This is a genomic window from Burkholderia sp. BE12 (assembly GCF_002959955.1).
Taxonomy (GTDB): Bacteria; Pseudomonadota; Gammaproteobacteria; order Burkholderiales; family Burkholderiaceae; genus Burkholderia.
In genome coordinates this window covers 1-56,534 of record NZ_PREY01000037.1, presented here as the reverse complement: position 1 = coordinate 56,534, position 56,534 = coordinate 1, and the positions used below count along the sequence as shown (strand labels likewise).

The following is a 56,534-nucleotide window of genomic DNA, read 5'->3' as shown; positions in this document are numbered from 1 at the left end:
CGGCGCGCTCGTGCAGTTGATGAAAAGCGGCGAGATCAACGCGCTGTACGACAAATGGTTCATGAAGCCGGTGCCGCCGAAGGGGCTGGCGTTCGACTTCCCGATGAGCGACGTGATCAAGGCGCGCTATGCGGTGCCGAACGACGCGCCGCTCGAGTAAGCGCCGCGCGTCGACACGGGCCTACGCGCGCGTCCACGCGACGCACGCCGCGTAGCCGGGCGCCGCGTCGAGCCACGCCGCGTCGAACGCCGCGACGCCGGCGGCAGGCGCGGCCGGCTCGACGATCGTCGTCGCGGGCGTCGCCGCGTCGCGCGGCGGCACGACCGCGAACGCGCGCAACCCGCCGATGATGCCGGTGCCGAGCGCCTTGAGCAGCGCCTCCTTCGCGGACCACACCCGCATGAATTCACCCTCGCGGGCGCCGGGCGGCAGACCGTCGAGATACGCGAGCTCGGCGGGTGCGCACACTTCGCGCGTCAGCGCGCGCCAGTCGGTCGCGCGGTTGCAGCCCTCGATATCGACGCCGACGCGGCCCGCCGGCGCCCAGGCGAGCAGCGCATGATCGCCCGCATGCGACACGTTGAAGTCGAGCGACGCGCGATGCGCGCGGTCCAGCGACGGCCGCCCCGATGCGTCGACGACGATCGCGACCGCGTGCGGGGCGATGCCGAGCGCCGCGCCGAGCACGTCGCGCAGCGCGGCGCGCGTCGCCGCGCTGCGGACCGCATCCTCGTGCCGCAGGAAACGCGCGGCGCGTGCGCGCTCGTCATCGCTCAGCGCCGCATACGCGGGCGACGCGAGCGGCACGCGCCAGTCGAAATCGACGCGCGCGATCCGCACGCCGGCACGCGCCGCGGTGGGCGCCACGTCGAGTGCATGCACGCGCCACGCGTGCGGCGTTGCAACGGGAGAAGCGGAATCGGACGGAATGGACATCGACGCGCGGCAGCTGGGCCGTCAAACGAAACGTCCGATGTTAATCGATCGCGCCGGCCTGCGGCCGCTGCCGCTGGATCGGGATGCAAACCGGGATGGCGTGTTGCGTTCGTATACGCCGGGTCATCCGTTCGCGACCATGCCCGGCACGCTGCCCCCCGTCACCCGTCCGCGCGACGCCGGGTGCCGCGCATGCACGGCGCCGGGCGCATCGGCCGGCAGCACGCCGTGTTGCAGCCAGTACAGCGCGACGGGCCACAGCGTGTCGGTGAAGCGGCTGTGGAAAAACGCGAAATGGCCGATCGCATCGACGCCGATGTCGGCCGGCGCGATCCGCAGATGCGTGACGTTGCTGCCCGTGTAATAGCCGACCAGCCGCTCGATCGCATCGACCGTGCCGAACGCGTCGTCGTCGAGGCCGATCGCGAGCATCGGCGCCGACAACCCCGCGAAGCGTGCCGGCAACGCGGCGCGGCTCGCCGCGCCGTCGTCGAGCACGCGGCCGATGTAGCCATCCTCGAAACGCGGCTGCGAACGCGCCCACGACAGCGCGATCCCGCGCGGCGTGTCCTCCATCCAGCCGAGCCGCTTCGCGGGCACGTAGCCGAACACGGCGGCGAGCGCGGGCATCGCGACATGCCATTTCCACCACATGCGGCGCCGCTCGGCCGGCAGGTAATCGCGCCAGTACGCATACTGCGCGCCGACGGTCACCGCATGCCGCACGTGCACGTTCGATGCCGCGAGTCCGAGCACGCAGCCGCCGATGCTGTGCGCGACCACATCGAGCGGCTGGCCTGGAAACGCGTCGCGCGCGTATTGCAGCGCGGCCTCGCAATCGAGCCGCCCCCAGTCGAGCCAGGTCGCGCGCAGCTTCGCGAGCTGCGCCGGGCGCGACCCGCCGATGCCGCGATAGTCGTAGACGAGCACGTCGCGCCCCTGTGCGAACAGCCAGGCCGCGAAACGAAAGTAGTAGTCGCAGCGCACCGACGTCGCGCAGTTGACGACCGTCACGGGCCGCGCGGCGCCGCCGCCGCGATGGCGCCAGACATGGCCGCGCAATGCGTAGCCGTCGGCCGCGCGCAGCGTCACGGGCTCGGGCGGCAATGCGCCCGCCGCGCGACTGCCCTGCGCCGCTCCGCTTTCCTCGTTCGAAATCGTCATCGTGTCTCCTGTCGACCCCAGTTAGCGCTTTAGCGCTTACTGGGGTTCCATGCATAGCTGTCGAACCCAGTTGGCGCTTTAGCGCTTACTGGGGTCCCATGCATCGCTGTCGAACCCGGTTAGCGCTTTAGCGCTTATCGGAATCCCATGCATCGCTGTCGAACCCGGTTAGCGCTTTAGCGCTTATCGGAATCCCATGCATCGCCGTCGCCCCCAGTGGGCGCTCGAGCGCTTACCGAGGTCCCCTGCTTCACGCTCGGTCCGGTGGACGCTTCAGCGCTTACTCGGCCCGCTCCTTCGCGATCAACCCGCCTCCATTGAACTTGACGCGTGCCGCGTTCTCAACCAATCTTGCTGCTCCGTTCGCATGAGTCACACGCATGTCAACGCCACTCGTCCGTCTCCCGTCGCTCGATCTCGTCCGCGGCTTCGTCGCCGTCGGCCGCCGCATGAGCATCACGCTCGCCGCGCAGGACTTATGCGTCACGCAGTCGGCGGTCAGCCGCCAGATCCACGCACTTGAAGCGCATCTCGGCGTGACGTTGCTGCAGCGCGGCTACCGGAAGATCGCGTTCACGCCGGAAGGCGAGCGGCTGTTCCGCGTCGCCGATGCGGCGCTGCACAGCCTGCAGGACACCGTCGCGTCGCTCGCCGCCGGGCGCGAACGCCAGCCCGTGACGATCACCGCCAGCATCGGCGTGACCGCGCTGTGGCTGCTGCCGCGGCTCGGGCGGTTGCAGGCGCGGCTGCCCGGGATCGACCTGCGCGTCGCCGCGAACGACAAGGTACTCGATTTGCGCGCCGAAGGCATCGACCTCGGCATCCGCTACTGCCCGCGCGAGCGTGCGCCGGCCGGTGCGCTGCGACTGTTCGACGAGATCGTCGTGCCGGTCGCGCATCCCGCGCTCGCCATGCGGCCGGTCGCGAGCGCGGCGGCCATCGCCGATCACGTATTGCTCGAATTCGACGGGCCGCCGCAACCGCAACTGCAGTGGCACGCGCACCTGCACGCGGCCGGGCTCGGCGACGCCCGCCCGAAAGGCGTGTTGCGCTTCAACCAGTACGACCAGGTGATCCAGGCAGCGATCGCAGGCCAGGGCATCGCGCTCGGCCGGCTCGCGCTCGTCGCGCCGATGCTCGCCGACGGCCGGCTCGCGGTGCTCGGGCCGCAGACGCAGACGCAGACGCTGTCGGAAACGTACGGCTACTGGCTGTTCCAGCACGATCCGGCCCCGCGCCGCGAAGTCGCCGACGTGCGCGACTGGATGCTCGCCGAAGCGGCCGAATGCGATGCGGCGATGCACGCGCACGATACGACGTCGGCCTGAGCCGGCGGTGCGGATGCACGTGACCGCAGGCAACCGCCGCCCCCTTCGCATTCCCATTACGCATGCCAACCTGACCGAATGATCGCTTGAGCGACGACGGCCGCGCTCGTCTAATCGGATCGAGCGCGGCCGTTTCGCCGCGCGCCTTCATCCGGAGAGACGCATGACCCCGATCGAGCAGGAAGTCCGGCGCCGCTGGCTGCCCGTGCTGGCAGGCGGCCTGATCATGGGCGCCGCGCTCGGCATCCGCCATGTGCAGGGCCTGTTCCTCGCGCCTGTCTCGCTCGACCACGGCTGGTCGCGCGAAGCGTTCGGGCTGGCACTGGCGCTCCAGAACCTGATCTGGGGCATCGCCCAGCCGTTCACCGGGATGGTGGCCGACCGCTTCGGCTCGGTGCGCGTGATCGTCGCCGGCATGCTGCTGTACGCGGCCGGGCTCGTCACGATGGCGCATGCGGCCACGATCGGCCTGTTCACGGTCGGCGCCGGGCTCGTGATCGGCGTCGCGCTGTCGGGCTCGGCGTTCGCGTCGATCTACGGCGCGCTGAGCCGCCTGTTCCCGTCCGAGCGGCGCGGCTGGGCGCTCGGTGTCGCCGGCGCGATCGGCGGGCTCGGCCAGTTCTGCATGGTGCCCGTCGCGCAGGAACTGATCGGCGGCATCGGCTGGCGGCACGCGTTCATCGCGCTGGCGCTCGTCGCCGCACTGCTCGCGCCGCTCGCCGTGCTGCTGCGCGACCGGCCGGCGCAGGCGTCCGGCGCCGCCGCCGGCCCCGATCAGTCGATCGGCGAAGCCGTGCGCGAGGCGTTCGCGCATCGCGGCTTCTGGCTGCTGAACGCGGGCTTCTTCGCGTGCGGCTTCCAGCTCGCGTTCATCGCGACGCATCTGCCCGCATACCTGCTCGACCACGGGCTGCCGGCGCGCCACGCAAGCGTCGCGCTCGCGCTGATCGCGCTGACCAACGTGGCCGGCACCTACGCGTGCGGGCATCTCGGCGGGCTGCTGCGGCGCAAGTACGTGCTGTCGGTGCTGTACCTCGTGCGCGCCTTCGCGATGGCCGCGTTCGTCGCCGTGCCGCTGTCGCCCGCGAGCGTCTATCTGTTCGCGGCCGGGATGGGGTTCACGTGGCTCGGCACGGTGCCGCTGACGAACGGCGTGATCTCGCAGGTGTTCGGCGTGCGCTACATCGCGACGCTGTTCGGCTTCGTGTTCTTCGGGCACCAGCTCGGCAGCTTCTTCGGCGTGTGGCTCGGTGCGATCGTGTACGACGCGACGCATTCGTACCTGCCGCTGTGGATCGGTTCGATCGCGCTCGGCGTGCTCGCCGCGCTGCTGCACCTGCCGATCGACGACGCACGTGTCGCGCGCCCGGCATCGGGCAACGCGGCATGGGCATGATCCGCGCGGTGCTGGCCGCCGGCATGCTCGCGTTCGTCGCGTGGTGCGGCGCGGCCTACTTCGATTCGGGCGTCGCGTACGCGCTGCTCGAGCACGTCGCGTTCTGCAATTGATGCGGCCAACCGGAGCGGTCGGTCAGCGGCGCTTCGGCAACGCGGCCAGTGCATCGAGCGCCCGAGCGCGCGCGGCCGCGTGCTCGACGAGCGGCGCCGGGTAGTCGACGCCCAGCCGTACACCGGCCGCCTCGAGCGCCAGCGGCGACGCTTCCCAGGGCGCATGGATCGACGCATCGTCGAGGCCGGCGAGCTCGGGCACCCAGCGCCGCACGTACGCGCCGTCCGGGTCGAACTTCTGCCCCTGCGCGACCGGATTGAAGATGCGGAAATACGGCGCGGCATCGGCGCCGCAGCCGGCCACCCATTGCCAGCTCGCCGCGTTGTTCGCGGGATCGGCGTCGACCAGCGTGTCGCGGAACCATGCTTCGCCCGCGCGCCAGTCGATCAGCAAATGCTTGATCAGGAACGATGCGACGACCATCCGCACGCGGTTGTGCATCCAGCCGGTCGTCCACAACTCGCGCATACCCGCATCGACGAGCGGGTAGCCGGTCCGCCCGCGCTGCCACGCACGTAACGCGGCAGGATCGTCGCGCCACGGCATCGCATCGAATTGCGCGCGGAAGTTGTCGGTCGCGAGCGCAGGGAAGTGATACAGCAGCATGTAGCTGAATTCGCGCCAGCCGAGCTCGCTCAGGAATTTGTCGGCGTGCGCCGCGTATGCCGCGCCGCCCGCACTCGCGGCGCCTTGCACCGCATGCCACACCTGTCGCGGCGACACGTTGCCGAAGCGCAGGAACGGCGACAACCGGCTCGTCGTCGCGCCGTCGGGCTGGTCGCGCGCTTGCGCATAACCGGCGAGCGATGTCGTCAGGAACGTGTCGAGTTGGACGTGCGCGCCGGCTTCGTCGGGTGCCGGCCACGCATCGCGCAGGCCGCCGGCCCAGTCCGGTGCATGCGGACGCAACGCGAGCGCGTCGAGCGCCAGCGCGCGGTCGCGCACGGCCTTCGGCCATGGATGAAACGCGATCCGCTCGGGTGCCGGCAGCGGCGCGGCGATCGTGCGATCGCGCCGCGCCGCGCGCCAGTATGCGGTGAACACCTGATACGGGCCGCCGCTGCCCGTCAGCACTTCCCACGGCTCGTTCAGCAGGCTGCCGTTGCTGCTCTCCACCGTCACGCCGCGCGCCTTGAGCGACGCCTTCAGCGCCGCGTCGGCGTCACGCTGCGGCTGCGCATAGCGACGGTTCCGGTACACGGCCGCCGCGCCCGTGTCGCCGACGACGCGCTCGATCTCGCGCTGCGCGTCGCCGCGCAACAGGAGCAGGCGCCCGCCATGCCGCGCGAGCGCGGTGTCGAGCCCTGCCAGCGACCCGTGCAGCCACCAGCGCGCCGCACCGCCGAGCGCGGGCCCGGCGTCGGCTCCCGTGTCGTCGACGAAGACGCAGACGAGCGGCCGGCCGGATGCGACCGCGCGCGTCAGCGCGGGCTGATCGGTCACGCGCAGATCGTCGCGGAACCAGACGATTGCGGGGGCAACGGACGGCTGGGCGGGCACGGGCACCTCGATGGCGAAAGCAAAAGAGACGCGTATTGTCGCGGCTGCGCTGCACTGTGTCGACGCTTGCCGTCGCGGCCAGCATGCCACGGCGACACCGCGTGCGGCCCCGCATGATTCGCTTCAATCCAACGGAAGTCGCACTGCCGGACGATGGCACGCACGGGATATTTCTCTGGGTGGGTACGTCGACCGGTTCGTGCCCACGGCGCACCGCCGACGCAACGCCGAACGCGTCGAGTCACGCCGCGGCGGCCCGACGGGCCTACCGTGCGCCGGTGCGACCGGCTGATCCAGTCACACGATGCGTCGCGTCAATCGAGCCGGAACGCGGCCTCGAAGCGCTCGGCAAACGCGTCGAACTCGGCTTCCGGCAGATGGTTGATGCCGCCCGCGCGCTTGCGCCCGCCGCCGGTCGCGAAGCCGCGGCAGAACTCGTCCGCGCCGATCGGCCGGCCGTCGGGCACGCGTACGCTGACGACGAGCCCGCCGCCCGCGCGCGGCGACAGCACCGCGAGCGCCGCATGCGGCGCATTGCGCACCCGCTCGTTCGCGAGCATGCCGGTCGCGCGCCGCGCCCACGGATGATCGGGCATCCGGACCAGCGTCGCGCCCGGCACCTCGCGCACCGGCGCGAGCGCGCATGCGCGCGCCATGTCGTCGCGGTAGCCGTCGCGCAACGCGGCGAACACGGCCGTCTCGCGCACGAAATCGAGCGGATCGATGCACGGCAGCATGGCGTCCGCGAGCGCCGCCGGATCGAAATGCAGATCGCCGACGCACTCGCCGTATGCGTTGTAGTTCAGATAGCGCCCGAGTTCCGCGAGCATGCACTGCTCGGCTTCGTCCACGCCGTGCTCGCGCGCCAGCACATCGCCGAGCGCCGGCAGTTCGTCGCCGAATGCCGCGACGATCGCCCAGCGCACGTACCGGCCGCCGAGATAGCGGTCGACGATCGCGCTCGTGCAGATGTCGGCTGCCGTGTCGATATGCGCGTCGAAGCGCGGGTGATCCGGCAACTCGCCTGCAAAGTGATGGTCGAAATAACGGACCGTCGCGCCGTCGCGCAGCAGCCGCGCGCACGCGTCGCGGTTCTGGTCGTGCGACACGTCGAGTACGGTGACGATGTCGCCTGCGCCCACGTCGATACGCTCGAGCAGCCTGATGTCGCGCTTCACGCCGGTCACGAGCGTACCGTGCACGCGTTCCGCGAGCCGCAGTTGCTGAAGGGCGCACAGGCCGTCCGCGTCGCCGTTGAACGCGAACACATGCCGCGCGTACTGGTTGTCCTGCATGATCCGTTGCTCCATCTTCAAGACATGAAATCGCGGAGGTTCGCGGTTCGCGGTTCGCGGTTCGCGGGTCGCGGGTCGCGGTTCGCGGCGAGCGGCGAGCGGCGAGCGGCGAGAGTCGCGCCCGTCGCCGCGTTCGCGTCGTCGCATGCGGGAATCCGCGCCGCCTGCGCGCCATCGTCGTCGGTCGGCAGCTTCGCGAGCGCGATGTTCGACGCGATCGGCGCGATGATCGGTTCCTCCGTCATCCCGTAGTTGGCGGCTGTCTGCCGGACATACGCCTGCGTCGGCACATCCCTGTCGATGCCGTTCCCACGAATGCCGCGCACGCCGGGTTCGCACGCCGGGTATTTTGCCGCAACCGCAAGCACGTCCTTTAATAGAGCGTAGTTGCCCTGCCCTGCAAACGGCTTGCGGGTCACGTGCGTGTCGTTCATCACGATCGCGCCGTGCTTCTGCGGCTTCATATGCGACACGACTTCCGGCGACGCGCACCTCACCGAAGGCCGGCCCATGTCATACGTCATCAGACGTGACAAACAGCACATTCATCTCCCAACCCTTCACCGCTATTCGGGAAATTTCCGGGTAAACCCGCGACGCCATCTACGACGCTCCGGCGTACCATGTCATACGACGACATACTACATAGATCGCCACCCAGACGCCGACGCGGGCCGCCGCCCCGTCCGCCGCCGCCCGACCGGAGACACCCTTGAACCCGCCCTCGTCCGCCCTGCCCGGCCGCGACCCGCTCGCGTCCGCCGTCTCGAAAGTGAAGTGGCACGTGCTGCCGCTCGTGCTGATCATGTTCATCGCGAACTACATCGACCGTGTGAACGTCGGCTTCGTCGATCGCCATCTCGAAGCGTCGATCGGCATCGGCGCGGCCGCGTACGGGCTGGGCGCCGGGCTGTTCTTCGTCGGCTATGCACTGTTCGAAGTGCCGTCGAACCTGCTGATGCAGCGCTACGGCGCGCGCGTATGGCTCGCGCGGATCATGGCGACGTGGGGCATCGTCGCGGCCGCGATGGCGTTCGTGTGGAACGACACGTCGTTCTACGCGCTGCGCTTCCTGCTCGGCGCGGCCGAGGCCGGCTTCTTCCCCGGCGTCGTGCTGTACCTGTCGCAATGGCTGCCGCCGCAGGAGCGCGGCAAGGCGATGGCGATCTTCCTCGGCGGCTCCGCGTTCGCGTCGGTGCTGTCCGGGCCCGTCACCGGCGCATTGCTGTCGATCCGGGGCTTCGGCCTCGAAGGCTGGCAATGGATGTTCCTGATCGAAGGGATGTTCTCGGTCGCACTGTGCGGCGCCAGCTGGCTGCTGCTGAAATCGCATATCCGCGACGCGACGTGGCTCACGCCCGAAGAACGCACGGCCCTCCAGAACGCGCTCGACGACGAGCGCGCGACGCGCGACGTCCGTTCGAACGTGCCGGTGCGCGCCACCACGCTGCTGCGCGATCCGCAGATCATGCTGTTCTGCTTCCTGTACTTCTCGATCCAGCTGACGATCTACGCGGCCACGTTCTGGCTGCCGACCATCATCCGCAAGATGGGCGGCCTCACCGATTTCCAGGTCGGCCTGTACAACACGATTCCGTGGATGATCGCGATCGGCGCGATGTACGGCTTCGCGGTGCTGTCGTCGAAGTGGAAGCATCCGCAGCGCTGGCTCGCGGTCGCGCTCGTGCTCGCCGCGTGCGGGCTGTTCGCGTCGACGTCGCCCAATCCGGTGTGGTCGTTCGCGTCGATCTGCTTCGCCGCGCTCGGCTTCAAGGCGGCGGCGTCGCTGTTCTGGCCGATTCCGCAGGGCTATCTCGACACGCGCGTGGCCGCGGCCGTGATCGCGCTGATCAACTCGGTCGGCAACCTCGGCGGCTTCGTCGCGCCGACGGCCTTCGGCTATCTGAAGCAACATACGGGTTCGATCACGGGCGGACTGTATGCGCTCGCGATCGCTTCGCTCGTCGCCGCGGTCGCCGCGCTGTTCGCGCGCACGCAGCGGCGCAGCGATCCGCCGCGCGGCCGGCCGGCCGACGAATCCCTCACGCACGCCTCGATGCTCCGCCATGCCGAACACTGACCGCCTGACCGTCGTCGTCTCGAATGCCGCCGACGGCGACCTCGCCACGTTCTCCCTCGCCGGCGACGGCACGCTCGCCCCGCTCGCCCGCTATCCCGCAGCCGACGCCGCGATGCCGATCGCCGTGCAGGCCGACCGCACGCGGCTCTACGTCGCGACACGCGGCGAGCAGCCGACGATCGTCGCATTCCGCGTCGTCGCCACGGGCGCGCTCGCACGCATCGGCACGACCGCGATCGACGCGAGCCATGCGTACCTGTCGCTCGACCGCAGCGGCCGCTGGCTGCTCGGCGCATCGTACGGCGCAAGTTCGCTGAGCCTCTACGACGCGGCGCGCGTGCGCGACGGCGACGGCACGCCGCTGCAAGTCGTGGGCGGCATCGCGAACGCGCATGCGGTGATCGTGTCGCCGGACAACCGTTTCGCGTACGTCAGTTCGCTCGGCTCCGACCGCGTGTTCGGCTTCGCGCTCGTCGAGGACGCCGCCGGCCTGCGCGCGGTCGAACACGGCGAAACGCGCGTGCCGGCCGGTTTCGGTCCGCGTCACCTGCGGTTCGCGGATGACGGCCGCACGCTGGTCGTCGTCGGCGAATTCCAGGCCACGCTCGCGACCTTCGCCCGCGACACCGCCACCGGCCGGCTCGGCGATGCGCACGTGAGCGCACGCCACCCGGCCGTCGCCGAACTCGCGCAAGGCCATGCGCGCCCGCCCGCCCCCACCGAGCCGTCCGTGTGGGCCGCCGATCTGCACCTGACGCCCGACATGCGTTTCGCGTACGTCAGCGAGCGCACGTCGAGCCAGTTGCTCGGCTATCGCCGCAACGAAGACGGGTCGTTCGCCCCCACGCACGCGACGGCTACCGAAACGCAGCCGCGCGGGTTCGCGATCGATCCCTCGGGACGCTGGCTCGTCGCCTGCGGCGAACAGTCGGAACACGTGGCGGTGTATGCGATCGCGCCGGACGACGGCACGCTGTCGCTGCACGCGCGCGTGCCGGGCGGACGCGGCGCGAACTGGATCGCGATCGTCTGAAGACCTGAAGGTTCGAAGGAGGTTTGAAGCAGCATCGGTGCCTGCGCGGAAACCGGCACGCCGATGCGGGTGCGGCGTTCAGCGCCGCTCGCTCGGCGCAACGCCGGTCCAGCGCTTGAACGCGCGCGTGAAATTGACGCGGTCGGTATAGCCGACGCGCGCCGCGATCTCGTCGACCGGCAGCCGTGTGCCTTCGAGCAGCCGCAGCGCGTCGCGCAGCCGGATCTCGTCGAGCAGCGCCGAATAGGTCGCGCCGTATTCGGCGAGCTTGCGCTTGAGCGTGCGCGCCGACACGTGCAACTCGCGCGCGACGTCGTCGACGGACGGATAGCCGCGTTCGCCGCAGATCAGCAGGTTGCGCACGCGCTCGACGATGCTCTCCGCATAGCCAAGCCGCGCGAGTTCGGCCTCGCACTGCTGGACGATCATCTGCGCGGTCTGCGCATTCGCGGTGCCGATCGGCTCGTCGAGCAGCGCGGCGTCGCAGCGGATGCGGTTCGCGCTCGCATCGAAATGGCAGCTCGGCAGCCTCGCGCGATAACGCTCGAACCACGGCGGCTCGGGCCATTCGAAATGGAGTTCGGCACGCGACTGCAGCGTGCGCCCCGGCGTCGGATACAGCAGCGAATTGAACAGGATCGCGGTCTCGACCAGGAAGTTTTCCACGGCGAACTGGCGCAGCCGGCCGAGCGGAAACGCTTCGAGCACGTCGATGTCGACGATGCCGTCGAGCTGCGCGAGCCGCACCGAGAAGAACGGCACGCGCGTCGGCAGGTAACGGATGCCGAGCGCGATCGCCTCGCCGAGCGTCGCGCAACTCATCAGCCCGAAGCCGATCAGCCCCGCTTTCGTCAGGCTGCTGCGCAAGCCGATCTCGATCGCGATCGACGGATCGTCGGTCGCGTCGAGCAGGTTGAACACGATCGCCGCCTGCTGCAGCGGCGTGATGCGCGCATCGGGCTGCGCGAGCCGGTCGCGCTCGACGCCGGAGCCGGCGAGAATGCGGCCGCCGTCGATGCCGCGCTCCTCGGCCAGCATCAGCATGAACAACGCATACGCGGACGACACCGTCGCCTTGTTCAACTGGCGCGCGGCATCCGGAACGGACAGGACCATTGCGGCTCACTCCGGGCGGTTTCGGCGGATTGTAGCGTCGCTGGCCCGAAATGACACCGCGGCGGCACTCTAGCCATGCACCGGCGCATCGCACACCGGACTGCCGCCCAATGTGGCCCGAAATGACACCACCATTGGCACCGACGGCCCTCGCATGCGCTCCGGCACACGCCTATGCTTGTCACATCGGCATTGCGCCCTACTCTTTCCCGCACGGACTCCGGTCGATGAGCCAACCCGCACGAACCGTCTTTCGAAACGACGCCGACAAGGTCGCGTATGTCCGCCGCGCAGTCAACGCCGCGAGCGACGCGATCCGCGCGCGCTTTCCGCTGCTCGACAACCAGAACCTCGTCGGCGCGACCGTGATGGCCGTGTCGGTGAGCGCGATGCTCGCGATCGCATGGCTGTATGCGCACGGCGCGATCGCGTGGTACGTCGCGCTGCCGCTCGCCGCGTTCGTCACGTCGCTGATCCACGAACTCGAGCACGATCTGATCCACCTGATGTACTTCAAGAAGACGCCGTGGGCGTATCACCTGATGATGGCGCTGTGCTGGCTCACGCGGCCCGGCACGATCAATCCGTGGACGCGCCGGCGCATGCACCTGCATCACCACAAGGTCTCGGGCGGCGAATCGGATCTCGAGGAATTCGGCATCACCAACGGCGAACGCTGGGGGGTGAAGCGCCTGTTGATGATCGCGGACGGCATGCTCGCCGTCGTGCTCCGGCCGGCCGCGATGCGCCGCAAGGTGAAGCAGTACGTGGCCGCGCAGCCGGTGCAGGATCCGTCCGAGCGCCTGCAGTTGCGCGTCGAGCAGGTGTCGTCCTACATGCCGGTCGGTCACCTGTACTACACGCTGTGGCACGCGTTCGTCGTCTATCACGTCGGCCTGTTCGCGCTGCATGCGTTCGGCTACGCGGTGACGGCGCCCGCCGTCGTCGAACGCGTGATGCGGGCCGTCGATTTCCTGGCCGTGGTGTGGCTCGGGCCGAACTTCGTGCGCAGCTTCTGCATCAACTTCGTCAGCTCGAACATGCACTATTTCGGCGACATCGATTCGCGCAACGTGATCCAGCAAACGCAGGTGCTGAACCCGTGGTGGATGCTGCCGTTTCAGCTGTTCTGCTTCAATTTCGGCAGCACGCACGCGATCCATCACTTCGTGGTGCGCGATCCGTTCTACATCCGCCAACTGACCGCGCGCACCGCGCATGCGGCGCTGCGCGAAGTCGGCGTGCGCTTCAACGATGTCGGCACGTTCGCGCGCGCGAATCGCTGGGGCGGCTATCGTCCGTCCCGCGGCACGCACCCCGCGCAGGCCGACGCGTAACGTCGGCGGCGCGGCACATCGGCGCTTCGGCGCTTCGTCAATCGCCGATCGGCGGCATCGGCCCCTGCCCGCGGATCCACGACCAGTTCGCGATCTCGGCCATTTCCTTGTCGCCGCGGCTGTCGCCATACGCGAACAACTGCTTCGGCGGCCGGTTGCCCCACCATCCGCGTAGCCGCACGACCTTCTGCGGCCCCCAGCAGTTCTCGCCGTCGAGCCGCCCGACGAAGACGCCGCGCTCGAACGCGAGCCGCGTCGCCAGCACGGCGTCGAAGCCGGCCGTCTTCGCCCACTTCTCCAGATACAGCGACGGCGACGCGCTGACCAGCACGACTTCATGCCCGCGCGCGCGATGCTCGCGAATACGGTCGAGCATTTCCGGACGCACGAGGCTCGGCAGATAGGTGTCGACGAACCCGCGCGCCTGCGCATCAAGTGCGTCTTCGCGAATCGGCCCGAACGCGAACGACGCGAACTTCGCCTTCGCGTCGCCGCGCGACAGCAACCCGGCCTTCATCGCGACGATCCATGGCAGCGCGCGCAGCCCGGCCCACGCGAAACGCGGCGTGCCGACCGCGTGGCGGACGAAATGACGAAAGCTGTCGGTAGTCGTGATGGTGCCGTCGAAATCGAAGGCGGCGACGATGCGGTCGGTCATGGAGAATCGGCGGGAAAGCGATGAGATGCCCGGGAAGATAGCAGACTCGCGGCCACGCGCGCGAAACCGTATCGCCCGACACGAGACCGCGCGCCGAAGCGCGTGCGGTCTTATCGGTTCGCTCAGCGCGGAGGCCGCACGGCCAGTGCCGCCGGCAGCACGACGTTCATCAGGTGATCGGCGCGCGACAGCAGGTCGGTCACGCGCTCGTCGAGCCCGCGCAGTTGCGCCGGCTGCATCCGGATCTGCTGGACGGCCTGCCCGACGATGTTGCGGCGATCGAACAGCGTGCGCTCGACGCCCGCATCGTCCGGCGCCCGCACGACGTCCGACACCGCGCTCAGCGCCGCGAGCACGACCACGAGGTTCTCTTCCGCATGACGGACCTTCGCGGCGAGTTCCTCGGTACGGCGCGGGAAAAAGCCGAGCGACTGCTTGAGCGCGCCGAGCGCCGCGCGGTAGTCGACATGGCCGGACGCCGCACCGAACCAGCGTTCGAACATGCCGGCCTTGCGCGTCGCCTGCGCGAGCATTCCGGCCATCATGTCGGCCGCGCCGAGCTCGTTGAATTCGCGCGTCGTCGCCGCGACGGCCTCGACGAGGTTGCCGGCCGTCTCCAGCGCGCCGTCGCCGATCGTCGCGACCGTCGCGAGCTTCAGCGGCACCAGTTGCCGGATATGCCGCTCGATACGCGGCGCGTAGTCAGGATAGAGATTCGGAAAACTGGCCTGTGCGGCGCGGAAGCACGCTTCAAGCTGCGGGTGATTCGATTCGCCGAACAGCGCGCGGCCGAGCGCATCGGCGGGCGCCGTACGCACCTCTGGATCGGACGCGGGCGCCGGCCCGAAGTCGAGCGCCTGAGGGGCGGGCCGCGCCGGCGCACGCGCGACCGGCGCACCGGGCGCGGCCGGCGCGTCGAACGCAAGACGCCCGGGCGTGTGCTCGGGCGTCGTATCGAACTCGAGCCGCTTCGGCTCGTCGGACGGATTCGTCATCGCTGCTTCCTGCCCGGCGCGGCGGGCTTCCGTGCGGCGGGCTGCCGCCAGTCAGACCGCGCCGCCGTACGCCCGGACGAAATCGCCGAGGCCGCGGTTGTAGCCGGCGCCGACCGCCTTGAACATGAAGTGGCCGTCGCGACGATAGAAGCTGCCGACCTGCACCGACGTCTCCATCGAGAAGTCTTCCTCGAGAGCGTACTTCGCGATCACCGTGCCCGACACCTCGTCGGCGATCTGGATGTAGCTGTTACGAACCTGCCCGAAATTCTGGCGGCGCGCTTCGGCTTGGTCGATCGTCACCACCACCGAGATTTCCTCGACGTCGGCCGCGAGCTTCGTCATGTCGATGAAGATCACTTCGTCGTCGCCGTCGCCGCTGCCCGTGCGGTTGTCGCCGCTGTGCACGACGCCCAGGCACTTCGACGAAGGCATTCCGCGCTTCGGGAAATCGTCGCCCGGCTGGATGAAGGTTTCCTTGCGCTCCATCGTGCGCACTTCGCTGTTGTAGAACACGAAATGCTGATCCGAGATCAGTTTCGGATTGCTCTGCGCGTCGTACTTGCACAGGAACACCGACACGTCGAGATCGAAATCCGTCCCCGTGTCGGTCGCGTTCGCGTCCCAACCGAGACCGATGCGGAATTTCTGCGTGCCGGGCGCTTCCTTCGACAGGTTGACGCGACCGCCTTTCGACAAATTGATCATCTGAACCTCTTCTGCTGGAACCGCCGTTGTGCCGGCGGCGATGCCGGGCCGCGCGCGGCGGCCCCTTCGTTGATGGTTGTCGCGCCGTGTGACGCGCTTACTTGCTCGCCACCGCGGCGCGGTTTTCCTTGCGCTGCACGACGATCGACGACCACACGGCCGCGGCGATCATCGCCGCGCCGATCAGGCCCGTGACGACCTCGGGCACCTCGAACTTCACGCCCAGGAACATGATCGTCGCGAGCGCGCCGATCGCCCAGAACGCGCCGTGCTCGAGAAAGCGGTACTGCGCGAGCGTGCCCTTCTTCAGCAGCACGAGCGTCATCTCCCGGATGTAGGCCGCGCCGACGCCAAGGCCGAGCGCGATCAGGAAGATGTTGTTCGACAGCGCGAACGCGCCGATCACGCCGTCGAAGCTGAACGACGAATCGAGCACTTCCAGATACATGAAACCCGCGACGCCTTCGCGCACCACGCGCGTGCCCGTGTCCTCGCCACCCACCAGGTCGCCCACCCCGTGCGCAATCACGAAGCCGATCACGCCGAACGCGCCCGCGAGCAGGAAGCTGACCTGCTCGGTCGCCGGCACGTAGAACGACGCCACGATCACGATCGCGAGCGTCAGCGCCACTTCCAGCGCGGTGATGCGGCCGAGATGACGCATCGGACCTTCGAGGAAGCCGATCCAGTGCTCGTCCTTCTCGGTGTCGAGCATGAACTTGAAGAACACCATCAGCAGAAACGCGCCGCCGAACGCCGACACCTCGTGATGCGCGGACGTCAGCACCGCCGCGTACTTGTCCGGCGATTCGATCGCGAGCGTCAGCGCGTCCCACAGGCCGATGTGGCCGATCACCGCGACGATCAGCAGCGGAAACACCAGCCGCATGCCGAACACCGCGACCGGCAGGCCGAACACCATGAAGCGGTTGCGCCACTTCTCCGACCAGTTCTTGAGCACCGATGCGTTGACGACCGCGTTGTCGAGCGACAGCGAAATTTCGAGCACGCACAGGACCGCGACGATCAGCATGTCCTTCACGCCGCCGAGGAGATAGGCCGCGATCAGCGCGAGCGCCGTGAGCGACAACGGGATCTTGAAGTCTTTCAACATGATGGGGTAATCGAGTTCAGAAAAATGGGCAGGCGGCACGCGCTTACTTCGCGCGTACCCAGTCGCAGAATTCCTGCGTGATCAGCTGTTCGTAGATCTGTTCGTCGCTGAGGTCGAGCGATTCGAGATGCAGGAAGCCGACGTTCGGCATTTCGTCCGCGACTTCCGCGAGGAAGTCGAATTCGCTCGGATCGCCGACGCCGACGAGCGACCAGTACAGCGGGAAATGCTGCGATTCGGTGAGCAACTGGCGCACGCGCTTGCGGTCGTTCTTCGGGTTCTGGCCGTCGGTGACGAACAGCACCCATGCGGGCAGATGGCCGTTCACGGGCGCCGAAGCGGCCGGCGCGGACGTGTCGTCCGCACCGCCGAACAGCCGGCTCAGGAAGCCGCGCTTTTCCTCGCGCTTCGGCTCCGGCGCGCGGAAGAAGAAGTCGACGATGTCGTTCATCACCGGCGCGTACTGCGTGCCGCCCCACTTGTCGATCCGCGCGTTGAGCACATGGTCGGAAATGTACGAGCCGTAGTTGTCCGGCGTCGCGGTCGGCAGGCGGTCGTAGCCTTCGGTGAAGGTCCACGTGTCGACTTCGCCGTTGTCGTCGAACTTCAGTGCGATGCCGAGAATCCGGTCGTGCGTCTCCTGGATCACGCCCGACTGGTACAGCGGCTTCGCGGAGCCCGAGATGTCGAGCGCCGCGCCGACGCGCACGACGGGCGGCTTCAGGATCTGACGTTTTTCGAGGACGATCGCGACCTTCGCCGCGCGTTTCTCAAGCGTAATCATGCGGTGTTCTCTCAGTTCTCTTAGTTGTGCTTCGGAGCGAATCGGGTGATCAGGTCCTGTTCGAGCTGGCGCAGACGCGGCGCGTCCAGCTCGCGCTGGCGGCGGCCGTCGGCGATGATCTGCGTGACGTCGTCGAACGCGCCGAACAGTTGCTGCTGCGCGTATTCGAACGTGTCGGTCGAGATCACCGGACGCTGGCCGAGCTTCGCGACTTCCTGCGCGTTCTGGCGATTCAGGTCGGCCTGCGCGCGGATCGCTTCGTCGGCCGCGTCGTACGTCGCGTTCGCGAGCGCCGCCGCGCGCTTCGTGCTGAGCTGCTCGAGATAGAGCGCGAACGCGTTGGTCCACGCGGGGATCAGCACGGTCTTGATCGTCATGAACTTCGACGTCAGCGTGCGTTTCTGGTCCTGCTCCATCCGGATCTGCGGCGCGAGCTGCTTCGACATCAGCATCGCGCGGTCGAGGTCGTCGAGCTTGCTCTCGAGCGCGTCGACCTTGCGCTTCACGTCGAGCAGGCGCTGCGCGGCGAATGCGTCGTCTGCCGGCTGCTGGCCGGCCGCGAGATGCGCGCGCAGCGTCGCGAGCGCCGTTTCGCCGTGCGCCTTCGACTGCGCGAGCTCCTGGTGCAGCGCGTAGTTGTCGTTGTACATCCGCTCGAGCTCGTCGATGCCGGCCTTCTGGCGCTGCGCATGGTTTTCGAGCTCGACGACGAGCGTGTCCATCCGCTTGCTCACCGACTCGTATTGCGACAGCAGCTTCTCCTTGGTCGAGCGAAACAGCCGCGTGACCTGCGTGAGCAGGCCGCCCTTGTCGGCGCCGCGCGGGTCCAGCCCCTTCGCGGTCGCGATCAGTTCGTTGAGCTTGTCGCCGAACTGGTCGGCGTCCGATGCACGGACGCTCGCGAGAATCTGCTGGGAGAAGGCGGCAATCCGCGTGCCCTGCGTCGCGCCGAGCTGGTCGATCTCATCGACGGTGATCAGGCGCGCGTATTCCGTCGGCTGCGCTGCCGGCACGACGGCGTTGGCGCCGTGGGCGACGGCGGCTGGCACGGCGACGGGCGACAAGGACGGAGTGGAAGGACGAGCGCTGACCGCATCGGATTTGTTGTCGTCGAATAGCGGCTTCATGTGGCTACCACGTTTCCTTTTCTGCTTTTTGCTACGTGTTGTCGTGCGCGCGAGGTGCGCTCGCGCGGTTGCCGTCGTGCTCTCTCACGGGCGGCAGACGGACAATAAAGGGGGACGGGGCGGCGCGTCAAGGGAAGGAATTCTTTCAGTTTCCATACTATTTGTAATATGTACGGCGGGAATTTTGAGACTGTCTTCAGCACGTCCGGACCAGTGCCGTGAATACAGCGCGAATCGGGATTTCCCAGCGTACATCAGCAAAGAGAAACGGAAAGTATTCTGAAAGAATTACCCCCTCGCTATTCCGCTGATTGTTACAGATTGCTTAACGCGAGCCCTTACGTCGCGTCCTACTCCGAATAGCCTTGCGACGCCGGACGCGCGTCGTGATGGCGGCCCCACCACGGTAAGTACGCGTTGTTCTCCCCGCGAGCGCGGAACCAGTCCTTGCTGGGATCGATCGGTGTCAGCTTCGACGGCGCGACCACCACCACGGCCGTCGGATGCTCGGCGTCGGTCGTCCCCGCCACGAGCACGTTTCCGCCGAGATGATTTGCGCGGCCGATCGCGAGCGCCACGTCGGTCAACGCCGCCCCGGCGCCCATGTCACCGAGCAACGCCGACGTGTTGAAGCTCTCGCCTCGGAGGTCGCTTTCCGGCACGGCTTCCGCGAGGCCCTGCGAAAGGGACGCAGCCCTTGCCGACGCAACCGCGCTGCCCTTGCCCGCATCGTGGATAACGTAGTTCAGCGACGAGACCGCGACGCCCGCATTGCCTGCGGCTGCGTCGATCGTCGACTTCCACGTCGGCACCGCGCGGCTCCCGCCCTGCTTCGCGTCGAAATCCTTGACGCTGCCTTGCGCCGCCTTGCCGATCCATGCCAATGGTTCGCGCTCGGTCTTCAGGTCGGGGCCGGCTAGGAACAGCACCACCATGTTCTCGTTGATCTGTTCGTCCTTCGGCGGGAAGCTCGGTGCGTCCCAGTTCATTACCCACACGCTTTTGTCGGGGTGCGACGCAAGATAGTCCAGTGCCGAGTTCAGCGACGTGAAGCCGGCATTCTCCTGTCCCGATGTCACGTGCACGTCCGGCGGTGTATCGTGGCTCCATAAATTTTTAGCGGACGGATTTCCAATCTCATAAGCGTTGGTCATTTCGTCACGCAAAAATGAGCCGGCGAGCACTGGATCCAGCCGCCCCTTCGGAATGGCGAGTTCGACGTGAATACCTGCCAATTCACGCCATTCATTTTTGTTGTCAGACTTTATCGTATAAAAATAATCTGAATTCGTCACGTATCGCGTACGAAAAAGCACCAGCAATTTTCGAACATATTTCTTGTAAAAGCCAACGAACGTCTCACTACCCCACTGCCCGTCAGCTACGATAGAAATCGCCTGCAACGTCGAATATTTCTTCGGATTTGTCCGAACCATATCGTCGTTTCTATTTGGCTTGACCGAGCCGAGCGTCCAAAGCAACTGCCACTCCGTCGGATAGTCACGACGCTGCAGCGGATTGAGCCATTCAAGCCCGACAACTTGCGCAACAAACGGCGCGGCAGACGCACCTTCGACAGATTGCGCCGATGTGGTGCTCGTCTCGGCCCGCAACGGCGGGCCCGACAAGAGTGTCGCCATGACGATCGAGACGCACCCGATGCGTCTCGCAAGTGTGAAGCAGTGCATGAATATTCCTGATCGAACCGGCCCCCCCGAGCGCCGGTCCGGCAATTCATTCCCGTCCGGACGACGCCAGACTCGAAATCAGCGTCGCGCCACACGAGGTCTTGTGACCATCGAACGCGGCGGGTTTTCCGTCGACGATGACCTGCGGATCCCCTTCGGCGATAAAGCAGGCCTGATGGCCCGCGATCGGACAGACGCACGTATCACCGAGCCGCGCCACCGGCCGCCCCATCACTTCGCTGACCGCGCTGCCGGTCACGACCTGACCGCCGTGGCTCGTTGCGTCGCCGACTCGAATGATGCCGCGCATGCGCGCTCCTCATTTTGAATAGCCTTGAGTCGTAGGGCTCGCATCGTGACGACGTCCCCACCAAGGCAGATAGGCGTTGTTTCCACCGCGTGCGCGAAACCAGTTCCTACTTGCATCGATCGGCGTCAGTTTCGAAGGCGCGACCACCATCACCGCTGTCGGGTGCTCGGTTTCGGTCGTTCCGGCTACGAGCACATTTCCACCGAGGTGATTCGCGCGGCCGATCGCCAGCACCACATCGGTCAGTGCCGCGCCGGCGCCCATGTCACCGAGTAGTGCCGATGTATTGAAGGTCTGCGTACGGAAATCGTATTCCGGCAGTACTTCCGTCAGCGTCTGCGACAGTGAGGCAATTCGTGTCGATGCAGCATCGCTGCCCTTGCCCGCGTCGTGCACGATGTAATTCACCGACGACACCGGCACACCCGCATTACTCGCCGCTGTATCGATCGTCGACTTCCATGCCTGCACAGCGCGGCTCGCGCCTTGCTTTGCCTCGAAGTCCTGGATGTTGCTTCGTGCGGCTTTACCGATCCACGCCAGCGGTTCGCGCTCGGTTTTCAGATCCGGGCCGGCAAGGAATAGCACCACCATGTTCTCATTGATCTGTTCGTCGTTCGGCGGAAAGCTCGGCGCGTCCCAGTTCATCACCCATGCGCTCTTGTCCGGATGCGTAGCCAGATAGTCCAGCGCGGCGTTCAGCGATGTGAAGCCGGCATTGCCGTGGCCCGTCGTCACGTGCACATCGGGTGGAATGTCGCGGCTCCATAGATTTTTTGCAGACGGATTGCCGATTTCGAATATATTGACAATGCGGTTACGCAGATATGACGCAGCCGATACAGGTTCAATTCGCCCAGAAGGAATAGCCAACTCTACGTGCACGCCTGCCAACTCACGCCACCTCCTTTTTTCATCCGAGCCCACGGTATAAAAATAATCTTCATTCGTAAAATATGGAACCCGGAAAAGCAACAATAATTTATCGATATACTTTTCATAAAATCCGGCAAAAGATTCACCCCCCCCGTTACCATCGGCGACAATGGAAATTGCCTGCAACGTCGAATATTTCTTCGGGTTCGTTCGAACCATATCATCGTTGACATTTGGCTTGACCAAACCAAGCGTCCACAATATTTGCCACTCGGTAGGATAGTCCCTGCGTTGGAGGGGATTCATCCATCCGAGCCCTACAACCTGGGCAACGAAAGGCTTGGATGAACTGGCCCCAGCTATCGGGACCGCCTTATCGATCGATGAGGCAGCAACTGGGCGTGAGGCTGCAATCACTGTTGCGAACGCAAATACCATGATTGCCACGAGCCCAGGGACCAGCACCAATCGTTTCATCAGATTACCCATACTCAATAACTCTCCCGCCGGCTTGCCAGACGAAATCAATATCAAAAACGATGCCCCTAAAGCAAAAAACAACGCGAGGCTCGCAACTCCGACTCGACGCGGCCAGGTGGCAATGACCGCCCTCATAAAATACCTCCCAGCCTCAGGAAAAATCCGCCGTCTCGCTCGTCATGTATTTTCCTCGGCATCGCGGCATTTCCGTCCCTTTTCACCCAATCAGGCAAAAACAAATCGCCATGCTTGCCGGTATTTATATAATCCATCAGATCAAAATTAGGATCGCCCTTCTTGGAATCACTGGCAAACCTCCAATCAGCTTGAACTCTGAGATACCTGAAATCATCTTCAGTCAGATAGCAAAGCCCAATTGCCACATCATAAGCCAATGCCTTTTCAGCATGATCCTTGTTGGTCATGATGGTCGAATGGTTCGTGGGATTATTCTTGTCCCCACCATTCAGAATCTGAAAAATCTCGTTGTTCCGCCATTCGGTATAGTCAGCACTCGCTGCCTCCGGATTGTCCTCTCCGATCACATTTGCTTCCTTATCGACCCAGCGGCGATTTCCCGATCTCCGCGCTTCCATGCGAAGAATCGAATGATCCTCATACCGCTGCGCAGCCTCAGACGCAGCATCCCCCTGCGCTTTCAGCGCATCACCCTCAGTCTTGAATTTTTCCGACTTCGCGTCGAAGTTGTCATACGGATCGTCATCGCGCTTGTTCTCCTTCTTGGCATCACGCCCAGCCGACGGGGGATCATAGCCTTCGTTGAAGCTCCCCTCCTCGATCGGTTTCCCTTGCGCATCGCAAGCGCCCGATGGTTTGTCGTAGCGAAATGCCTTCGGGAGGAAGCGCGTTTCCTCGTCGAGCATCGGTGCCGTGATCGGGATTTCCCAGTCTTTTGGTGGATCGGCATTGACCTTCATGTCGATCAAATTAAACAGATAGAGGGCCGGGCTGGTGACAAGCGTGATGAATTTCGTGAACAGCCCTTCATTGGAATGCATACCTCGACCAAGACCATACCGCGCGGGCGGTGACGGCGGATACCAAAAACCCTCAGTTTCGTTCTTACCCTTGCGCCAGTCATCTTTCCAATACCGGTACAGCGTATTTTCACCACCGACCTGGAAATTCGATGCAAACACACGTTGCGAAAAAACGCCCCACGCGTTCGTCGCACTGATTTCGTCGACACTCATTCCGCGCCAGCCGATTCCCTGAACGGTCAAGGCCGAAATGACCTGATCATGCGGGCAGCAGTACAGCGTCACTCGCCCGTAGGTGTTTTTCTGAGACAGCCCGTGCGCCTCCCGGTCCTTGGCTGCGCTATACGGTTTGCCCCCGTTCTTCGACGGTCTTGCGTTTTCCATTGCCCGATCGAGATCCTCCGCGGGCATCTCAAGATCGGCCCGAGCACGCAGGATATCGAAATACTCCCTCAGCGTTTCCTTGCGCGCGACATAGGTCTCGCGCCCCACGTGCCCGTTCTTGTCGCGCACCCCGCGCTGGGCCCACGAGTCGGTCATGTTGGCCTCGACGAGACTGTACGGGGGATTGGCGAGAACATAGGTGTCTGCGACGCAGCGCCCTTTCTTGCCCCATTGATCCGTCACCTCTGGCAACCGGTCACCGAGAAACGCTGCGGCGAGACCGATCATGTTTCCCTGGCTGTGGCACACGATCGTAATCGGCGCGTCGGCCTGTCGCTTGCGGATCGATTCGACCAGGCGTGCCAGCCGCAGTGCGCCAAGCACGCCATAAGTGCGTGGTGGGGTGGAGTAGATTTTTCGATTGCCGATGCCGTTCATGTGCTGAACGGTCAGCCACAGAAAAAGCCGATCGTTCAACCCGTCGTTCCACAGATCCGGCAGACTCGTACACCCACCCGCGAACGGGCCACCGCCCCAGTAATTCTTCTCGTTGAGCATGATCTTGTCGCCATACAGCTTCAGCTCCTCCGCGTTCGCGGCATAGCCCCACCGAAAGTGGATGACGGGCGAAAAGGACGGATCGGGCTTGATGTACGTCTTCGACGACATGTCCGGATTCAGGAAACCGTCTGGCGTCAGGCTTTCGATATAGCTGACCGGCGTCATCTGCCCGGCCACCGGCCCCCAATGGAACAGCTGATCGTCATAACGCCCCATGCGCCGGTTCAATCCGGCACACAACCCTTTCTCGGCCTCCTTGAACCATTCCCCTTCCGAATTCACCCCGTGCACGAAAATAACGACGCCCGGCAGCGGCATCTGCATCACGCATTCGAGGTCGTTGCGGTTGAACAGCGTCGTCCCCACTCCACCGCCCACCGAAGTCTGCGACGGGTCGTCCGTCGACGATTGCCCGCCCGGGTTCTGTGCAAAGTTGTAGTTGAACATGTTGTTTTTCTGGAAGACTCAACTCAGGTTCTCGACTTGAAGAAGCGAACCGCCAATTGTTCGAATTGATCGCTGCTGACCGGCGTCAGTTTGCCTTGCGCGTCGGTCTTCCCCTTGATCAATTCGCCCGACGCCTTTCGCACCTCGGCTTCCATGCCCTCGACCGGCTGCCCGTCAGTGGCCCGGACCAGCTTCGGCACCCGCCCCAGCGAGCCTTGGTCGAACTTCGGAAAATCAGTGCTCATGCTCGCCGGCCCAGCCCAGGTATGGGACGCGGACTTGACGGTAAACCTCCCCGGACACCCGAGCTCGATATCCCCGCCCTGCAGCTTCAGGTACGCGCCGCCCGACGTCACGAACACGACCTGCTCGCTGGCCATACCCGCGAGCTTGCCGCCGGCCGCCGTCATCTGGATGTTCTTCGCCGAGTCGATCTGCGTGTCGTCGTTCTGGCTCTGCAGCGCCACCTTCCCCTGGTTGGCGATCGCCGACACGCCCTCGCTGTGGGCGAACATCGCGATACCATGCCCGGCCTGCAGATTGATCCGCTGCCCGCTCGTGTACTGCAGGTGGTTCTGCGCGACGACATCGACGTTGCCGCCCGCATGGGTCGTCACGGTCTTGGGCGTCGCCATGCTAATGCCGGCCGGCGCGGTAATGCCGATCGCGGCCATCGACGCGCCTGACGACTCACCGTCGCCGGACGACTCGCCATTCGGCCAGCTTTTCACCGTGGTCATGAGCGCATCGTGCGGCTGCGTATCCGGCGCAACACCCTGATGCTGGCCCGCATAGTCGCCGAGACTCTTGAACAGTTCGACGCATTCCTGCATCAGTTGCAGATACTCGTCCCGCGCGAGGTGACCGTCGCTCGCGCGAAGCCGCTCCCAGGCCGAAATCAGCATCGCCTTGCCGCTGCGAATCGCCACGTTTGCATCGCTGCGTAACTCGGCACCTTCGCCGCGAGCCGTACCCTGCCCGTTGTCGCGCGGCTGCGTCAGATAGCCGAGGTTCAGTTGACTGTACGCATGCTCGCTCGCCAACTGGCTGCTGATCTGCCCGGGCGTATCGTCGAAGCGGATCTGGTTGTACCGCTGCCCCTTGATTTCCTTCGTCTTCGTGCCCGACAGGTAGCGGTTGCCCGGCAGCGCGCCGGTATGGCTGAAGGTCGCCGGCATGTTCGGCCCGTTGGCCAACACGCCCATCACGACCAGCCGGTCCGGATCGCCACCGATATGACCGATCAGTACCTCCATGCCGACACGCGGCAACGTATTCGCGCCGAAACTCGGCCCGGCGAGCGCGCAGGCGACGCGCACCGGCGCACTATCGGACGGCGTACCGCTCGTGCCGGCTCCCTGCGCGTGCGCATGATCGTCCGCGCTCAACCCCTGGATCCGCACACGGATGCGGCCCATTTCATCGCAGAACACCTCCTCGCCCTGCGGCCCAACGACGACCGCCGTCATCGGATGCACGGGCGGCAGGTCGACGTGAGGATCGTAGGCCGGCGTCAGCGGCACGCCGCGCCGCACACACGAGAACGTGTTCTCGTAACGCCTGTCGCTTTCGTCGCCCGGCTTGCCGCTCACGTCGGCCGGCACCGCATTGAACAGTACGCGGCTTGCAGCGAACAGCGATTGCGCGCGCTCGTTCAGTTCCTTGGGCAGGTTATTCCGCACGCAATGATGGAGCGACGTGACGACAAACTGCCGCTGTTCTGCCGGCAACATGTCGAGTTGCGGATGCTCCGCGAGCGCAAACCAGTGACCGACGGCCAGATCGCGCACATTGCTCACGCCGTCGACGGATTCGGCATGCAGTTCATGCGCCAGCATCCGGTCCTTGCCGATCCGGTCGAGATCGGACGACGAATCCCCGACATGCGGGATATCGATGACGACGTCGGCCAGCAAATGCCCGAGGTCGTTGCCGCCGTCGCCCTGATCGACGATCGTCGCCTGCTCGGTTTGCGACATCCGGCCGCTCTTGTAGTCCCACGTCGGCCGGACGATCTTGCCCGGGATCAATCGGCGGCTCGTCGCCCACAGCGTGATCGAGTCGCGCTCTTCGGTGGCGGCGTCGCGGTGGTAGCGGATGGTGCCCGCGACCGTCTCCGGCAACTTCATCGAGTCATCGGCAAAGACAAGCGTATGAACCGGCGTGTCGTGCGCATTGCCGCTCGCCCGTTCGCCGGCCTTGCCCGCCTTGACGAATACGGTCGCCCCCTCCCGTCGCAACAGCCGCCGGATGAAGTGCGCGTCCGACTCGTTGACCTGCCGCGTGAGTTCACGCGCGGGGTAACGCTCGGCTTGCAGACCGGACAGGTCGAACTCGAATGCGCCCGCGAGCGCCGAGCTGCGCTGGCGCCATTCCTGAAGCAGCACCCCAAGGATGTCGGGCAGACTCTTGGACCGAAACAACCGCGAATTGGTCCGCCGCTCCATCACGGACAAAACGTCGCGAATCGTCAACTGGTAGCAGGTGAGTGAACCGTCCGATTGTCCGGTGCGAACGTCGGTGACAATGCCGTTGATGGTATGGAGACGCCCGCGATCGGTCGTCATCTCGACGGAGACCGGCAGCCCGATGAAGCTGCGGATCGGAAGATCGGTCCGTGCAGACACGCAGGTCAGATGCCCCTCGATACCCGTCATCAACCCTTCGCGGATATCGGCATACTGAAGCGCAAGCACTTGCTCGAGCGTTTTCTGGGCAGGCCCCCAGTTCATGCGCACCGGCCGATTGTTCTGATCGACCACCCCCGACGCAAATGCGCGTAGCAATTCGGCTGGATTCACAGCGTGACTCTCAGGATTTTGTTTGACTTCGTTGTTCGGCGAGCAATCACGCCCGCTGATCCGTCCTGGGAGTGCCGCCCGTCTGGTTTTCGGCGAGCATAGCAAATTTGTCAGGTTGATGACGGCTTTTTGACGGGATTTAGAATCCTTTTTGCAAAGCGCCCAACGGGCTCAACAATTCACATTCTTTCGAAACAGGCCGATCCCCATCCCGTGGCCCCTCGATCGTCGTCCCAGTGTCGTTCCCGTACGTGCCGCGTCCCCAATACCGGCCGGACGAACGGCACCGCTAAGTCACGAATCGTGAAATCCCATCGTCCGTCGATACCGACGAACGTCGCGCTGAAATGCCGATCGCCTGCCCGCGTCATTTCGTCCAGATGGCACGACGCTACGCCGCTTCCCCGCTCCATCACCGCGTCAATGCGCGGCCTTGCGATACAGCGCAACATACCCCGCGAGCATCAGCAGCAGCGCCCCGCTGACCCGGTTCAGCCACTTCTCCCCCGCGGCCCTCCATACGCGAACCGAATGCACGCCGAGCAGCGCGTAACCGGTCATTCCGATGACGTCGATCGCAACGATCGTCGCCGCGAGAATCGCGTACTGCGGCGCGATGGCATGCGACCGATCTACGAACTGCGGCAGCAGCGCGGACATGAACAGGTAGTACTTCGGGTTGCTCATCGCAACGAAGAAGCTCTTCAGAAAGGCGCTCCGACGATCGGGCGTCGCGGGCACGCGTGGCTGCGCAGCCGAGACCCCGCCGCTCGACATCAGCATCCGGATGCCCACGTAGGCGAGCCACGCCGCACCGAGCAGCTTCAGCGTCACGAACGCCGCTTCCGACGCGTCGAGCAACACGCCGAGGCCGAACCCGACCAGCGCGACGAGCACGACGTCGGCGGTGACGGCGCCGAGCATGCCGACCATCGCGTGACGTAATCCGTACCGCGAACCGTTGCTCATTGCGAGCAATACCGTCGGGCCAGGCGTCGCGACACCGACGGACAGGATCAGCGCAAAGGCGAGCAAGGTGGAGAGCGACATGGCGTGGCGTTCCTTTTAAAGATAGCGGCGCGGACGGTCGGCATCGTCATCATGATCGGCCCGGCAGGCCGCAACCGGTACGTACGGTTTGTTACGGCGAATGCGGACTTCACATGATTGTATGTCCGTCCCGACGCCCGCTCGGGGTTGTGCGCTGCCGTCCGTGAACGGTACCCAGTTGTCTCGAGTCGCACCGGACACCACGTGCAATGCGGGCTAGGCGCCGTAGGGCGCCCCGCGCTCGGTGTGACTGTCGATGACGACAGATTTCCCAAGGGCGAGGAAGGGAGTGGCGGGCCGCCGCCAGAGTTTGCTATACTCTCGGTCTTCCGGAGAGATGGATGAGTGGTTTAAGTCGCACGCCTGGAAAGCGTGTATAGGTGTAAGCCTATCGGGGGTTCGAATCCCCCTCTCTCCGCCAGTATTCGATGCCCGCGCCAGCGGGCATTTTCGTTTCCGGAGAAAAGCAAGCCGATGGTTCGGCTTGCGCGGGGGATTCGAAGGGATTCGCTTGCAAGCGTATCCGCGGCCCGCGCTTGTGTGGGCGAATCTCCTCTCTCCGCCAGAATGCACGAAGCCCCTTGATTTCCCGATACATCAAGGGGCTTTTCATTTGGGGCGCCGACCCGTCCCACCTCCGCCCGTCCCCGCACTCACGGATGCCGAATGTAATCCACCAGCGCCCGCGTGTACTCATCCGGCCGCTTGTCGCACAGGCTCACCACGATCGCCACCGCGAACCCCGCCGGCACGCCGAACACGCCTGAGCTGATCGGCTCGATCCCGAACCACGCGCGCCCGGCGAACCCGGTCAGTTGCGTGAAGAACGGATAAGTCGACACGATGTAGTACACACACACGGCCAACCCCGTCACCATCCCGGCAATCGCGCCACGCGTCGTCGTGCGCTTCCAGAACACGCCCAGCACCAGCACCGGAAAGAAGCTCGACGCCGCCAGCGAAAACGCGGCGCCGACGAGAAACAGGATCTTCCCGGTATTGAGCGACGCGACATACGACGCGAACAGCGCCACCCCCAGCAGCAGCACCTTCGAGATCGTCACGCGCCGCTGGCTCGTGGCATCGGGCGCGACCATGCAGTAATAGACGTCGTGCGACAGCGCGTTCGCGATCGTCAGCAGCAGCCCGTCCGCGGTCGACAACGCCGCGGCCAGCGCACCGGCCGCGATCAACCCCGACACCACGTACGGCAGCCCCGCGATCTCCGGCGCGGCCAGCACGACCATGTCCGGCTGCATCTGGATTTCCGACCAGTGGACGATGCCGTCGCGAATCACCTCGACGACGCTGATCAGGTCGGGTTCGAAGTGATGCCATTGCGTGACCCACGCCGGCAATTCGGCGAACGGCCGCCCGACGAGATTCGCGAGGATCTCGTACTTGATCAGCACCGCGAGCACCGGCACGCTCAGGTAGAACAGCGCGATGAAGAACAGCGTCCAGCCGACGGAGCGCCGTGCGGACGCGACCGACGTGGTCGTGTTGTAGCGCGTCAGGATGTGCGGCAGGCTCGCGGTGCCGAGCGACAGGCACAGCAGCAGCGCGAGAAAATTCCGCTCGCGCGGCTTGCGTTCGTCTTCGCTCGCGGCCGGAAACGGCTCGTGCATCGGCACGGGCGGCTCGGCACGCGCGAGCAGCTCGTCACGCGCCTGCGTCCACGCCACCCGCGCCGCCGCCGGATCGCGCGGGAAATCGGCCAGTTCGCGCTCGCGCTGGCTGATCTCGCGCAGCGGCCCGTTGTGACGCCGCAGGTCCGCAAGCTGGTCGACGAGATGCCGGCGCGCGTCCGCATGGGACGCCGGCAACCGGTCGAGCCGCGTCTGGATATCCGCGGCTTGCCGGCGGTACGCATCGCGCACCTGCTGCTCGTCGCGCGCGTCGCGCACCTGTGCCTCGAGCGCCGCGACACGCTCCATCAGCTTGCCGTAATTGAACTGCGGCACGGGGCCGAGTCCATTCTTCATCGCGATCAGCGACACCGGAATCAGGATCGCGCTGATCAGGATGATGTACTGCGCGACCTGCGTCCACGTGACCGCCCGCATCCCGCCGAGAAACGAGCACACGAGAATGCCCGCGAGCCCGCAGAAGATGCCGATCGCGAAATCGACGCCGATGAAGCGCGTCGCGATCAGGCCGATCCCCTGGATCTGCGCGACCAGATAGACGAACGAGCACAGGATCGCCGCGCCGGCGGCGAGCGCGCGCACGGCCGTACTCGAAAAGCGCGTGCCGAGAAAATCGGGAATCGTGTAACGCGCGAGCTTGCGCACGTACGGCGCGAGCAGGAACGCGACGAGGCAGAACCCGCCCGTCCACCCCATCACGTAAGCGAGCGCGTCGTAACCGGTCGCGTAGAGCGAGCCGGCCAGGCCGATGAACGACGCGGCCGACAGCCAGTCGGCCGCGGTCGCCATCCCGTTGAACGCGGACGGCACGCGCCGCCCGGCCACGTAGTACTCGACGAGATCGGACGTGCGCGACAACAACCCGATCACCGCGTACACGGCGATCGGCACGAACAGGAACACGTAGCCGATCCACACGCCCGAGCCCATCGCGCGCTCGATCCGCCACATCAGCAGCACGAATCCGAGGAACCCGAGGGTGTAGAGCGCGTACGCGCGTATCAGTCGATGCGTCAGCATGAATCAGCGCCGCCGTTCGCGTGGCCGGCGCGTGCCGCATGCTCGTCGTACGCGCGGCGCAGCGTGCGGTCCGCGCGCTGCATCAGCCCGATGTAGACGACGATCAGCACGAGGTACACGAGAATCGCGCCCTGCGCGCCGACATAGAACGGCAGGCTGAAGCCGGCGAAGCGAACGCCGGCGAGCGCGGGCCCGAAGAACGGCACGATGAACGACACCGTGAAGCCGATCACCATCAGCACCGCGATCAGCGCGACGTTGAAGCGCCAGTAGCGTGCGTGCGCCCGCGCGAGCGGCTCGGGAACGGGGGGTGGCGCAGCAGGCGCCGAACGGGTCGGAACGGTCATGCCGTTATGTAGCAAAAAGCCCCTGCGCGGGCAATCGGGATTGCCGCGCAGGGGCTCGTGCGCGTGACGCGCAACCGGATGCTCAGCGCACTTCGGTGAGCTGCTCGAGGATGGCCGGATTCTCGAGCGTGGACGTATCCTGCGTGATCGCCTCGCCCTTCGCGAGCGAGCGCAACAGGCGCCGCATGATCTTGCCCGAGCGGGTCTTCGGCAGGTTGTCGCCGAAGCGGATGTCCTTCGGCTTGGCGATCGGCCCGATCTGCTTGCCGACCCAGTCGCGCAACGTCTTCGCGAGCGCCGCGGCTTCGTCGCCTTCCGGGCGCGAACGCTTCAGCACGACGAACGCCACGACCGCCTCGCCCGTCGTGTCGTCCGGACGGCCCACCACCGCCGCCTCGGCTACCAGTTCGTGCGACACCAGCGCCGACTCGATCTCCATCGTGCCCAGCCGGTGGCCCGACACGTTCAGCACGTCGTCGATCCGGCCCATGATCGTGAAGTAGCCGCTCTCCTTGTCGCGCACCGTGCCGTCGCCGGCGAGATATAGCCGCCCGCCGAGTTCCTCCGGGTAATAGCTCTTCTTGAAGCGCTCCGGGTCGCCCCAGATCGTGCGGATCATCGCCGGCCACGGCCGCTTGACGACGAGAATCCCGCCTTGCCCGTTCGGCACGTCCTGGCCCGTCTCGTCGACCACCGCGGCCGTGATGCCCGGCAGCGGCAGCGTGCACGAGCCCGGCACGGTCGGCGTGGCGCCCGGCAGCGGCGTGATCATGTGGCCGCCGGTTTCGGTCTGCCACCACGTGTCGACGATCGGGCAGCGCTCGTGGCCGACGTGCTTGTGGTACCACATCCACGCTTCCGGATTGATCGGCTCGCCGACCGTGCCGATGATGCGCAGGCTCGACAGGTCGTAGCTCTTCGGGTGGACCTTGTCGTCGGCTTCGGCCGCCTTGATCAACGAGCGGATCGCCGTCGGCGCGGTGTAGAACACGGTGACCTTGTGATCGTCGATCATCTTCCAGAAACGGCCAGCGTCCGGATAAGTCGGCACGCCCTCGAACACGACCTGCGTGCCGCCGCACGCGAGCGGCCCGTAGGTGATGTACGTATGGCCCGTGACCCAGCCGATGTCGGCCGTGCACCAGAACACATCCGTGGGTTTCCAGTCGAAGGTCCACTTCATCGTCTGCGCGGCCCACAGCAGGTAGCCGCCCGTGCTGTGCTGCACGCCCTTCGGCTTGCCGGTCGAGCCCGACGTATACAGGATGAACAGCGGATGCTCGGCGCCGACCCAGGTCGGCTCGCAGCGCTCGGATTCGCCGTCGGCGAGCTCGTGCATCCACAGGTCGCGCTGGGCATGCCAGTCGATCTTGCCGCCGGTGCGGCGATAGACGATCACGCTCTTGACCGCTTCGCAGCCGCCCATCGCGATCGCCTCGTCGGCGATGCTCTTGAGCGGCAGCGTCTTGCCGCCGCGGGCCTGCTCGTCGGCGGTGACGAGCGCGACCGCGCCGACGTCGACGAGGCGCTCGTTCAGCGATTTCGCGGAGAAGCCGCCGAACACGACCGAGTGCGTCGCGCCGATGCGCGCGCAGGCCTGCATCGCGACGATGCCCTCGATCGACATCGGCATGTAGATGACGACGCGATCGCCCTTGGCGATGCCGCGTTTCTTCAGCGCATTCGCGAAGCGCGACACGCGGGCGAGCAGGTCGGCATAGGTGACGCGGGTGACGGTGCCGTCGTCGGCCTCGAAGATCACCGCGACGCGCTCGCCGTTGCCGGCCTCGACGTGGCGGTCGAGGCAGTTGTACGACGCGTTCAGCTCGCCGTCGTCGAACCATTTGTAGAACGGCGCCTGGCTCTCGTCGAGCACCTTGGTGAACGGCTTGTGCCACGCGAGGCCCTCGCGCGCGAGGCGCGCCCAGAAGCCTTCGTAATCCTGCTCGGCCTCGGCGACGAGCGCGCGATAGGCCGGCATGCCGGAAATGGTCGCCGTCTTCTCGAGCGCCGCGGGCGGCGCGAACTGACGGGTTTCGTGAAGAACCGATTCAATCGCAGACATCGACTACCCCTTGGTGAACATGAATCCTCTGCATGGCGGCGCGATCGTGCGCGCCGCGCGTCTTGGCCGGCGCCTGCGCGCCGCTGTCTCCCACCCACCCGCACGCGGCCGCGAAGGCCAGCGCACGATGCTGCACCGCACCACATCACGCGAACGCGACCTGCGGCCCGGCAGTTTCCACGATAAGCGCTCCAACTTACCCGTCACTTACGCGGCATGGCCGTTTCGTGCGCCGGGCGGCGCCGCATCGAGTCAGCTTTACGCTGTTACAACCGCGACCCTACAATCCTAACTGAACTCGCCTTCCGGATTCCAGCTTGAATCGCTACGCCCTCTTCCTCATCCTGTCGATGCTGTTCGTCGGCAGCAACGTCGGTATCGGTAAATCCATCGTTGCATTCGTCCCCGTCGCCATCCTCGCCACGCTGCGCTTCGTGATCGCGATCGCCGTGCTGTGGCCGCTGTTCAGCGTCGCGAAGATGCGCGCGGTCAAGCGCGGCGAATGGCTGAACCTGTTCCTGCAGGCCTTCTTCGGCACCTTCATGTTCACGCTGCTGATGCTCAACGGCGTGCAGCGCACGAGCGCGGTGGCCGCGGGCGTCATCACGAGCACGATCCCGGCGATCGTCGCGCTGTTCGCGTGGCTGATCCTGCGTGAAAAACCGAACGGCCGTGCGCTCGTGTCGATCGCGCTCGCGATCATCGGCGTCGTGACGATCAACCTCGCCAACGGCCGCGCGGCCGGGCACGGTGCGCAGGGCGACGCGTCCGGCTCGCTGACCGGCAACCTGCTGATCCTCGGCGCGGTGTGCTGCGAATCGATCTACGTGATCCTGTCGCGCCGGCTCACGCAAACGCTCGCACCGATCGACATCTGCGCCTATACCCACCTGTTCGGCCTGTTCCTGATGCTGCCGCTCGGTGCGACGGCGCTGTGGCACTTCGATTACGCGAGCGTGCCGGCCGGCACCTGGGCGCTCGTCGTCTGGTATGGGCTGTCGGCCAGCATCTTCTCGTTCTGGCTGTGGATGAAGGGCATCCGGCACGTGCCGGGCAGCCTCGCCGGTGTGTTCAGCGCGGTGCTGCCGATCGCCGCGGCCGCGTACGGCATCGCGTTCCTCGGCGAGCGCCCGACGCTCGCGCATGGTATCGCGCTCGCATGCGTCGTCGCCGGCATCGTGCTTGCGAGCCTGCGCGTGAAAAGCGTGCCGGCCGCCGCCTCCTGATCCGTCCCCGCCGAGCCGGCGCGTCGCTGCAGCCGCGTCGGCCGACGCGTTACAATAGCGCGCCTTTTCAAGATTACCCCCGATACCTGCGCACCGCGCCCGACCCTCCATCATGTCCGCCCCGCATTCGCCCGGCCGCCCCGCCCGTCGCCCGCTTCGCCCGCTTCCCGCGCTGATTTTCATGAGTCGCTGGCTCCAGGTTCCGCTTTACCTTGGCCTGATCGTCGCGCAGGCCGTCTACGTGTTCCTGTTCCTGAAGGAAGTCTGGCACCTGCTGTCGCATGCCACCGGCCTCGACGAAGTCAGCGTGATGCTCGCGGTGCTCGGGCTGATCGACGTGGTGATGATCTCGAACCTGCTGATCATGGTGATCGTCGGCGGGTATGAAACGTTCGTGTCGCGGCTCGGCATCGAGGGCCACCCCGACGAGCCCGAATGGCTCGACCACGTGAACGCGGGCGTGCTGAAAGTCAAGCTGTCGATGGCGCTGATCAGCATTTCGTCGATCCACCTGCTGAAGACCTTCATCAACCCCGACCAGCACACGACGCACGCGATCATGTGGCAGGTGATCATCCACGTGTCGTTCCTCGTGTCGGCGCTCGTGATGGCGTGGGTCGATCGCCTGACGACGCACACGCATCCGGCCCATTTCCACGAGACGCATGCGCCCGCAGCGTCCCGACCGGCGGCCTGAACCGTCGGCAAACCATTCCCCACTGTCCCCACAGAGTCTCAGCCATGACCGTCATCAAACAGGAAGACCTGATCCAGAGCATCGCGGATTCGCTGCAGTACATCAGCTACTACCACCCGCTCGACTACATCCAGGCCCTCGGCCGCGCGTACGAGCTGGAAGAGAGCCCGGCGGCGAAGGACGCGATCGCGCAGATCCTCACGAACAGCCGCATGTGCGCGGAAGGCAAGCGCCCGATCTGCCAGGACACCGGCATCGTCACGATCTTCGTGAAGGTCGGCATGGACGTGCGCTGGGACGGCGCGACGATGGGCCTCACCGACATGATCAACGAAGGCGTGCGCCGCGGTTACACGCACCCGGACAACGTGCTGCGCGCGTCGATCGTCAATCCGCCGGAAGGCGCCCGCAAGAACACGAAGGACAACACGCCGGCCGTGATCCACTACGAGATCGTGCCGGGCGACAAGGTCGACGTGCAGGTCGCGGCGAAGGGCGGCGGTTCGGAAAACAAGTCGAAGTTCGTGATGCTGAACCCGTCCGATTCGATCGTCGACTGGGTGCTGAAGACGGTCCCGACGATGGGCGCCGGCTGGTGCCCGCCCGGCATGCTCGGGATCGGCATCGGCGGCACCGCCGAGAAGGCGATGCTGATGGCGAAGGAATCGCTGATGGAGCCGATCGACATCCAGGAAATCATCGCGCGCGGCCCGAAGGACTGGGTCGAGGAATTGCGCGTGGAACTGCACGAGAAGGTCAACGCGCTCGGCATCGGCGCGCAGGGTCTGGGTGGCCTCGCGACCGTGCTCGACGTGAAGATCATGGCGGCGCCGACGCACGCGGCCTCGAAGCCGGTCGCGCTGATCCCGAACTGCGCGGCCACGCGCCACGCGCACTTCGTGCTCGACGGCTCGGGCCCGGCCAAGCTTGAAGCGCCGTCGCTCGACGCCTGGCCGAAGGTGCAGTGGGAGCCGAACACGGAAACCAGCAAGCGCGTCGACCTGAACACGCTGACGCCGGAAGAAGTCGCGAGCTGGGCGCCGGGCCAGACGCTGCTGCTGTCGGGCAAGATGCTCACCGGCCGCGACGCCGCGCACAAGCGCATCGCCGACATGCTCGCGAAGGGCGAGAAGCTGCCGGTCGACTTCACGAACCGCGTGATCTACTACGTCGGCCCGGTCGATCCGGTGCGCGACGAAGTGGTCGGCCCGGCCGGCCCGACGACGGCCACGCGCATGGACAAGTTCACCGAGACGATGCTCGCTCAGACGGGTCTGATCTCGATGGTCGGCAAGGCGGAGCGCGGCCCGGTCGCGATCGATGCGATCAAGAAGCACAAGGCGGCCTACCTGATGGCGGTCGGCGGCGCGGCCTATCTCGTGTCGAAGGCGATCCGCGGCGCGAAGGTGCTCGCGTTCGAAGATCTCGGCATGGAAGCGATCTACGAGTTCGACGTGCAGGACATGCCGGTGACGGTCGCCGTCGATTCGTCGGGCACGTCGGTACACCAGACGGGTCCGAAGGAATGGCAGGCGAAGATCGGCAAGATCCCGGTCGCGACCGCATAAGCGCGATCGAACGAAAGGCCGGATGGAAGTCCGGCCTTTTTACTTCTCATTCTCATTATTGTGCGCGGCCGGTTGTTCGAGGCTGAGTCTCATTACACGCAAAAGGCAGGCCCGACAAGGCTCCGAGGCTTGGCTTTTCCCGTTCGAGCGATTATCGTTCGGTTTCTGAAGCCCCACTGAACAAGGAACAGCCATGCAAGGCGACAAGAAAGTCATCGAATATCTGAACGCCCAACTGAAGAATGAACTCACGGCGATCAACCAGTACTTCCTGCATGCGCGCATGTACAAGCACTGGGGCCTCGACAAGCTCGGCAAGCACGAATACGACGAGTCGATCGGCGAAATGAAACACGCCGACTGGCTGATCGAGCGCGTGTTCATGCTCGACGGCCTGCCGAACCTGCAGGACCTGCACAAGCTGCTCGTCGGCGAGGAAACCGAAGAGATCCTGAAGTGCGACCTGAAGCTCGAGCAGATCTCGCAGTCCACCTGCAAGGAAGCGATCGCCTACTGCGAATCGGTTCGCGACTACGTGTCGCGCGAGATCTTCGAAAAGATTCTCGACGACACCGAAGAGCACATCGACTGGCTCGAAACGCAGATCGACCTGATCGGCAAGGTCGGCCTGCAGAACTATCAGCAAACGATGATGGGTTCGGCCGAGTAATCGCGCCACCCGCCGGCCCGCCACCCGCCCGACGATGACGAATCCGTCCGCCGCTACCGCGCCGCGCGCCGCCGCCCCGGTCGGCATCTTCGACTCGGGGCTCGGCGGCCTGTCGGTGCTGCGTGCTGTACGCGCGCATCTGCCCGACGAATCGTTCGTCTACGTCGCCGACTCGCATCACGCGCCGTATGGCCCGCGCGACGAGGCATTCATCACGGAACGCACGCTGGCGATCGGCGAGTGGCTCGCCCGCGAAGGCGCGAAAGCGCTCGTCATCGCGTGCAACACGGCAACGGCACGGGCGATCGCGGCCATTCGCGAACGCCTGTCGATCCCGCTCGTCGGCGTCGAGCCGGGCATCAAGCCGGCCGCCGCGCTCTCCGCGACCGGCGTCGCGGGCGTGCTCGCCACGCAATCGACGTTGAACAGCCCACGCTTCCAGGCGCTGCTCGACCGCTACGGCGCGGGCCGTCGCTTCATCTGCCAACCCGGCCACGGGCTCGTCGAGGCGATCGAACGCGGCGACACGAACTCGCCCGCGTTGCGCGCGTTGCTCGAGCGTTACATACAGCCGATGCTCGACGACGGCGCCGATACGCTGGTGCTCGGCTGTACGCACTACCCGTTCTTCACGGAAACCATTCGTGACATTGTTGGCGAGCGCCTGACGATCGTCGACACGAGCGATGCCATCGCCCGCCAGCTCGCGCGGGTGCTCGACGAACGCGGGCTGCGCGCGCCGGCCGGCACGCATGCCGCGCCGCCGCGCTTCTGCTCGACGAGCGACGGCCTGCAACTGCGCGCGCTCGCGTCGACGCTGCTCGGCCTCGATACGCCGGTCGAATCCGTCACCATTTCCTCGCCGAACGCGCGCGCCTGCACGACCGCCTGACGCGGGCCGGCACGCCGACCTCCCCGCAGGCTGCCCGGCCGCCCTCACCGATTCAAGGGTCCGATGACCTTAAAAAAAGCCCGACCCAGGCTTGTCAACGCCCGCAAAATTAATGATAATAATTCGCATTAACGTTAGCTATCGCAACTCATCATGATCGTCTGCGTGTGCAAGTCTGTTTCCGATCGCAAGATTCGCGCGTCCCTCGCCGAGGGCGTGAGTTCTTTCGACGAACTCCAGTTCGAGCTCGGCGTAGCCACGTGCTGCGGCAAGTGCGAGGAGTCCGTACGCGACCTCATGGCCGAGCAAGGCGTCTGCGCGGGCCGGTGCGGTGTCGAGCATCATGCGCATCCGATCCCGGTCACGTTCTACGACCGCAAGGCGGCCTGAGCGGCACCGAGTGTGCGCATGCGGCCCAGGCCGCATTTTTTGTTTTGACCGTCAGCAAGCCACCGTCTTCGCGAGCCAACGGCTTACTGCCAAGGAGCCTGTGATGGAATTGCTGATCGGATTCGTAACCACCGTTTGCATCTCGCTGCTGATCTTCCGCAAGTGATGCCGATTCACCCGCCGCGCCCCGGGTGCGACATCGTTCTTTCAAGCTAACATGCAGGCTTCGCATCTCGCTCCTGCCGGCGCCATGCCGGCTGCACCACGTATGAATCCCCGAGTGATCGTCGTCGCGGTCGGTGTGCTTGCCGCACACGCGGTCATGCTCGCGGCCGCGTGGCTCCATCGCAACCCGCCGCCGCCGAAATCGGTCGAGGTCCAGACGATCACCGCGCAGCTCATCACGCCTGCGCCGATCGCGCAGCAGGTCGCGGCCGAGTCGATCCCGCAGCCCGCGCCGCCGAAGCCCGTACCGCGCGTGAAGCCGAAGGTCGAACCAAAGCCGGTGCAGAAGGCGGCGAAGCCGACCCCGCAACCGGTCGCGCCGTCGCCGGCCCCGTCGCCCACGCCCGCGCCCGCCGCCGATCCGACACCTGCGCCCGCCGCGCCCGCTCCCGCGGCACCGGCCGCCGCGCCGGGCCCGGCGCGCGAAACGATGCAGGTCAGCGCGCCGAAGAACGTGCCGACGCTCCAATGCAACTTCGTGAAGCCCGACTATCCGTCGATGTCGCGCCGCCGCGGCGAATCGGGCACCGCCTATGTTCACTTCGTCGTCGGCGTGACCGGCAAGATCGAAAGCATCGATCTGCAGAAGAGCAGCGGCTATCCGCGCCTCGACGATGCCGCACTCGACGCGATGCGCTCGACCACCTGCCGTCCGTATATCGAGAACGGCCAGGCGATCCGCGCCGCCCGCACACAGCCCTACAGCTTCGGGCTCACCGACTAACCTGCCTCATCCGGAAGATTCAAAGGAAACAAAAATGCAAAGCTACGGTATCGCGCACGTCTGGGCGCAAGGTGATTTCGTCACGCGCGCCATTGCGATCACGCTGCTCGTGATGTCGGTCCTGTCGTGGATCGTGATCGTCGTCAAAGGCTGGAACGTGATCCGCCTGAACCGCCTCACGAAGAATGCCGAACAGGCATTCTGGCATTCCGACAATTTCGACGACGGCATCAAGAAGCTCGGCCTCGCCGCATCGACGCCGAACGACAACCCGTTCCTCGCGCTCGCGCTGTCGGGCAAGGAAGCCGCCGACCACCACCATCAGACGCAACCGCACCTGCACGATCGCATGGACGTATCCGACTGGGTCACGCGCTGCCTGAAGGACACGATGGACGAAGGCATTTCGCGCATGCAGAGCGGCCTCGCGATCCTCGCATCGGTCGGCAGCACGGCGCCGTTCGTCGGTCTGTTCGGCACGGTCTGGGGCATCTACCACGCGCTGCTCGCAATCGGCGCCACCGGGCAGACGTCGATCGACCAGGTCGCGGGCCCCGTCGGCGAATCGCTGATCATGACGGCCTTCGGCCTGTTCGTCGCGATTCCCGCGGTGCTCGGCTACAACGCGCTGACCCGTGCGAACAAGGGCGTCGTCAGCAAGCTGCGCCGCTTTGCGCACGGCCTGCACGCGTACTTCGTGACGGGCGCGAGCCTCGCGTCGTCGTCGACGCGCGACGGCCTGCGTCTCGCATCGCGCGCCGCCAGCTGAGACGAGGTGATCCATGGCCATGAACACCGGTTTCAGCGACGATGACGACGATGCCGTGATGAGCGAGATCAACATGACGCCGCTCGTCGACGTCATGCTCGTACTCCTCATCATTTTTCTCGTGACGATCCCGGCGATGCAGCATGCGGTGAAGATCGACCTGCCGCACGCCAGCAGCCAGCCCGTCGACGAAAAGCCTCAGACCGTCGACGTCGCGATTCAGGGCGACGGCACGATCCTGTGGGACGACCACACGGTCACGCGCGAACAGCTTCAGGCACGCATCGCGGAAGCCGCGAAACGCACGCCGCAGCCGGAATTGCACCTGCGCGCGGACCGCAAGGTCGCGTACGAGCACGTCGCGGAAGTGATGTCGGATGCGCAGGCAGGCGGCTTGACGAAGCTGGGCTTCGTGACGGAGCCCGGCGCAAAAGCGAAGTAACGTGCGCACGTCCCGTCGTCGCCGGTAGCCACGGCGCACCTAGCCGGGCGTCCCTGACCGGGCGTCCCTAGCCGCGCGCCCCTAACCGGGCGTCCCCAAAGTAAAAGGCCTTCATCGCCAGATGAAGGCCTTTTTTCATGCGCACGCGGGCGCCTTCGGGCGGCGGGCTCTTTGGCGGTATCGGTTGCGCCTCGAGCAACGCAAATGCGACTTTGCCGTGGTCTGCACGGACTGCGCGTTCTGCCCTATCTGGCTCGCAATATATGCGGCCACCTGATTCCGCTCAGAACTTCCTTCGCGAAATGGGATTTCAATATAGGCCCGCCCGCGCGCGCATTCAAGGTTCCGGCGATTGAAACTTGCGATTGCAGGCGACGCTTCAATGACAAAACAAATTTGCGTCGTGGCGGACGGCGTGTTCAGGTCGCCGAAACATCGGCCGCCGCTTCCTTCTTCGCGCGCTCCGGGCAACCCGGCTCCTTGTACGCGCCATGGTCGAGCTTCTCGACCAGGTAATCGACGAACGCACGTACCGCGGGCGGCATCCCCTGACGCGATACGAACACCGCATACAGCTGCGGCACCGGCAGCGTCCAGCCGGGCATCACGGGCGACAGTTGCCCCGCGCGCAGCGCGTTGCCGTACATCATCTCCGGCAGCGCCGCGATGCCGAGGCCATCGAGCACGGCCTCGCGGATCGTCATCAGGTCGGCCGTCACGAGCCGCGGATCATGCTCGTGAACGTGGCGCGTTCCGTCCGGCGCGATCAGGTTGAATACGTGCCGGCCGTCGACGCTCGGCGTATCGAGCGTCTCGAAGCCGGTCAGGTCGTCCGGCGCCAGCGGCGGCGCATTCTGGCTCAGCAGGCTCGGCGCCCCGACCAGCATCTGCTCGGTGCGCCACAGCGGCCGCACGACGATGTTGGCGTTCTGCGGCGGCTCCGAGCGCACGCGCAACGCGACGTCGATCGAATCCTCGAACAGGTCGATCACGCGATTCGTCACGCGCACATGCACCTTCACCTCGGGATAGCGGCGCAGGAATTCGGGCAGGATGCGCGACAGCATCGTCTGCGACAGCGTCACCGGCACGCTGACGCGCACCGAGCCGCGCGGCGACGCGCGCAACTGCTGCACCGCGTTCATCGCGGCCCTCGCTTCGGCAAGCATCGCCTGACAATGCTGGTAGAACAGCTCCCCCGCCTCGGTCAGTGCAAGCTTGCGCGTCGAACGCTGCAGCAGGCGCACGCCGAGCGCCGCCTCGAGCTCGGTCAGGCGCCGCGACAGACGCGATTTCGAGATGCCCAGCACGCGCTCGGCGGCCGAGAAGCCGCCATGTTCGACGACCTGCGAGAAGTACATCAGGTCGTTCAGGTTATGTGCATCGATATTCATCTCATCGTTCCAATTTCAGAACAATCCATTGCGAACCGCCGCGAATCGAACGGTAAAACGCCCAATATAATAGCGCTATGTTTCAAAAATGACGCTATTCCGATGATTTCGAGGGCTTCCCATGACCACCGCTCGCTCGCTTGATCGCACCTACTCCGCGCTTCGCACCACCGAAGGCGGCGGTTTCGTGGTTCACCGCCCGTTCCCGACGCGGCTGCTGATGGATTTCGATCCGTTCCTGCTGCTCGATGAAATGGGCCCCGTCGACTACGCCCCCGGTGAAGCCGTGGGTGCGCCCGATCATCCGCATCGTGGCTTCGAAACCGTGACCTACGCGCTCGACGGACGCTTCCGCCATCGCGACTCGTCCGGCCATGCCGGCACACTCGGCCCCGGCGACGTGCAGTGGATGACGGCCGGCGCCGGCGTCGTGCACAGCGAGATGCCGGACCCGGCGTTCGCTCAGGCAGGCGGGCGCTCCCACGGCTTCCAGCTGTGGGTCAACCTGCCGCGCCGCGACAAAATGATCGCGCCGCGTTACCAGGAGATCCCGGCTGCCCGCATTCCGACCGCGACGTCGCCGGACGGCCGCGCGCGCGTGCGCGTCATCGCCGGCGAAGCATTCGGCGTACGGGCCGCGATCGAGACGCGCACGCCGATCCTCTATCAGCACTTCACGCTGGAGCCCGGCGCGGCGGTCACCCAGCCCGTACCGGCCGGTTATCGCGTGTTTGCCTATCCCATCGACGGAACGGGCCTCTACGGGCCTGACAGGCAGGCTGTCGACGCGCGACACATGATCGTCTACGGCGACGACGGCGACACCGTCACGTTCGCTGCCGGCGACACGTCGCTCGACCTGCTGCTGATCGGCGGTGTGCCGCTCAACGAGCCGATCGTCCGTTACGGCCCGTTCGTGATGAATACCGAGGAAGAGATCCGGCAGGCTGTCGTCGACTACCAGACCGGTCGCATGGGGCGCATCGAAACGTAAATCGGATCGGGGCGCAGGTGCCGCGAAGCCGGTGGTTTTGCGTCACAATAAGTTTTTGAACCATGTGGCCGCGCGCCCGCCAGAAGGAACCCGTCACCTTGAACTTCGAACATCTGATCCAGATCAACTCCGACGATCCGGCCGTGACGCCCCTCACCCGCGACCAGCTCTGGGAAGGTCTCGTGCTGCGTGCGGAACAGCCGCAACTGTTCGTGATCGGCCTCGACAGCTGCACCATTCACGAACGGACGGACACGACGCTCGAACGCGAACTGCATTACGGCCACGCGACCGTGCGCGACCACGTGACGTTCACGCCGAACCAGCAGGTCCGCTACGACATCCGCGCGGCCGACGGCGAGATCGGCGGCTCGCTGACGATGACGATCGAGGAGCGCGACGACCACGAGCTGTTCCTGCGTTTCGAGTACCGCACGACGCTGACGGTCACGGACGACAGCGAAGAAGCGCGACAGACGCACGGGATCGTCAAGGAGGCGTACCGCACGTCGGATATCGACACCGTGCGCCTGATCCGCGAATACGCGCAGGGTCGCAAGGATCCCGATCCGCTGCACTGAACCGCGTGGCGGCCTGCGGGCCGCCCTTTTTGATTCAAGCTATCAGCGCCGGCATTTCGATCGATAAAGAGTTTTTGTAAATGGGAATAGTTATCATTTAGAATTCATTCCATCGTATCGACAGTCACCGATCAAACCGAATGACCGACACCATGCGCCCGACCACGCTGACCCTGCGCCGCACCACCAGCACAGCAGCCAGCAGCCGTCAAAAGACGGCAGCGGTCACCACGCCGGCGAAACCCGCCGGCCACCGCGATGCAGGCACGCGGGTCGTCAACAGCGATGCGCTGCTGCAAGGCCAAAGCCACGTCAGCATCGCGCATAACGGAGAGACTTATCAGTTGCGCGCCACGCGGCTCGGCAAACTGATCCTGACGAAGTAACGACCGAGTATTGTGGGGACCACCTCCCTGAGAGGTGTTGGGCAGTAGCCAGCGGAACGGCTTGCACGCGAGATCTAGACCCCTTCGTGCAAACACACTCAAGCAGCCGTTGCAGCAAGCCAAGCCACTTTTTTGGTTCTCGCACAAGGAAGAAAAAAAGCGACGCGTCGAAGGACGTGTCGCTTTTCTGTTTGGGCAGCCAATGCGCGAAGCGCGCCCCCCCGGGTGTCGTTGTTGCCGTCAGTGCGCGACAGCGAGAAGCGGCATGTCCGCCGCTTCAGAACCCCCAGAACATCAACCACCATGCGCTGTCGACGACGGCCAGCCCGACGGCGAACCACGCGAATGCCGCGAGCCGGCGCGGCCACGCCGCATAGCGCCCCGTCACCTTCCATGCGAGCCACGCACTCCATACGTTGGCGCCGACCAGAATCGCGATGCGCACATCGGTTGCCCAGCCGAGCGGCACATGCTCGGCGCGCAGCAACGACAGCGTCGTGGCCGACAGGCCGAGGAACACGCCCGCGCCGGCGATCGGGATCAGCGCCTGCGCCAGGTGATGCAGGCGCACGCGATCGAAGCGGCCGAGCATCAGCGTGGCGCCGGCCAGCAACACCAGCAGCGCCGTGCCGTACACGAGCCCCGTGCCGACGATGTAGCTGACGACCAGCCCGCCATCGAGCCAGGAGAACACGTCGTTGCGATCCGGATAGTGCGTGAGCAGGAACCACGGCGCATTGGTCTCGAGCGGCCACGTGATGTCGTGGTCGATCAGCCAGCCCGCGAGCCATTGCTTGATCTGCACGAACCAGGGGCTGACGGTCCAGTGGAACGCGCCGATCGCCACGCCGAGCAGGCCGTACAGGATCAGCGCGGTGTCCCACGGATTGGCCTGTTCCGCACCGAGATTCACGACTTCGTCGGACGGCGAACGCAGCGACAGCGAAATCGCGTCGCGGTGCCCGCTGCAGCGGCCGCACATATGGCAGGCCGCCGCGCCCTTCATGTTGCGCAACGGCACGAGCGGCGCGCAGTTGATCGGAATCACGCGATGGCCGTGCTCGCCGTTCTTGTACGAACGGCGCCACGCCTCCTCGTCGACCTTGTAGCGCATCGGCGCGAGCCGTGCGAGCAGCCCGAACACGCCGTTGACCGGACACAGATACTTGCACCACACGCGTTTCTCGCGGCCGTACAGCAGGCCGATCACGATCGCACCGACGGTCGAGCCGCCGAGCACGAACAGCACCGCGAGCGGGTACTGGTACACGCTCACCATCTGCCCGTAGATCGTCGTGATGCCGAACGCGACGAACGGCCAGCCGCCCCATCGGATCCAGCGCGGAATCGGGCCGCCGCGGCCGAACTTGCTTGCGTATTCGGTGAGCGCGCCCTCCGGGCACAGCACACCGCACCAGACACGGCCGAGCATCACCATCGACAGCAGCACGAACGGCCACCAGATGCCCCAGAACGCGAACTGCGCGATGAGCGTGAGGTTGTTCCACAGGTGCGCGGAATCGTCCGGCAGCGGCAACACCGCCGGTACGATGATCAGGAACGCGTAGACGGCGACGACGATCCACTGGATACCGCGGATCAGCGCACCGTGGCGCTGCATCCACTGGCCGGCCTGCGCGAGCAGGCCCGGCTTGACGGCGGCGACAACGCTCATGCCGCGCGACCCGCTGCAACGGCCGGGCGGCGGCTCGCGCGCTTCATCAGCAGCCAGACCACCGCCCAGTACACCGCATACGCCACCAGGTTGGTCAGCGCCGGGTGCGCGCGATAGCCCGTCAGCGTCGCGACGAGCGAACCGAACGTGCCCGAATCATCGAGGATCGCGGACGTATCCCACACCTGCGAGATGCCGAGCGGCAGGATTTCCTTGTCGATCAGCTTGTCGACGCCGGTCTGGAACAGGCCCGCGCCGAGAAACAGCAGCATCACCTCGGTGACGCGGAAGAAATGCCGCCACGAGAAATACTTGCCGCCGAGCTGCAGCAGATAGAACGTGAGGAATGCGAGGCCGAGACCGATCACGACCGCGAGCATCTGGCTGCCGTCGACGTGGCCCGACTGGCCGAAACCGAGGCCGTACAGGAAGATCACCGTCTCGCTGCCTTCGCGTGCGATCGCGAGCGCGACCAGCACGGCGACGCCCCACCAGTTCGAGTCGCGCGTGCTTTGCTGCAGCGACTGCTCCATGTCGCGCTTCAGCGTGCGGCCGTGCCGGCGCATCCACAGCACCATCTGCACGATCAGCACACACGCGATCAGCACCATCGCCGTCTGGAAATAGTCCTGCGCGTCGCCGGACAACACTTCGGTAAACCCGACCAGCGCGGCGCCGAGGCCGACGGCCATCAGCAGACCGACGCCCACGCCGGCCCAGAGGAAAGGCAGGCCGCGGCGAGCGTCGTCGTCGCCGTTTTTCAGCCATGCATAGAGAATGCCGACGACGAGCAGCGCTTCGACGCTCTCCCGCCAGACGATGAACAAGATCTGACCCATCGATACCTCCTGACGCGCGGGGCGAGGGACTGGTACGCCCGCGCGCAGATAAAACGCGTTACTTCGCGACGATCACGCCCTGTGCCTGCTGGTGAAAATCGTCGAAAAACTTGTATTCGCCCGGCGACAGCGGGGCGACGACCACGAATGAATCGGCGCCCGGCGCAAGCACCTTCTCCTTGCGTAACTGCACGCTCTCGAATTCGGCGGCGCCCTTGCCGGTGTTCCTGATCTCGATCTTGAAACGCTGGCCGGCCGGCACTTCGATGCGGGCGGGATTCAGCTTGCCATCCGTCATCTCGAGCTTGAACGTCGGCAGATCGGCCGCATGCGCCGCGCCGGCAAGCCACAGCGCAGCGGCTGCGGCAACGATTTTCTGGGGAATTTTCATTCTGGGTTCTCTACGCCGACGGCGCGCCGAAGCGCGCCGTTCGTGATGCCACCGATCAGTAACCGCCCTTCTTGCCGATACCGGCGAACGGGAAGTCGTACTCGAGCGTGATGGGCTTGAACCACGGGCCCACGCCCGTTTCCTTGTCGACGTGGCGACCGAACGCCATGTGACCCGACTGCATCGGCGGCTTGACGACCATCGTCAGGTGATACTTGCCCGGGCCGGCGAGCTTCACGTTGTCGCCGTAGTGCGGGCCGTCGCTCGCGACCATGCCCATCAGGTCGCCCTCGGCCTTCCACTTCGTGTCGCCCTGCTTCGTCAGCTTGTACGTGACCTGCAGGTACGGCATCCAGTCGCCTTCCGCGAAACCGGTGGGGTTGTTCTTGACCGCATGGATGTCGGCCTCGAGGTGGATGTCGGAATCCGACGCCTTGCGCATCATGCCTTCCGGGTCCATCGTGATCGGCTGCAGATACACCGCGCCGATTTCCATGCCGCCCTGGATCTGCTGCTTGCCGATCGGATACTCGGCCGCCGAGGCCGACATCGCGGCCAGCGCCGCCGCTACCGCAACCGTCGTGCGGATGAACGAAGAACCCAACATGGACACTCCTTGTTATTTGTCTGACTATCTTGACGACATGCGAGCCGCCGCCGGGGCCGCCCGCTGGAAACACTAACGCGACGAAGAACGTTAATGCGAACTATTCTCAATACATGGGGAGTTTAGCACCGAACCCGTTTCGGAACAAACGGAGAGCGCTGTAAACCCCTGATACGACAAGGCTTACAGGCGCTTTACCAAAAGGATTCAGTGACGCTTGGAAAGATTTACCGGCCGCCGCTGATGTGGTCGCCGACGTTCGCGCCGAACACGCGTTCACGCAGCACGGCAAGCTGGTCGCGGGTCGCGGCGGCCTTCTCGAATTCGAGGTTCTTCGCGTAGTCGGCCATCTGCTTCTCGAGACGCTTGATTTCCTTCGCGAGTTGCTTTTCCGACATGTCCTCGAATTTCGCGCGCTGCTGCGCCTCCTTCAGCTCCGCGCGCGCGTCGTCGGCGTTGTAGACGCCGTCGATGATGTCCTTGATGCGCTTCACGACGCCGCGCGGCGTGATGCCCATCTTTTCGTTGTGGGCGATCTGCTTCGCGCGGCGCCGCTCGGTTTCGCCGATCGCGCGCTTCATCGACTCGGTCATGTTGTCCGCGTAGAGGATCGCCTTGCCGTTCACGTTCCGCGCGGCGCGGCCGATCGTCTGGATCAGCGAGCGCTCGGCGCGCAGGAAGCCTTCCTTGTCCGCGTCGAGGATCGCGACGAGCGACACTTCGGGAATGTCGAGGCCCTCGCGCAGCAGGTTGATCCCGACCAGCACGTCGAAGGTGCCGAGCCGCAGGTCGCGGATGATCTCGACGCGCTCGACCGTATCGATGTCGCTGTGCAGATAACGCACCTTGACGCCATGGTCGGCCAGGAACTCGGTCAGCTGTTCGGCCATGCGCTTCGTCAGCACGGTGATCAGCACGCGCTCGCCGGCCTTCACGCGCGCGTTGATCTCGGTCAGCACGTCGTCGACCTGCGAGCTCGCCGGCCGCACTTCGATTTCCGGATCGACGAGGCCCGTCGGTCGCACGACCTGCTCGGCGATCTGCCCCGTCACGCGTTTCTCGTAATCGGCCGGCGTGGCCGACACGAATACGACCTGGCGCATCTTGCGCTCGAACTCGGGGAACTTCAGCGGCCGGTTGTCGAGCGCCGACGGCAGGCGGAACCCGTAATTGACGAGGTTTTCCTTGCGCGCGCGGTCGCCGTTGTACATGCCGTTCAGCTGGCCGATCAGCACGTGCGACTCATCGAGCAGCATCAGCGCATCGGGCGGCAGGTAGTCGACGAGCGTCGGCGGCGGATCGCCGGGCGCCGCGCCCGAGAAATGCCGCGAATAGTTCTCGATGCCCTTGCAGAAGCCGAGCTCCTGCAGCATCTCGAGATCGAAGCGCGTGCGCTGCTCGAGGCGCTGCGCCTCGACGAGCTTGCCGTCGCGATGGAAGAACTCGAGCCGTTCGCGCAATTCGTCCTTGATCGTCTCGACCGCGCGCATCACGGTGTCGCGCGGCGTCACGTAGTGCGACGACGGATACACGGTGAAACGAGGGATCTTCTGCCGCACGCGCCCGGTGAGCGGGTCGAACAGCTGCAGCGTCTCGACTTCGTCGTCGAACAGCTCGACTCGCACGGCCATTTCCGCGTGTTCGGCCGGGAAGATGTCGATCGTGTCGCCGCGCACGCGGAACGTGCCGCGCTGGAAATCCTGCTCGTTGCGCGTGTATTGCATCGCGATCAGCCGCGCGATCACGTCGCGCTGGCCGAGCTTGTCGCCGGCGCGCAGCGTCAGGATCATCTGGTGGTACTCGGACGGATTGCCGATACCGTAGATCGCCGACACCGTCGCGACGATCACCACGTCGCGACGCTCCATCAGGCTCTTCGTCGCCGACAGCCGCATCTGCTCGATGTGCTCGTTGATCGACGAGTCCTTCTCGATGAACAGGTCGCGCTGCGGCACGTAGGCCTCGGGCTGGTAGTAGTCGTAGTACGAGACGAAGTACTCGACCGCGTTGCGCGGGAAGAACTCGCGGAACTCCGCGTAAAGCTGGGCCGCGAGCGTCTTGTTCGGCGCGAACACGATCGCCGGGCGGCCGAGCCGCGCGATCGTGTTGGCCATCGTGAAGGTCTTGCCCGAACCGGTCACGCCGAGCAGCGTCTGGAAGGCAAGGCCGTCGCCGACACCTTCGACGAGCGTGTCGATCGCGGTCGGCTGGTCGCCCGCGGGCGGATAGGGCTGGTAAAGCTGGAACGGCGACCCTTCGAAAGTGACGAATTTGGATTCGTCGAGCGCGTCGCCGACTTCGGCATGATGTTCGGACATGGAGTGCGGCCGGAGCAAGGGCAAAGAAAGCATTCTAGCGCTTCGCGGCCGCGCGAACTGCTGTCGGCTCCTGACGCGCGACGGCCGCCCGAATTCACGATTCGCCGCCCCGATCGCGACGGAATCACCGCCCCCGCCAGCGCGAATTCGCTACAATATCAGGCTGCTGCGCTTTCCGGCGTCGCCCCGTCGGCGCGTTCCACGACGCCCGTCCCGCCGGCTGAAAGCCTGACCCTCTTTTCACTACTGCCGAATCATCATGTCGCTCTTCTCCGCTGTCCAGCTTGCTCCCCGCGACCCGATCCTGGGCCTGAACGAAGCCTTCAACGCCGATGCGCGTCCGACCAAGGTCAACCTCGGCGTCGGCGTGTACACGAACGAAGACGGCAAGATTCCGCTGCTGCGCGCGGTTCGCGACGCGGAGAAGGCGCGTGTCGAGGCCGGCCTGCCGCGCGGTTACCTGCCGATCGACGGGATTGCCGCCTACGATGCGGCCGTGCAGAAGCTGCTGCTCGGCAACGACTCGCCGCTGATCGCGGCGGGCCGCGTGGTCACGGCCCAGGCACTGGGCGGCACGGGCGCGCTGAAGATCGGCGCCGATTTCCTGCGCACCGTGAATCCGAACGTGAAGGTCGCGATCAGCGATCCGAGCTGGGAAAACCACCGCGCGCTGTTCGAAGCGGCCGGCTTCGAGGTCGTCGCATATCCGTACTACGACGCGGCCACCAACGGCGTGAATTTCGAAGGCATGCTGTCGGCGCTGAACAGCTACGCGGCCGGCACGGTCGTCGTGCTGCATGCGTGCTGCCACAATCCGACCGGCGTGGACCTGACCGAAGCGCAGTGGCAACAGGTCGTCGACGTCGTGAAGGCGCGCAACCTCGTGCCGTTCCTCGACATGGCCTACCAGGGCTTCGGCGAGAACATCGAAGCCGATGCCGCCGCCGTGCGCCTGTTTGCCGCAGCCGACCTGAACGCGTTCGTGTCGTCGTCGTTCTCGAAGTCGTTCTCGCTGTACGGCGAGCGCGTCGGCGCGCTGTCGATCATCACCTCGAGCAAGGAAGAGGCCACGCGCGTGCTGTCGCAACTGAAGCGCGTGATCCGCACGAACTACTCGAACCCGCCGACCCACGGCGGCGCGGTGGTCGCAGCGGTGCTCGCGTCGCCGGAACTGCATGCTGCGTGGGTGCAGGAACTCGGCGAAATGCGCGACCGCATCCGCGCGATGCGTAACGGTCTCGTCGAGCGCCTGAAGGCGAGCGGGGTCGATCGCGATTTCAGCTTCATCAACGCGCAGCGCGGGATGTTCTCGTATTCGGGCCTGACCTCGGCACAAGTCGATCGCCTGCGCGACGAGTTCGGCATCTATGCGGTCGGCACGGGTCGTATCTGCGTCGCCGCGCTGAACACGCGCAACCTCGACGCGGTCGCCAATGCGGTCGCAGCGGTCCTGAAGTAAAGCCGCGCCGGACGGCAGCCGTCACCGGCCCCGCCCTGCCGACATGAAAAACGCGCTCCATGGAGCGCGTTTTTTTGCCGCTCGGCGCGGCGGGCGGCCGCACCGCCCGCCCCCGCCTTACTGCATGAACCATCCGTGGCTGACGACCACCGACTGGCCCGTGAGCGCGGCGCTCGGGAATGCCGACAGGAACAGCACCGTCTGCGCGACGTCCTGCACCGTCGTGAACACGCCGTCGACCGTGTTGCCGAGCATCACCTTCTTGATCACTTCCTCTTCGCTGATCCCGAGCTCCTTCGCCTGCTCCGGAATCTGCTTGTCGACCAGCGGCGTGCGCACGAAGCCCGGACACACCACGTGCGAGCGCACGTTGTGCTTCGCGCCTTCCTTCGCCAGCACGCGCGCCAGGCCCAGCAGCCCGTGCTTGGCCGTCACGTACGCCGACTTCAGCGGCGACGCTTCGTGCGAATGCACCGAACCCATGTAGATCACGACGCCGCCGCGATCGTCCTTGTACATGTGCTTGAGCGCGGCCTTCGTCGTCAGGAACGCGCCGTCCACGTGGATCGCCTGCATCTTCTTCCAGTCGGAGAACGAATAGTTCTCGATCGGGTTGACGATCTGGATACCGGCGTTCGACACGAGGATGTCGACCGAGCCGAACGCTTCGGCCACCTTGTCGATGCCGCTGTTCACGGCCTCCTCGCTGGTCACGTCCATCGCGACGCCGATCGCCTTGCCGCCGGCCTTGTTGATCTCGTCGGCGACCGCGTTCGCGCCGTCCTGGTTCAGGTCGGCGATCGCGACGGCCGCGCCTGCCTTGGCCAGCTCCAGCGCGATTTCCTTGCCGATGCCGCTCGCGGCGCCCGTGACGACTGCGGTCTTGCCGCTCAGATCTGCTGCCATGTCCGTCTCCTCCCGTTATCGGATCGATAAAACACGCGCCCGCCGCATCCGCGCTCGTCGCGAAATCGTATCGGCGTGCCAGCCGCCATTGTGCACGATCGGCCCCGCCGTTCGCGTGCAAAACGTCTAAGCTTAAGGTCGATTCCGTTCAGCAGGAGATTCTCATGCACTATCGACGGCTAGGCCGCTCCGGCCTGCAGATCAGCGAACTTTCCCTCGGGTCGTGGGTGACCTACGGCAACCAGGTCGACCAGCGGGTCGCGCGCGAATGCCTCGCCGCGGCCCGCGATGCGGGCGTCAATTTCTTCGACAACGCCGAAGTCTATGCCGGCGGCAAATCCGAGGAGATCATGGGCCACGCGCTCAAATCGCTCGACTGGCCGCGCGTCAGCTATATCGTGTCCACGAAGTTCTTCTGGGGGCTCGCGGAAGCTCCGAACCAGTATCACACGCTGAACCGCAAATACCTGATGAACGCGATCGACGGCTCGCTGCGACGGCTGCAGCTCGACTATGTCGACCTCGTCTATTGCCATCGCCCCGATCCGCATACGCCGATCGAGGAAACCGTCTGGGCGATGAGCGACATGATCGTGCGCGGCAAGGCGCTGTACTGGGGCACGTCGGAATGGAGCGCCGACGAGATCCGCGCGGCATGCGAGATCGCCGAGCGGCATCATCTGCACAAGCCGGTCGTCGAACAGCCGCAGTACAACCTGTTCCACCGCACCCGGGTCGAACAGGAATATGCGCGGCTCTACGACGATTACGGTCTCGGCCTCACGACCTGGAGCCCGCTGGCGTCGGGCCTGCTCACCGGCAAATACCGCAACGGCGTGCCGGCCGGCAGCCGCGCGCAGTTGCAAGGCTACGACTGGATGCGCGAACGCCTGACCGATCCGGCCGCCAACGACATCGTCGAACGGCTCGGCGAGATCGCCGCCGAACTCGGCTGCAGCACCGGCCAATTGGCAATCGCATGGGTGCTCGCGAATCCACGCGTGAGTTCGGTCATCACCGGCGCATCGCGAATCGACCAGATCGGCGACAACATGCGCGCGCTCGACGTGGCCGCGAAGCTGACGCCGGATGTGAAGCAACGCATCGAGGCAGTGGTCGGCGACGCATACGAGTAAGGCGGCGCGCGGCCACTCGCGTACAATACGCGGCCGCATCGGCGCCCGGCCAACGGCCGCGTACGAGCAACCGCTTTCATCGATTCACCTTTCGTTTCAGGCAGCCCGCCATGCTCAGTTATCGTCACGGTTTTCACGCAGGCAACCACGCGGACGTGCTCAAGCACGCCGTCGTCGTCCAGCTGCTGCGCTACCTGAACAACAAAGATAAATCGTACTGGTACATCGATACGCACGCAGGCGCCGGCGTGTATTCGCTGCGCGACGGTTATGCAGCGAAGACGTCGGAATTCGATACCGGCATCGGCCGGCTGTGGAACGAAAAGAACCTGCCGGAGGCGCTGGGCGACTATGTGGATGAAGTCCGCGCGCTGAACGACGACGGCGAACTGCACTTCTACCCGGGCTCCCCGTACATCGCGTGGCGGTCGATGCGCGAGCAGGATCGTATGCGCCTGTTCGAAATGCACACGACGGAAATCGATGTGCTGCGCCACAATTTCCGCGACGCGGGGCGACGCGCGATGATCTTCGCCGGCGACGGCTTCGAAGGTATCAAGGCGCTGCTGCCGCCGCCGCCGCGACGTGCACTCGTACTGATCGATCCGTCCTACGAGGACAAGAAGGATTACGCGCGCGTGGTGAGCTGCCTGACGGAATGCCTGAAGCGTTTCGCGACCGGCTGCTATGCAATCTGGTACCCGCAGGTCACGCGGCTGGAATCGCAGCGCTTTCCCGAACAGCTGAAGCGCCTGCAACCGAACAACTGGCTGCACCTGACGCTGACGGTATCGAATCCGCCGACCGACGGGCTGGGCCTCTACGGCAGCGGGATGTTCATCCTGAATCCTCCGTATACGCTCGCCCAGAGCATGAAGGAGGTGTTGCCGTACCTGGTGGAGAAGCTGGGACAGGACGGCGGCGCCCGCTATCAAATCGAGCACCGCGGAAACTGATCGGGAGACGGGTCGTTACGGCTGGGGTCTCGGCGCGAGCCTCGGCTGGTTGGCCGGCTGCCCGCCCCAGGCCGGAACATTGATATACGGCGCGACGAACAGCGGAACCGACGTGTTCGGCGCCTGCCCGGCCGGAGCCCGCATGCCCGCAGGCTCGACGATCGGCTCCGGGGACAACGGCGCCGTCTGCAACATCAATCCGCCCTTGCCGTCCTGGATACCGCGCTGCGTATCGAGAACGAGCGGCCTGGACGACGTCGCGGCAGCGGCCGCGAGGGCATGAACGAGCACGGCGGCGCCCAGAACGAGACGCGCGCGGGTATTGCGACGCACATCGACACGCAAACGCATGATCGTGTCCTTCAGGATGAAAAGCAGGTCCATACCATAGCGCTGCACCGACGATTTCGCCAGATCCGGCGCACAAAAAAACAAAGCCCCGTCAATACGGGGCTTGCTTATCGTTCGGTGCCGCTCGGCACCTGACGGTGACTCCGATTACAGCGAGTAGCCGTTGGTTTCGAGCGAGCGGATGCGGCTCTCGAGCTGGACGATGTCCGACGACGTGGCGAGGTAAGCCTCACGGCGCTCACGTTCTGCGGATTCGAACCAGTTGCTCAGCTTTTCGACGATGTAGGCGATCATGACGTTCTCCAAGGAAGAGGGACCCCTGGTGAATCGAGATTCAGGGATTTCCCGTATAGGGTTATCCCGAATTATAGCGACGCCGCACCAAGATGCTAGTGAAAAACTTGCATGGAAACCATTCCAATTCGGAATGGAAGCGATCGGATTTCCTCTACCCTATTGATTTTTAACGATATTGAGTCGAAGCTCGTTTTGGGGCCCGAGGGCACGCACTAATTTGGTTCACCGACGGGATCGGCCAGACGCGCCAAAATCGGGCATTCAGGGCGGCCATCACCATGGCAGTGCGCGGCCAGATCGGCCAGCGTGTCGCGCATGTCGCTCAGCTCCGCGATGCGTTTGTCGAGTTCGGCCACGTGCTCGAGCGCGATCGATTTCACTTCGGCGCTGGCGCGCGAGCGATCCTGCCAGAGCATCAGCAACTTGCGAATATCCTCGACGAGAAAGCCAAGCCGTCGCGCCTGACGGATGAACCGCAGGATATGGATTTCGTCCGCGCCGTAGATCCGGTAGCCGGCATCGGTACGCTTGCTCGGCGCAAGAAGGCCGACCTGTTCGTAGTACCGGATCATTTTCGCGCTGACTCCGGATTCGCGCGATGCATCGCCGATATTCATTCCCCCGCCCTCTTCATCAAGCTCTGGTTTCGAACACGAATGTCGACGGATCCCCTCGTCGACGACACTTCGATCGTATCAAATCGCGGAGCTTCGTTCCGGGGGAAGGCTTGGCGGCAGGGATGCAGATGAGGGATCTGGCGCGCACGTTGTAGGGTTACGAGGAATGGGCGCGCTTCGCCGTGCTTTTTAGGTGCCGAAATGCAAAAACCCCCGCCTTGTCGGGCGGGGGTTTCTGGCTTAGGGAGCCTGACGATTACCTACTTTCACACGGGAATCCGCACTATCATCGGCGTAGAGTCGTTTCACGGTCCTGTTCGGGATGGGAAGGGGTGGGACCGACTCGCTATGGTCATCAGGCAAAGGGGGTTGTTCTGCTGGCGTGGCCAACAGAACCAATCTGGGAAGAAGCAGTAATTTTGAGTTGTGAGCTGTATCTCACACGTACGCGGTACTTCAACCGTCGTACGTCGAGTGCCTTGCACTCGACGCTCGATGTCCGTAAGCGCTAAAGCGCTAACGGGCATCGAGACAGACTTGTTATAGGATCAAGCCTTACGGGCAATTAGTATCAGTTAGCTGAACGCATTACTGCGCTTACACACCTGACCTATCAACGTCCTGGTCTCGAACGACCCTTCAAGGGGATCCAGTCCCCA

Annotated in this window: 53 protein-coding genes, 1 tRNA gene and 2 rRNA genes (1 of these 56 running past the window's edge); 23 read left to right on the top strand and 33 right to left on the bottom strand. The window is 65.3% G+C overall.

Annotated features, from left to right (window positions below):
- On the top strand, positions 1 to 160 hold the 3' portion of the coding sequence (locus C4B30_RS30025; RefSeq protein WP_027784914.1) for a glutamate/aspartate ABC transporter substrate-binding protein. The gene continues 761 nt to the left of window position 1, outside the view; the window shows 160 of its 921 coding nt (coding positions 762-921); its start codon lies off the left edge, out of view; its stop codon occupies positions 158 to 160.
- Positions 161 to 181: 21 nt separating this feature from the next.
- Here C4B30_RS30025 and C4B30_RS30020 read toward each other — a convergent pair whose 3' ends face one another.
- Both C4B30_RS30020 and C4B30_RS30015 read right to left on the bottom strand, forming a co-directional pair.
- Positions 182 to 937: a 4'-phosphopantetheinyl transferase family protein gene (locus C4B30_RS30020; RefSeq protein ID WP_027784915.1), complete on the bottom strand. Its 756-nt coding sequence runs from the start codon at positions 935 to 937 to the stop codon at positions 182 to 184.
- A 123-nt stretch (positions 938 to 1,060) separates the two neighbouring features.
- Positions 1,061 to 2,101, bottom strand: a complete 1,041-nt coding sequence (locus C4B30_RS30015; protein ID WP_027784916.1) for an alpha/beta hydrolase family protein — start codon at positions 2,099 to 2,101, stop codon at positions 1,061 to 1,063.
- Between the two features lie 380 nt (positions 2,102 to 2,481).
- Between C4B30_RS30015 and C4B30_RS30010 the strand changes: the two genes are divergently transcribed.
- From C4B30_RS30010 to C4B30_RS36135, 3 genes are all read left to right on the top strand, one after another.
- Positions 2,482 to 3,429, top strand: coding sequence for a LysR substrate-binding domain-containing protein (locus C4B30_RS30010; protein WP_027784917.1), 948 nt, complete (start codon positions 2,482 to 2,484; stop codon positions 3,427 to 3,429).
- Positions 3,430 to 3,592: 163 nt separating this feature from the next.
- On the top strand, positions 3,593 to 4,825 hold the full coding sequence (locus C4B30_RS30005) for an MFS transporter (RefSeq protein ID WP_027784918.1): 1,233 nt from the start codon (positions 3,593 to 3,595) through the stop codon (positions 4,823 to 4,825).
- Positions 4,816 to 4,938: a hypothetical protein gene (locus C4B30_RS36135; RefSeq protein ID WP_027784919.1), complete on the top strand. Its 123-nt coding sequence runs from the start codon at positions 4,816 to 4,818 to the stop codon at positions 4,936 to 4,938. The genes C4B30_RS30005 and C4B30_RS36135 overlap by 10 nt, the downstream gene beginning before the upstream one ends.
- A 22-nt stretch (positions 4,939 to 4,960) precedes the next feature.
- Here C4B30_RS36135 and C4B30_RS30000 read toward each other — a convergent pair whose 3' ends face one another.
- The 3 genes from C4B30_RS30000 to C4B30_RS29990 form a co-directional block, all read right to left on the bottom strand.
- Positions 4,961 to 6,439 (bottom strand): cryptochrome/photolyase family protein, encoded by a 1,479-nt coding sequence (locus tag C4B30_RS30000; protein WP_027784920.1) that lies wholly within the window; start codon positions 6,437 to 6,439, stop codon positions 4,961 to 4,963.
- Positions 6,440 to 6,753: 314 nt separating this feature from the next.
- Complete coding sequence (locus C4B30_RS29995; protein ID WP_027784921.1) at positions 6,754 to 7,734, bottom strand: hypothetical protein; 981 nt, start codon at positions 7,732 to 7,734, stop codon at positions 6,754 to 6,756.
- Between the two features lie 17 nt (positions 7,735 to 7,751).
- On the bottom strand, positions 7,752 to 8,198 hold the full coding sequence (locus C4B30_RS29990; protein WP_105133380.1) for a hypothetical protein: 447 nt from the start codon (positions 8,196 to 8,198) through the stop codon (positions 7,752 to 7,754).
- A gap of 248 nt (positions 8,199 to 8,446) precedes the next feature.
- Between C4B30_RS29990 and C4B30_RS29985 the strand changes: the two genes are divergently transcribed.
- Together C4B30_RS29985 and C4B30_RS29980 are read left to right on the top strand one after the other, a co-directional pair.
- On the top strand, positions 8,447 to 9,814 hold the full coding sequence (locus C4B30_RS29985) for an MFS transporter (protein ID WP_027784922.1): 1,368 nt from the start codon (positions 8,447 to 8,449) through the stop codon (positions 9,812 to 9,814).
- Positions 9,801 to 10,847, top strand: coding sequence for a lactonase family protein (locus C4B30_RS29980; RefSeq protein WP_027784923.1), 1,047 nt, complete (start codon positions 9,801 to 9,803; stop codon positions 10,845 to 10,847). The genes C4B30_RS29985 and C4B30_RS29980 overlap by 14 nt, the downstream gene beginning before the upstream one ends.
- A 78-nt stretch (positions 10,848 to 10,925) precedes the next feature.
- Here the strand turns inward: C4B30_RS29980 and C4B30_RS29975 are convergent, their stop codons facing one another.
- Positions 10,926 to 11,963: an AraC family transcriptional regulator gene (locus C4B30_RS29975; RefSeq protein WP_027784924.1), complete on the bottom strand. Its 1,038-nt coding sequence runs from the start codon at positions 11,961 to 11,963 to the stop codon at positions 10,926 to 10,928.
- Positions 11,964 to 12,190: 227 nt separating this feature from the next.
- On the opposite strand from C4B30_RS29975, the gene C4B30_RS29970 reads away from it, so the two are divergent.
- The gene (locus tag C4B30_RS29970) at positions 12,191 to 13,300 is read left to right on the top strand and encodes a fatty acid desaturase (protein WP_027784925.1); all 1,110 of its coding nucleotides are present in this window, start codon (positions 12,191 to 12,193) and stop codon (positions 13,298 to 13,300) included.
- A 37-nt stretch (positions 13,301 to 13,337) separates the two neighbouring features.
- Here the strand turns inward: C4B30_RS29970 and C4B30_RS29965 are convergent, their stop codons facing one another.
- The 12 genes from C4B30_RS29965 to C4B30_RS29905 all read right to left on the bottom strand — a co-directional run bounded on the left by C4B30_RS29965 (position 13,338) and on the right by C4B30_RS29905 (position 28,284).
- Positions 13,338 to 13,958 (bottom strand): HAD family hydrolase, encoded by a 621-nt coding sequence (locus C4B30_RS29965; RefSeq protein WP_027784926.1) that lies wholly within the window; start codon positions 13,956 to 13,958, stop codon positions 13,338 to 13,340.
- Between the two features lie 122 nt (positions 13,959 to 14,080).
- Positions 14,081 to 14,953: a hypothetical protein gene (locus C4B30_RS29960; protein WP_027784927.1), complete on the bottom strand. Its 873-nt coding sequence runs from the start codon at positions 14,951 to 14,953 to the stop codon at positions 14,081 to 14,083.
- Between the two features lie 51 nt (positions 14,954 to 15,004).
- Positions 15,005 to 15,661, bottom strand: coding sequence for a TerD family protein (locus tag C4B30_RS29955; RefSeq protein WP_027784928.1), 657 nt, complete (start codon positions 15,659 to 15,661; stop codon positions 15,005 to 15,007).
- Positions 15,662 to 15,758: 97 nt separating this feature from the next.
- Complete coding sequence (locus C4B30_RS29950; protein WP_027784929.1) at positions 15,759 to 16,775, bottom strand: DUF475 domain-containing protein; 1,017 nt, start codon at positions 16,773 to 16,775, stop codon at positions 15,759 to 15,761.
- 43 nt (positions 16,776 to 16,818) lie between these two features.
- Positions 16,819 to 17,559, bottom strand: coding sequence for a VWA domain-containing protein (locus C4B30_RS29945; protein ID WP_027784930.1), 741 nt, complete (start codon positions 17,557 to 17,559; stop codon positions 16,819 to 16,821).
- A gap of 20 nt (positions 17,560 to 17,579) precedes the next feature.
- Positions 17,580 to 18,686 carry a toxic anion resistance protein gene (locus C4B30_RS29940; RefSeq protein WP_027784931.1) on the bottom strand — a complete coding sequence of 369 codons (1,107 nt, stop codon included), beginning with the start codon at positions 18,684 to 18,686 and terminating at the stop codon, positions 17,580 to 17,582.
- Between the two features lie 350 nt (positions 18,687 to 19,036).
- Entirely contained in the window at positions 19,037 to 20,374 is a 1,338-nt protein-coding gene (locus C4B30_RS29935) for a hypothetical protein (RefSeq protein ID WP_027784932.1), read from the bottom strand.
- A gap of 46 nt (positions 20,375 to 20,420) precedes the next feature.
- Positions 20,421 to 20,684 (bottom strand): PAAR domain-containing protein, encoded by a 264-nt coding sequence (locus C4B30_RS29930; RefSeq protein ID WP_027784933.1) that lies wholly within the window; start codon positions 20,682 to 20,684, stop codon positions 20,421 to 20,423.
- Between the two features lie 9 nt (positions 20,685 to 20,693).
- Positions 20,694 to 22,175, bottom strand: coding sequence for a virulence factor (locus C4B30_RS29925; RefSeq protein WP_175888587.1), 1,482 nt, complete (start codon positions 22,173 to 22,175; stop codon positions 20,694 to 20,696).
- Positions 22,172 to 24,433 carry a T6SS effector phospholipase Tle3 domain-containing protein gene (locus C4B30_RS29920; RefSeq protein WP_027784935.1) on the bottom strand — a complete coding sequence of 754 codons (2,262 nt, stop codon included), beginning with the start codon at positions 24,431 to 24,433 and terminating at the stop codon, positions 22,172 to 22,174. Before C4B30_RS29920 ends, C4B30_RS29925 begins: the two co-directional genes overlap by 4 nt.
- A 23-nt stretch (positions 24,434 to 24,456) precedes the next feature.
- Positions 24,457 to 27,234, bottom strand: a complete 2,778-nt coding sequence (locus C4B30_RS29915; protein WP_027784936.1) for a type VI secretion system Vgr family protein — start codon at positions 27,232 to 27,234, stop codon at positions 24,457 to 24,459.
- Between the two features lie 420 nt (positions 27,235 to 27,654).
- Complete coding sequence (locus C4B30_RS29905) at positions 27,655 to 28,284, bottom strand: LysE family translocator (protein ID WP_027784937.1); 630 nt, start codon at positions 28,282 to 28,284, stop codon at positions 27,655 to 27,657.
- A 331-nt stretch (positions 28,285 to 28,615) separates the two neighbouring features.
- On the opposite strand from C4B30_RS29905, the gene C4B30_RS29900 reads away from it, so the two are divergent.
- A tRNA-Ser gene (locus tag C4B30_RS29900) sits at positions 28,616 to 28,705 on the top strand.
- A gap of 232 nt (positions 28,706 to 28,937) precedes the next feature.
- On the opposite strand, the gene C4B30_RS29895 is transcribed toward C4B30_RS29900, so the two are convergent.
- From C4B30_RS29895 to acs, 3 genes are all read right to left on the bottom strand, one after another.
- Positions 28,938 to 30,953, bottom strand: a complete 2,016-nt coding sequence (locus C4B30_RS29895) for a sodium:solute symporter family protein (RefSeq protein WP_027784938.1) — start codon at positions 30,951 to 30,953, stop codon at positions 28,938 to 28,940.
- The gene (locus tag C4B30_RS29890; RefSeq protein ID WP_027784939.1) at positions 30,947 to 31,300 is read right to left on the bottom strand and encodes a DUF4212 domain-containing protein; all 354 of its coding nucleotides are present in this window, start codon (positions 31,298 to 31,300) and stop codon (positions 30,947 to 30,949) included. Before C4B30_RS29890 ends, C4B30_RS29895 begins: the two co-directional genes overlap by 7 nt.
- A gap of 82 nt (positions 31,301 to 31,382) precedes the next feature.
- On the bottom strand, positions 31,383 to 33,365 hold the full coding sequence (gene acs, locus C4B30_RS29885) for an acetate--CoA ligase (protein WP_027784940.1): 1,983 nt from the start codon (positions 33,363 to 33,365) through the stop codon (positions 31,383 to 31,385).
- Positions 33,366 to 33,682: 317 nt separating this feature from the next.
- On the opposite strand from acs, the gene C4B30_RS29875 reads away from it, so the two are divergent.
- From C4B30_RS29875 to C4B30_RS29835, 9 genes are all read left to right on the top strand, one after another.
- Positions 33,683 to 34,591: a DMT family transporter gene (locus C4B30_RS29875; RefSeq protein WP_105133378.1), complete on the top strand. Its 909-nt coding sequence runs from the start codon at positions 33,683 to 33,685 to the stop codon at positions 34,589 to 34,591.
- Between the two features lie 112 nt (positions 34,592 to 34,703).
- Entirely contained in the window at positions 34,704 to 35,288 is a 585-nt protein-coding gene (locus C4B30_RS29870) for a TIGR00645 family protein (protein ID WP_027784942.1), read from the top strand.
- 44 nt (positions 35,289 to 35,332) lie between these two features.
- Positions 35,333 to 36,856: a fumarate hydratase gene (locus tag C4B30_RS29865; RefSeq protein WP_006762441.1), complete on the top strand. Its 1,524-nt coding sequence runs from the start codon at positions 35,333 to 35,335 to the stop codon at positions 36,854 to 36,856.
- 193 nt (positions 36,857 to 37,049) lie between these two features.
- The gene (gene bfr, locus C4B30_RS29860) at positions 37,050 to 37,526 is read left to right on the top strand and encodes a bacterioferritin (RefSeq protein ID WP_006478315.1); all 477 of its coding nucleotides are present in this window, start codon (positions 37,050 to 37,052) and stop codon (positions 37,524 to 37,526) included.
- A gap of 34 nt (positions 37,527 to 37,560) precedes the next feature.
- Positions 37,561 to 38,418, top strand: coding sequence for a glutamate racemase (murI, locus tag C4B30_RS29855; protein WP_027784943.1), 858 nt, complete (start codon positions 37,561 to 37,563; stop codon positions 38,416 to 38,418).
- Between the two features lie 153 nt (positions 38,419 to 38,571).
- Positions 38,572 to 38,808, top strand: a complete 237-nt coding sequence (locus tag C4B30_RS29850; protein ID WP_027784944.1) for a (2Fe-2S)-binding protein — start codon at positions 38,572 to 38,574, stop codon at positions 38,806 to 38,808.
- A 217-nt stretch (positions 38,809 to 39,025) separates the two neighbouring features.
- Entirely contained in the window at positions 39,026 to 39,757 is a 732-nt protein-coding gene (locus tag C4B30_RS29845; RefSeq protein ID WP_027784945.1) for an energy transducer TonB, read from the top strand.
- Between the two features lie 34 nt (positions 39,758 to 39,791).
- Positions 39,792 to 40,526: a MotA/TolQ/ExbB proton channel family protein gene (locus C4B30_RS29840; protein WP_027784946.1), complete on the top strand. Its 735-nt coding sequence runs from the start codon at positions 39,792 to 39,794 to the stop codon at positions 40,524 to 40,526.
- Between the two features lie 13 nt (positions 40,527 to 40,539).
- Positions 40,540 to 40,968 (top strand): ExbD/TolR family protein, encoded by a 429-nt coding sequence (locus C4B30_RS29835; RefSeq protein WP_006478310.1) that lies wholly within the window; start codon positions 40,540 to 40,542, stop codon positions 40,966 to 40,968.
- A 419-nt stretch (positions 40,969 to 41,387) separates the two neighbouring features.
- Here the strand turns inward: C4B30_RS29835 and C4B30_RS29830 are convergent, their stop codons facing one another.
- Complete coding sequence (locus C4B30_RS29830) at positions 41,388 to 42,362, bottom strand: LysR substrate-binding domain-containing protein (RefSeq protein ID WP_027784947.1); 975 nt, start codon at positions 42,360 to 42,362, stop codon at positions 41,388 to 41,390.
- 121 nt (positions 42,363 to 42,483) lie between these two features.
- Between C4B30_RS29830 and C4B30_RS29825 the strand changes: the two genes are divergently transcribed.
- The 3 genes from C4B30_RS29825 to hemP all read left to right on the top strand — a co-directional run bounded on the left by C4B30_RS29825 (position 42,484) and on the right by hemP (position 44,323).
- The gene (locus C4B30_RS29825) at positions 42,484 to 43,356 is read left to right on the top strand and encodes a pirin family protein (RefSeq protein WP_027784948.1); all 873 of its coding nucleotides are present in this window, start codon (positions 42,484 to 42,486) and stop codon (positions 43,354 to 43,356) included.
- Positions 43,357 to 43,454: 98 nt separating this feature from the next.
- Positions 43,455 to 43,937: an SRPBCC family protein gene (locus C4B30_RS29820; RefSeq protein ID WP_027784949.1), complete on the top strand. Its 483-nt coding sequence runs from the start codon at positions 43,455 to 43,457 to the stop codon at positions 43,935 to 43,937.
- Between the two features lie 140 nt (positions 43,938 to 44,077).
- On the top strand, positions 44,078 to 44,323 hold the full coding sequence (hemP, locus tag C4B30_RS29815; RefSeq protein ID WP_027784950.1) for a hemin uptake protein HemP: 246 nt from the start codon (positions 44,078 to 44,080) through the stop codon (positions 44,321 to 44,323).
- Between the two features lie 277 nt (positions 44,324 to 44,600).
- On the opposite strand, the gene C4B30_RS29805 is transcribed toward hemP, so the two are convergent.
- The 5 genes from C4B30_RS29805 to uvrB form a co-directional block, all read right to left on the bottom strand.
- A complete protein-coding gene (locus C4B30_RS29805; protein ID WP_027784951.1) occupies positions 44,601 to 45,998 on the bottom strand; it encodes a 4Fe-4S binding protein in 1,398 nt (465 codons plus the stop codon).
- Positions 45,995 to 46,837: an FTR1 family iron permease gene (locus C4B30_RS29800; RefSeq protein WP_027784952.1), complete on the bottom strand. Its 843-nt coding sequence runs from the start codon at positions 46,835 to 46,837 to the stop codon at positions 45,995 to 45,997. The genes C4B30_RS29805 and C4B30_RS29800 overlap by 4 nt, the downstream gene beginning before the upstream one ends.
- Positions 46,838 to 46,895: 58 nt before the next feature.
- A complete protein-coding gene (locus C4B30_RS29795; protein ID WP_006478303.1) occupies positions 46,896 to 47,228 on the bottom strand; it encodes a cupredoxin domain-containing protein in 333 nt (110 codons plus the stop codon).
- A gap of 55 nt (positions 47,229 to 47,283) precedes the next feature.
- A complete protein-coding gene (locus C4B30_RS29790; RefSeq protein WP_006483880.1) occupies positions 47,284 to 47,835 on the bottom strand; it encodes an iron transporter in 552 nt (183 codons plus the stop codon).
- 227 nt (positions 47,836 to 48,062) lie between these two features.
- Positions 48,063 to 50,153, bottom strand: a complete 2,091-nt coding sequence (gene uvrB / locus C4B30_RS29785; RefSeq protein ID WP_027784953.1) for an excinuclease ABC subunit UvrB — start codon at positions 50,151 to 50,153, stop codon at positions 48,063 to 48,065.
- Positions 50,154 to 50,412: 259 nt separating this feature from the next.
- Here uvrB and C4B30_RS29775 point away from each other — a divergent pair, with 259 nt between their 5' ends.
- Positions 50,413 to 51,612, top strand: a complete 1,200-nt coding sequence (locus C4B30_RS29775; protein ID WP_027784954.1) for an amino acid aminotransferase — start codon at positions 50,413 to 50,415, stop codon at positions 51,610 to 51,612.
- Positions 51,613 to 51,729: 117 nt separating this feature from the next.
- Here the strand turns inward: C4B30_RS29775 and C4B30_RS29770 are convergent, their stop codons facing one another.
- Positions 51,730 to 52,518, bottom strand: a complete 789-nt coding sequence (locus C4B30_RS29770; protein WP_027784955.1) for a 3-hydroxybutyrate dehydrogenase — start codon at positions 52,516 to 52,518, stop codon at positions 51,730 to 51,732.
- Positions 52,519 to 52,682: 164 nt separating this feature from the next.
- Between C4B30_RS29770 and C4B30_RS29765 the strand changes: the two genes are divergently transcribed.
- Positions 52,683 to 53,654 (top strand): potassium channel beta subunit family protein, encoded by a 972-nt coding sequence (locus C4B30_RS29765; RefSeq protein ID WP_027784956.1) that lies wholly within the window; start codon positions 52,683 to 52,685, stop codon positions 53,652 to 53,654.
- Between the two features lie 110 nt (positions 53,655 to 53,764).
- Positions 53,765 to 54,610 (top strand): 23S rRNA (adenine(2030)-N(6))-methyltransferase RlmJ, encoded by an 846-nt coding sequence (locus C4B30_RS29760; RefSeq protein WP_027784957.1) that lies wholly within the window; start codon positions 53,765 to 53,767, stop codon positions 54,608 to 54,610.
- Between the two features lie 15 nt (positions 54,611 to 54,625).
- Here C4B30_RS29760 and C4B30_RS29755 read toward each other — a convergent pair whose 3' ends face one another.
- From C4B30_RS29755 to C4B30_RS29730, 5 genes are all read right to left on the bottom strand, one after another.
- On the bottom strand, positions 54,626 to 54,994 hold the full coding sequence (locus tag C4B30_RS29755; RefSeq protein WP_027784958.1) for a hypothetical protein: 369 nt from the start codon (positions 54,992 to 54,994) through the stop codon (positions 54,626 to 54,628).
- Between the two features lie 114 nt (positions 54,995 to 55,108).
- Positions 55,109 to 55,255: a DUF3563 family protein gene (locus tag C4B30_RS29750; protein WP_006478295.1), complete on the bottom strand. Its 147-nt coding sequence runs from the start codon at positions 55,253 to 55,255 to the stop codon at positions 55,109 to 55,111.
- Positions 55,256 to 55,470: 215 nt separating this feature from the next.
- Positions 55,471 to 55,875, bottom strand: coding sequence for a Cu(I)-responsive transcriptional regulator (gene cueR / locus C4B30_RS29745; protein WP_027784959.1), 405 nt, complete (start codon positions 55,873 to 55,875; stop codon positions 55,471 to 55,473).
- A 247-nt stretch (positions 55,876 to 56,122) separates the two neighbouring features.
- Positions 56,123 to 56,235, bottom strand: a 5S ribosomal RNA gene (gene rrf / locus C4B30_RS29740).
- A gap of 184 nt (positions 56,236 to 56,419) precedes the next feature.
- A 23S ribosomal RNA gene (locus tag C4B30_RS29730) occupies positions 56,420 to 56,534 on the bottom strand; the annotation flags it as partial.

Bases quoted from the DNA above. Each gene is read 5' to 3' on its own strand.
- C4B30_RS30020 (WP_027784915.1), bottom strand. From the start codon at position 937: ATGTCCATTCCGTCCGATTCCGCTTCTCCCGTTGCAACGCCGCACGCG.
- C4B30_RS30015 (WP_027784916.1), bottom strand. From the start codon at position 2,101: ATGACGATTTCGAACGAGGAAAGCGGAGCGGCGCAGGGCAGTCGCGCG.
- C4B30_RS30010 (WP_027784917.1), top strand. From the start codon at position 2,482: ATGTCAACGCCACTCGTCCGTCTCCCGTCGCTCGATCTCGTCCGCGGC.
- C4B30_RS30005 (WP_027784918.1), top strand. From the start codon at position 3,593: ATGACCCCGATCGAGCAGGAAGTCCGGCGCCGCTGGCTGCCCGTGCTG.
- C4B30_RS36135 (WP_027784919.1), top strand. From the start codon at position 4,816: ATGGGCATGATCCGCGCGGTGCTGGCCGCCGGCATGCTCGCGTTCGTC.
- C4B30_RS29995 (WP_027784921.1), bottom strand. From the start codon at position 7,734: ATGCAGGACAACCAGTACGCGCGGCATGTGTTCGCGTTCAACGGCGAC.
- C4B30_RS29990 (WP_105133380.1), bottom strand. From the start codon at position 8,198: ATGAAGCCGCAGAAGCACGGCGCGATCGTGATGAACGACACGCACGTG.
- C4B30_RS29980 (WP_027784923.1), top strand. From the start codon at position 9,801: ATGCCGAACACTGACCGCCTGACCGTCGTCGTCTCGAATGCCGCCGAC.
- C4B30_RS29975 (WP_027784924.1), bottom strand. From the start codon at position 11,963: ATGGTCCTGTCCGTTCCGGATGCCGCGCGCCAGTTGAACAAGGCGACG.
- C4B30_RS29970 (WP_027784925.1), top strand. From the start codon at position 12,191: ATGAGCCAACCCGCACGAACCGTCTTTCGAAACGACGCCGACAAGGTC.
- C4B30_RS29965 (WP_027784926.1), bottom strand. From the start codon at position 13,958: ATGACCGACCGCATCGTCGCCGCCTTCGATTTCGACGGCACCATCACG.
- C4B30_RS29960 (WP_027784927.1), bottom strand. From the start codon at position 14,953: ATGACGAATCCGTCCGACGAGCCGAAGCGGCTCGAGTTCGATACGACG.
- C4B30_RS29955 (WP_027784928.1), bottom strand. From the start codon at position 15,661: ATGATCAATTTGTCGAAAGGCGGTCGCGTCAACCTGTCGAAGGAAGCG.
- C4B30_RS29950 (WP_027784929.1), bottom strand. From the start codon at position 16,775: ATGTTGAAAGACTTCAAGATCCCGTTGTCGCTCACGGCGCTCGCGCTG.
- C4B30_RS29945 (WP_027784930.1), bottom strand. From the start codon at position 17,559: ATGATTACGCTTGAGAAACGCGCGGCGAAGGTCGCGATCGTCCTCGAA.
- C4B30_RS29940 (WP_027784931.1), bottom strand. From the start codon at position 18,686: ATGAAGCCGCTATTCGACGACAACAAATCCGATGCGGTCAGCGCTCGT.
- C4B30_RS29935 (WP_027784932.1), bottom strand. From the start codon at position 20,374: ATGCACTGCTTCACACTTGCGAGACGCATCGGGTGCGTCTCGATCGTC.
- C4B30_RS29930 (WP_027784933.1), bottom strand. From the start codon at position 20,684: ATGCGCGGCATCATTCGAGTCGGCGACGCAACGAGCCACGGCGGTCAG.
- C4B30_RS29925 (WP_175888587.1), bottom strand. From the start codon at position 22,175: ATGAGGGCGGTCATTGCCACCTGGCCGCGTCGAGTCGGAGTTGCGAGC.
- C4B30_RS29920 (WP_027784935.1), bottom strand. From the start codon at position 24,433: ATGTTCAACTACAACTTTGCACAGAACCCGGGCGGGCAATCGTCGACG.
- C4B30_RS29905 (WP_027784937.1), bottom strand. From the start codon at position 28,284: ATGTCGCTCTCCACCTTGCTCGCCTTTGCGCTGATCCTGTCCGTCGGT.
- C4B30_RS29895 (WP_027784938.1), bottom strand. From the start codon at position 30,953: ATGCTGACGCATCGACTGATACGCGCGTACGCGCTCTACACCCTCGGG.
- C4B30_RS29890 (WP_027784939.1), bottom strand. From the start codon at position 31,300: ATGACCGTTCCGACCCGTTCGGCGCCTGCTGCGCCACCCCCCGTTCCC.
- acs (WP_027784940.1), bottom strand. From the start codon at position 33,365: ATGTCTGCGATTGAATCGGTTCTTCACGAAACCCGTCAGTTCGCGCCG.
- C4B30_RS29870 (WP_027784942.1), top strand. From the start codon at position 34,704: ATGTCCGCCCCGCATTCGCCCGGCCGCCCCGCCCGTCGCCCGCTTCGC.
- C4B30_RS29865 (WP_006762441.1), top strand. From the start codon at position 35,333: ATGACCGTCATCAAACAGGAAGACCTGATCCAGAGCATCGCGGATTCG.
- bfr (WP_006478315.1), top strand. From the start codon at position 37,050: ATGCAAGGCGACAAGAAAGTCATCGAATATCTGAACGCCCAACTGAAG.
- murI (WP_027784943.1), top strand. From the start codon at position 37,561: ATGACGAATCCGTCCGCCGCTACCGCGCCGCGCGCCGCCGCCCCGGTC.
- C4B30_RS29850 (WP_027784944.1), top strand. From the start codon at position 38,572: ATGATCGTCTGCGTGTGCAAGTCTGTTTCCGATCGCAAGATTCGCGCG.
- C4B30_RS29845 (WP_027784945.1), top strand. From the start codon at position 39,026: ATGCAGGCTTCGCATCTCGCTCCTGCCGGCGCCATGCCGGCTGCACCA.
- C4B30_RS29840 (WP_027784946.1), top strand. From the start codon at position 39,792: ATGCAAAGCTACGGTATCGCGCACGTCTGGGCGCAAGGTGATTTCGTC.
- C4B30_RS29835 (WP_006478310.1), top strand. From the start codon at position 40,540: ATGGCCATGAACACCGGTTTCAGCGACGATGACGACGATGCCGTGATG.
- C4B30_RS29830 (WP_027784947.1), bottom strand. From the start codon at position 42,362: ATGAATATCGATGCACATAACCTGAACGACCTGATGTACTTCTCGCAG.
- C4B30_RS29825 (WP_027784948.1), top strand. From the start codon at position 42,484: ATGACCACCGCTCGCTCGCTTGATCGCACCTACTCCGCGCTTCGCACC.
- hemP (WP_027784950.1), top strand. From the start codon at position 44,078: ATGACCGACACCATGCGCCCGACCACGCTGACCCTGCGCCGCACCACC.
- C4B30_RS29805 (WP_027784951.1), bottom strand. From the start codon at position 45,998: ATGAGCGTTGTCGCCGCCGTCAAGCCGGGCCTGCTCGCGCAGGCCGGC.
- C4B30_RS29800 (WP_027784952.1), bottom strand. From the start codon at position 46,837: ATGGGTCAGATCTTGTTCATCGTCTGGCGGGAGAGCGTCGAAGCGCTG.
- C4B30_RS29795 (WP_006478303.1), bottom strand. From the start codon at position 47,228: ATGAAAATTCCCCAGAAAATCGTTGCCGCAGCCGCTGCGCTGTGGCTT.
- C4B30_RS29790 (WP_006483880.1), bottom strand. From the start codon at position 47,835: ATGTTGGGTTCTTCGTTCATCCGCACGACGGTTGCGGTAGCGGCGGCG.
- uvrB (WP_027784953.1), bottom strand. From the start codon at position 50,153: ATGTCCGAACATCATGCCGAAGTCGGCGACGCGCTCGACGAATCCAAA.
- C4B30_RS29775 (WP_027784954.1), top strand. From the start codon at position 50,413: ATGTCGCTCTTCTCCGCTGTCCAGCTTGCTCCCCGCGACCCGATCCTG.
- C4B30_RS29770 (WP_027784955.1), bottom strand. From the start codon at position 52,518: ATGGCAGCAGATCTGAGCGGCAAGACCGCAGTCGTCACGGGCGCCGCG.
- C4B30_RS29765 (WP_027784956.1), top strand. From the start codon at position 52,683: ATGCACTATCGACGGCTAGGCCGCTCCGGCCTGCAGATCAGCGAACTT.
- C4B30_RS29760 (WP_027784957.1), top strand. From the start codon at position 53,765: ATGCTCAGTTATCGTCACGGTTTTCACGCAGGCAACCACGCGGACGTG.
- C4B30_RS29755 (WP_027784958.1), bottom strand. From the start codon at position 54,994: ATGGACCTGCTTTTCATCCTGAAGGACACGATCATGCGTTTGCGTGTC.
- C4B30_RS29750 (WP_006478295.1), bottom strand. From the start codon at position 55,255: ATGATCGCCTACATCGTCGAAAAGCTGAGCAACTGGTTCGAATCCGCA.
- cueR (WP_027784959.1), bottom strand. From the start codon at position 55,875: ATGAATATCGGCGATGCATCGCGCGAATCCGGAGTCAGCGCGAAAATG.